At 70.7% G+C, this 53040-nt stretch carries 46 protein-coding genes and 2 tRNA genes; 30 read left to right on the forward strand and 18 right to left on the reverse strand.

Annotation, left to right across the window (positions count from 1 at the left end; all coding sequences use genetic code 11):
• Window positions 1-213 precede the first annotated feature (213 nt).
• From A37W_RS0111850 to recQ, 5 genes are all read right to left on the reverse strand, one after another.
• Window positions 214-1470 (reverse strand): aminopeptidase, encoded by a 1257-nt coding sequence (locus A37W_RS0111850; protein WP_018303254.1) that lies wholly within the window; start codon window positions 1468-1470, stop codon window positions 214-216.
• A gap of 362 nt (window positions 1471-1832) precedes the next feature.
• A complete protein-coding gene (zapE, locus tag A37W_RS0111855; protein ID WP_018303255.1) occupies window positions 1833-2897 on the reverse strand; it encodes a cell division protein ZapE in 1065 nt (354 codons plus the stop codon).
• A gap of 406 nt (window positions 2898-3303) precedes the next feature.
• Window positions 3304-5358: a penicillin-binding protein 1C gene (gene pbpC, locus A37W_RS0111860; protein ID WP_018303256.1), complete on the reverse strand. Its 2055-nt coding sequence runs from the start codon at window positions 5356-5358 to the stop codon at window positions 3304-3306.
• A gap of 241 nt (window positions 5359-5599) precedes the next feature.
• Window positions 5600-11035, reverse strand: a complete 5436-nt coding sequence (locus A37W_RS0111865; protein WP_018303257.1) for an alpha-2-macroglobulin family protein — start codon at window positions 11033-11035, stop codon at window positions 5600-5602.
• Window positions 11036-11394: 359 nt separating this feature from the next.
• On the reverse strand, window positions 11395-13434 hold the full coding sequence (gene recQ, locus A37W_RS0111870; protein ID WP_018303258.1) for a DNA helicase RecQ: 2040 nt from the start codon (window positions 13432-13434) through the stop codon (window positions 11395-11397).
• Between the two features lie 148 nt (window positions 13435-13582).
• Between recQ and A37W_RS0111875 the strand changes: the two genes are divergently transcribed.
• The gene (locus tag A37W_RS0111875; protein ID WP_018303259.1) at window positions 13583-14176 is read left to right on the forward strand and encodes a 2-hydroxychromene-2-carboxylate isomerase; all 594 of its coding nucleotides are present in this window, start codon (window positions 13583-13585) and stop codon (window positions 14174-14176) included.
• A 49-nt stretch (window positions 14177-14225) separates the two neighbouring features.
• Here A37W_RS0111875 and A37W_RS0111880 read toward each other — a convergent pair whose 3' ends face one another.
• A complete protein-coding gene (locus A37W_RS0111880; RefSeq protein ID WP_026198456.1) occupies window positions 14226-14684 on the reverse strand; it encodes a c-type cytochrome in 459 nt (152 codons plus the stop codon).
• 163 nt (window positions 14685-14847) lie between these two features.
• On the opposite strand from A37W_RS0111880, the gene idi reads away from it, so the two are divergent.
• Together idi and A37W_RS0111890 are read left to right on the forward strand one after the other, a co-directional pair.
• Window positions 14848-15396, forward strand: coding sequence for an isopentenyl-diphosphate Delta-isomerase (idi, locus tag A37W_RS0111885; RefSeq protein ID WP_018303261.1), 549 nt, complete (start codon window positions 14848-14850; stop codon window positions 15394-15396).
• Window positions 15397-15457: 61 nt separating this feature from the next.
• Window positions 15458-16675, forward strand: a complete 1218-nt coding sequence (locus A37W_RS0111890) for an Hsp70 family protein (protein ID WP_018303262.1) — start codon at window positions 15458-15460, stop codon at window positions 16673-16675.
• Here the strand turns inward: A37W_RS0111890 and ald are convergent.
• The gene (ald, locus tag A37W_RS0111895) at window positions 16672-17796 is read right to left on the reverse strand and encodes an alanine dehydrogenase (protein WP_018303263.1); all 1125 of its coding nucleotides are present in this window, start codon (window positions 17794-17796) and stop codon (window positions 16672-16674) included. The genes A37W_RS0111890 and ald overlap by 4 nt on opposite strands.
• A gap of 128 nt (window positions 17797-17924) precedes the next feature.
• Here ald and A37W_RS0111900 point away from each other — a divergent pair, with 128 nt between their 5' ends.
• Window positions 17925-18383, forward strand: coding sequence for an Lrp/AsnC family transcriptional regulator (locus A37W_RS0111900; protein WP_026198458.1), 459 nt, complete (start codon window positions 17925-17927; stop codon window positions 18381-18383).
• Window positions 18384-18387: 4 nt separating this feature from the next.
• Here the strand turns inward: A37W_RS0111900 and A37W_RS0111905 are convergent, their stop codons facing one another.
• The gene (locus tag A37W_RS0111905) at window positions 18388-19311 is read right to left on the reverse strand and encodes a threonine/serine dehydratase (protein WP_018303265.1); all 924 of its coding nucleotides are present in this window, start codon (window positions 19309-19311) and stop codon (window positions 18388-18390) included.
• 77 nt (window positions 19312-19388) lie between these two features.
• Between A37W_RS0111905 and A37W_RS0111910 the strand changes: the two genes are divergently transcribed.
• On the forward strand, window positions 19389-20237 hold the full coding sequence (locus A37W_RS0111910) for an LOG family protein (RefSeq protein ID WP_018303266.1): 849 nt from the start codon (window positions 19389-19391) through the stop codon (window positions 20235-20237).
• A gap of 12 nt (window positions 20238-20249) precedes the next feature.
• Here the strand turns inward: A37W_RS0111910 and A37W_RS22845 are convergent, their stop codons facing one another.
• The 3 genes from A37W_RS22845 to A37W_RS0111925 all read right to left on the reverse strand — a co-directional run bounded on the left by A37W_RS22845 (window position 20250) and on the right by A37W_RS0111925 (window position 23926).
• Window positions 20250-20855: a dimethylsulfonioproprionate lyase family protein gene (locus A37W_RS22845; RefSeq protein ID WP_018303267.1), complete on the reverse strand. Its 606-nt coding sequence runs from the start codon at window positions 20853-20855 to the stop codon at window positions 20250-20252.
• Window positions 20856-21067: 212 nt separating this feature from the next.
• A complete protein-coding gene (gene serA, locus A37W_RS0111920) occupies window positions 21068-22663 on the reverse strand; it encodes a phosphoglycerate dehydrogenase (RefSeq protein ID WP_018303268.1) in 1596 nt (531 codons plus the stop codon).
• Window positions 22664-22759: 96 nt separating this feature from the next.
• Entirely contained in the window at window positions 22760-23926 is a 1167-nt protein-coding gene (locus A37W_RS0111925; protein ID WP_018303269.1) for a phosphoserine transaminase, read from the reverse strand.
• A gap of 229 nt (window positions 23927-24155) precedes the next feature.
• On the opposite strand from A37W_RS0111925, the gene A37W_RS22850 reads away from it, so the two are divergent.
• Complete coding sequence (locus A37W_RS22850) at window positions 24156-24554, forward strand: hypothetical protein (protein WP_018303270.1); 399 nt, start codon at window positions 24156-24158, stop codon at window positions 24552-24554.
• Entirely contained in the window at window positions 24551-25792 is a 1242-nt protein-coding gene (locus tag A37W_RS0111935) for an AAA family ATPase (protein WP_018303271.1), read from the forward strand. The genes A37W_RS22850 and A37W_RS0111935 overlap by 4 nt, the downstream gene beginning before the upstream one ends.
• A 223-nt stretch (window positions 25793-26015) precedes the next feature.
• On the opposite strand, the gene A37W_RS23750 is transcribed toward A37W_RS0111935, so the two are convergent.
• The gene (locus tag A37W_RS23750) at window positions 26016-26513 is read right to left on the reverse strand and encodes a hypothetical protein (RefSeq protein ID WP_156169149.1); all 498 of its coding nucleotides are present in this window, start codon (window positions 26511-26513) and stop codon (window positions 26016-26018) included.
• A 33-nt stretch (window positions 26514-26546) separates the two neighbouring features.
• On the opposite strand from A37W_RS23750, the gene A37W_RS0111940 reads away from it, so the two are divergent.
• From A37W_RS0111940 to A37W_RS0112000, 12 genes are all read left to right on the forward strand, one after another.
• Window positions 26547-28061, forward strand: coding sequence for a terminase large subunit domain-containing protein (locus A37W_RS0111940; RefSeq protein WP_018303272.1), 1515 nt, complete (start codon window positions 26547-26549; stop codon window positions 28059-28061).
• Complete coding sequence (locus A37W_RS21670; RefSeq protein WP_018303273.1) at window positions 28058-28372, forward strand: HNH endonuclease; 315 nt, start codon at window positions 28058-28060, stop codon at window positions 28370-28372. The genes A37W_RS0111940 and A37W_RS21670 overlap by 4 nt, the downstream gene beginning before the upstream one ends.
• 11 nt (window positions 28373-28383) lie before the next feature.
• A complete protein-coding gene (locus tag A37W_RS0111950; protein ID WP_018303274.1) occupies window positions 28384-29658 on the forward strand; it encodes a phage major capsid protein in 1275 nt (424 codons plus the stop codon).
• A 140-nt stretch (window positions 29659-29798) separates the two neighbouring features.
• A complete protein-coding gene (locus A37W_RS0111955) occupies window positions 29799-30272 on the forward strand; it encodes an HK97 family phage prohead protease (RefSeq protein WP_018303275.1) in 474 nt (157 codons plus the stop codon).
• Window positions 30263-30823 carry a hypothetical protein gene (locus A37W_RS0111960; protein WP_018303276.1) on the forward strand — a complete coding sequence of 187 codons (561 nt, stop codon included), beginning with the start codon at window positions 30263-30265 and terminating at the stop codon, window positions 30821-30823. The genes A37W_RS0111955 and A37W_RS0111960 overlap by 10 nt, the downstream gene beginning before the upstream one ends.
• Complete coding sequence (locus A37W_RS0111965; protein ID WP_018303277.1) at window positions 30805-31908, forward strand: phage portal protein; 1104 nt, start codon at window positions 30805-30807, stop codon at window positions 31906-31908. The genes A37W_RS0111960 and A37W_RS0111965 overlap by 19 nt, the downstream gene beginning before the upstream one ends.
• Window positions 31908-32195 carry a hypothetical protein gene (locus tag A37W_RS0111970; protein WP_018303278.1) on the forward strand — a complete coding sequence of 96 codons (288 nt, stop codon included), beginning with the start codon at window positions 31908-31910 and terminating at the stop codon, window positions 32193-32195. The genes A37W_RS0111965 and A37W_RS0111970 overlap by 1 nt, the downstream gene beginning before the upstream one ends.
• Window positions 32196-33122: 927 nt before the next feature.
• Window positions 33123-33452, forward strand: a complete 330-nt coding sequence (locus A37W_RS0111980) for a hypothetical protein (protein ID WP_018303279.1) — start codon at window positions 33123-33125, stop codon at window positions 33450-33452.
• 57 nt (window positions 33453-33509) lie between these two features.
• Window positions 33510-34013 (forward strand): MerR family transcriptional regulator, encoded by a 504-nt coding sequence (locus A37W_RS0111985; RefSeq protein ID WP_018303280.1) that lies wholly within the window; start codon window positions 33510-33512, stop codon window positions 34011-34013.
• A 178-nt stretch (window positions 34014-34191) separates the two neighbouring features.
• Window positions 34192-35220 (forward strand): tyrosine-type recombinase/integrase, encoded by a 1029-nt coding sequence (locus A37W_RS0111990; RefSeq protein WP_026198462.1) that lies wholly within the window; start codon window positions 34192-34194, stop codon window positions 35218-35220.
• A 294-nt stretch (window positions 35221-35514) separates the two neighbouring features.
• Window positions 35515-36390 (forward strand): phosphoserine phosphatase SerB, encoded by an 876-nt coding sequence (gene serB, locus A37W_RS0111995; RefSeq protein WP_018303283.1) that lies wholly within the window; start codon window positions 35515-35517, stop codon window positions 36388-36390.
• Window positions 36387-37178, forward strand: a complete 792-nt coding sequence (locus A37W_RS0112000) for a metallophosphoesterase family protein (RefSeq protein ID WP_018303284.1) — start codon at window positions 36387-36389, stop codon at window positions 37176-37178. The genes serB and A37W_RS0112000 overlap by 4 nt, the downstream gene beginning before the upstream one ends.
• Window positions 37179-37359: 181 nt before the next feature.
• Here A37W_RS0112000 and efp read toward each other — a convergent pair whose 3' ends face one another.
• Complete coding sequence (efp, locus tag A37W_RS0112005) at window positions 37360-37926, reverse strand: elongation factor P (protein WP_018303285.1); 567 nt, start codon at window positions 37924-37926, stop codon at window positions 37360-37362.
• 104 nt (window positions 37927-38030) lie between these two features.
• Between efp and epmA the strand changes: the two genes are divergently transcribed.
• Both epmA and A37W_RS0112015 read left to right on the forward strand, forming a co-directional pair.
• A complete protein-coding gene (epmA, locus tag A37W_RS0112010; protein ID WP_018303286.1) occupies window positions 38031-39059 on the forward strand; it encodes an EF-P lysine aminoacylase EpmA in 1029 nt (342 codons plus the stop codon).
• 307 nt (window positions 39060-39366) lie between these two features.
• Complete coding sequence (locus tag A37W_RS0112015; RefSeq protein WP_018303287.1) at window positions 39367-39765, forward strand: cupin domain-containing protein; 399 nt, start codon at window positions 39367-39369, stop codon at window positions 39763-39765.
• 48 nt (window positions 39766-39813) lie between these two features.
• Here A37W_RS0112015 and mtaB read toward each other — a convergent pair whose 3' ends face one another.
• Both mtaB and dapF read right to left on the reverse strand, forming a co-directional pair.
• On the reverse strand, window positions 39814-41055 hold the full coding sequence (gene mtaB, locus A37W_RS0112020; protein WP_018303288.1) for a tRNA (N(6)-L-threonylcarbamoyladenosine(37)-C(2))-methylthiotransferase MtaB: 1242 nt from the start codon (window positions 41053-41055) through the stop codon (window positions 39814-39816).
• 19 nt (window positions 41056-41074) lie between these two features.
• Window positions 41075-41887, reverse strand: a complete 813-nt coding sequence (dapF, locus tag A37W_RS0112025) for a diaminopimelate epimerase (protein WP_018303289.1) — start codon at window positions 41885-41887, stop codon at window positions 41075-41077.
• A 95-nt stretch (window positions 41888-41982) separates the two neighbouring features.
• Here dapF and A37W_RS0112030 point away from each other — a divergent pair.
• Window positions 41983-42058: transfer RNA gene (locus A37W_RS0112030), tRNA-Lys, on the forward strand.
• A 95-nt stretch (window positions 42059-42153) separates the two neighbouring features.
• Here A37W_RS0112030 and A37W_RS0112035 read toward each other — a convergent pair.
• Complete coding sequence (locus A37W_RS0112035; RefSeq protein ID WP_018303290.1) at window positions 42154-43239, reverse strand: transglutaminase-like domain-containing protein; 1086 nt, start codon at window positions 43237-43239, stop codon at window positions 42154-42156.
• 307 nt (window positions 43240-43546) lie between these two features.
• Between A37W_RS0112035 and ilvD the strand changes: the two genes are divergently transcribed.
• Together ilvD and A37W_RS21675 are read left to right on the forward strand one after the other, a co-directional pair.
• Window positions 43547-45376, forward strand: a complete 1830-nt coding sequence (ilvD, locus tag A37W_RS0112040) for a dihydroxy-acid dehydratase (protein ID WP_018303291.1) — start codon at window positions 43547-43549, stop codon at window positions 45374-45376.
• Between the two features lie 113 nt (window positions 45377-45489).
• On the forward strand, window positions 45490-45825 hold the full coding sequence (locus tag A37W_RS21675) for a hypothetical protein (RefSeq protein WP_047772191.1): 336 nt from the start codon (window positions 45490-45492) through the stop codon (window positions 45823-45825).
• Here A37W_RS21675 and A37W_RS0112050 read toward each other — a convergent pair whose 3' ends face one another.
• The gene (locus tag A37W_RS0112050; protein ID WP_018303293.1) at window positions 45826-46848 is read right to left on the reverse strand and encodes a LacI family DNA-binding transcriptional regulator; all 1023 of its coding nucleotides are present in this window, start codon (window positions 46846-46848) and stop codon (window positions 45826-45828) included.
• Between the two features lie 107 nt (window positions 46849-46955).
• Here A37W_RS0112050 and A37W_RS0112055 point away from each other — a divergent pair.
• A tRNA-Arg gene (locus A37W_RS0112055) sits at window positions 46956-47032 on the forward strand.
• Between the two features lie 133 nt (window positions 47033-47165).
• On the opposite strand, the gene A37W_RS0112060 is transcribed toward A37W_RS0112055, so the two are convergent.
• The gene (locus A37W_RS0112060; RefSeq protein ID WP_081617108.1) at window positions 47166-49208 is read right to left on the reverse strand and encodes a TniQ family protein; all 2043 of its coding nucleotides are present in this window, start codon (window positions 49206-49208) and stop codon (window positions 47166-47168) included.
• A 307-nt stretch (window positions 49209-49515) separates the two neighbouring features.
• Between A37W_RS0112060 and A37W_RS24125 the strand changes: the two genes are divergently transcribed.
• From A37W_RS24125 to A37W_RS0112080, 5 genes are all read left to right on the forward strand, one after another.
• The gene (locus A37W_RS24125) at window positions 49516-49788 is read left to right on the forward strand and encodes an AAA family ATPase (RefSeq protein WP_018303295.1); all 273 of its coding nucleotides are present in this window, start codon (window positions 49516-49518) and stop codon (window positions 49786-49788) included.
• Between the two features lie 96 nt (window positions 49789-49884).
• Window positions 49885-51351 carry an AAA family ATPase gene (locus A37W_RS21680; RefSeq protein ID WP_211206632.1) on the forward strand — a complete coding sequence of 489 codons (1467 nt, stop codon included), beginning with the start codon at window positions 49885-49887 and terminating at the stop codon, window positions 51349-51351.
• On the forward strand, window positions 51348-52238 hold the full coding sequence (locus A37W_RS0112070) for a sensor histidine kinase (RefSeq protein ID WP_018303297.1): 891 nt from the start codon (window positions 51348-51350) through the stop codon (window positions 52236-52238). The genes A37W_RS21680 and A37W_RS0112070 overlap by 4 nt, the downstream gene beginning before the upstream one ends.
• Window positions 52235-52837, forward strand: coding sequence for a DNA-binding transcriptional response regulator (locus A37W_RS0112075; protein WP_018303298.1), 603 nt, complete (start codon window positions 52235-52237; stop codon window positions 52835-52837). Before A37W_RS0112070 ends, A37W_RS0112075 begins: the two co-directional genes overlap by 4 nt.
• Window positions 52834-53040, forward strand: a 207-nt coding sequence (locus A37W_RS0112080; protein WP_018303299.1) for a transposase, incomplete at its 3' end; no start/stop codon positions are given. The genes A37W_RS0112075 and A37W_RS0112080, both read left to right, overlap by 4 nt.

Genomic DNA, 53040 nt, shown 5'->3' on the forward strand with positions numbered 1-53040 from the left:
CCTCGCCGGCCTGCAGGCCTCGCGCCGGGACCCTGCCTTCGCCGCCTTCCGCGCCCGCCTCGAGGCCGCCGGAAAGCGTCCCAAGCAGGCCATCATCGCCGTCGCACGCAAGCTCCTCACCGTCCTCAACGCCATGCTCCGCGACGCCAAGGACTACGCGACAGCCAACCCCTGAGGTTACAGTTGCCGGGTCGAGCCCGGGACGGGCATCCTTCACACGGCCGACGCCCACTCTCCGCCGCGCATCACCGGCGTGGCGGTGCCGTCCGCGTCCAGCCCGTCGATGTCGATCTCGGCGCTGCCGATCATCCAGTCCACGTGGATGATGGACGAGTTCCCGCCCGCCGCCGCCAGCGCCTCCTCGGACAGCGACGTGTCCCTGAAGCAGCCGGAATAGCACTGCCCGAGTGCGATGTGGCTCGCCGCGTTCTCGTCGAACAGCGTGTTGTAGAACAGCAGCCCCGACTGCGAGATCGGCGAGGAATGCGGCACCAGCGCCACCTCTCCGAGGCGGCGGGCGCCCTCGTCGCTGGCGAGCAGCTGCTGCAGGACCGCCTCGCCCTTCGTGGCCTTCGCCTCGACGATGGCGCCGCCCTCGAAGCGGACCTCGATCCCCTCGATCAGGCTGCCCTGGTGAGCGAGCGGCTTGCTGGCGCGGACCGTGCCCTCGGCGCGGCGGGCGTGGGGCGTGGTGAAGACCTCCTCGGTCGGGATGTTCGGATTGCAGACGACGCCGTTCTTCGCCTTAGACGCGCCGCCCCGCCAGGCGTGACCGTCGGCGAGGCCGAGGGTGAAGTCGGTGCCGGGGCCGCTGTAGCGCAGGGCGTGGAACTGGCGGTCGGTCAGCCAGCGCTGCCGCGCCTCCAGCTCGGCGTTGTGCGCCTGCCATGCCGCGACCGGATCGGGCTCGTTCAGTCGCGAGGCGGCGAAGATCGCCTTGGCCAGCGCATCGACGGCTTCGGCGTCCGGCAGGTCGGGGAAGACCTGTTTCGCCCAGGCGGTGCCGGGATAGGCGACGATCGACCAGTTGATGTCGTGCTCGACGATGTGCTTCATCGCCGGCTTGTAGGCGAGGGAGTTCGCCTTGCCGGCGCGGGCCACCTTGGCGGCATCCTCGCCCGACAGCAGCATCGGGTTGTCGCCCGAAATCGCCATCCGCGCCGCGCCACCCGCGAACGCCTCGGCCATGCCCTTGTACAGCCAGCCCGGCGCCCGGTCGAAGCTCTCGTCAGCGGCGTTCCGGTAGCGGGCCAGCGTCACCCCCTCGTCCGCGAGGATCGGCGTCACGAGGCCGGCACCGGCGCGGTAGGCGGCGGCGGCGACGCGGCGCACCAGCGGCAGCGCGCCGGTGGGGGCGGTGAGGACGAGGTCCTGCCCGGGCTGCAGGTTCAGCCCCACCTTCACCGCCACCTCGGCGAGGCGGTCGAGCATCTGCGGATCGGGGGTCAGGTCGGCGACGGCGGGGTCCATCTTCGGCGCTCCTTCGGTCTTCGGGTCGTGCCAGACCTAGGCCGCGACACGGACGGGCGCCAGCCTGCCGTCGCGGGGCAATTCGCTCGTCAGGTACGTCTGCGCCATTGACCTGCGAATCACCCCTCCGCTATATGTTGCGAACGGCGGGGCGCCGGACCTACTCCTAGCATTCCCGGCACCCCCACGAAGGCGCAAGACGCGACCGCACTTCCGGGCGTGAGTTATGACGGCGGGGACAAACGGGGGCCGAACCAACGGCCCCCTCCCGCTCCTGCCGACCCGTCACGCCGACGGCAGACCGCGCGCCGGCGTATTTGGGTGACATGCGAAGGGGGAGCGCTCGGCCTCCGTTTCCGGCGTCAGACCCGGCCCCAGCCGGGCGACTGCATCTCGGCCAGCCGGCTCGCCGTGCGGCCGAACTCGAAGCTCCCCTCGCCCTCGACGTACAGCATCTCCGGCGGGGCCGCGGCGGAACAGAACAGCGCGACCTTGCCCTCGTATAGCGCGTCGACCAGCGTCACGAACCGCTTCGCCTGGTTGAAGTTGTCGGCGGACAGCTGCGGGATCTCGTCGATCAGCAGCACCCGCGCCACCTCGGCCAGCGCCAGGTAGTCGGCGGGGCCGAGGGGGCGGCCGCACAGGTCGTAGAAGGTGGCGCGTGCGGCGCCGTCGTGGAAGGCGGGGATCTCGACCTCGCGGCCGAGCACGCGCAGCACCTCGGGCCGGCTCTCGCCGCCGGTCAGATCCTGCCAGACGGCGTTCATCGCCGACCGCGCGTCCGCCCCGAGCGGGGTGAAATAGCGCCGGTCGTCGCCGCCCCGGCCCTGCCGGTGGTCGGCGCCGGCGCCGATTTCCACCACCTCCATCCGCTCCTTCAGGAGCTGGATGAAGGGCAGGAAGATCTGCCGGTTCAGGCCGTCCTTGTAGAGGTCGTCCGGCGGGCGGTTCGAGGTGGTGACGACGGTCACCCCGGCGTCGAACAGGCGCTGGAACAGCCGGCCGACGATCATCGCGTCGGTGATGTCGGTGATCTGCATCTCGTCGAAGGCGAGGAAGCGCACGCCCTCGGCGATATCCTCGGCCACCGGTTTGATGGCGTCGTCGACACCGCGCTTGCGGGCCTCGGTCATGCCGCGGTGGACGCGCTGCATGAAGGCGTGGAAGTGCTGCCGCTCCTTCGGGACGTCCACCTCGGCGAAGGCGAGGTCCATCAGCATCGACTTGCCGCGCCCGACGCCGCCCCAGAGGTAGAGGCCCTTCACCGGCTCGGGCTGCCTGCGGCCGAAGAGGCTGCGCTTGGCGGGGCGGGAGTCGGCGAGTTCGGCGACGATCCGGTCGAGATGCGGCAGCACGGCCTCCTGCACCGGGTCCGCCGTGAGGTGCCCCTCTTCGATCCGGGCGCGGTATCTGTCGCTGACGCTCATGGCGGGCAGAGGTAGCCCGGTCGGGAGCGGGAGGAAAGGCGAGGCGAAGGCGGGGCATCCCTCGGCAGAAGTCGGAACGCGGGACGGAGGGCGGCGTCTGGCCGCGGTCAGACGCTCCGACGTGTCGGTATCGGCGCTTTATCTCGCCGCCCCGCACGACTTCGACCGTCTCGCAGGTGGCGCGGAAGCGTCTGGCCGGGGGGCGGCCAGACGCTGCCCGGGCCGCTTCGCGGCTGATTCCGGGCGGGGGCTCGGACGCGAACACGTCCCGGTTCAACCAGGCGGCGCTCGTCGCGACACCCGTCCCGGGCTCGACCCGGGACCTCGCGCAGCTTGGCTCCGGGCCCCGGGTCAGGCCCGGGGCGTGCGTCAAGGGTGGCAGGGGTCGCGGCAAGCCGCACCGCCCCTATCGCAGCTCCACCTCCGCCCGGGCGCTGCGGCCCTCCGCGTCGATCACCGTCAGCGCGGCGAAGCCCGGCCCCAGCCCGTCGACCCAGACCTCGCGGCGGTGCGTGCGCGCCACCGGCGCGCCGTCGGCCAGCCAGACGAACGGCCCGGTGCCGTCGCGGACGCGCAGCGCAAGTCCCTCGCCCTCGACCACCGCGCCGTCGGGCGGGAAGGCGATGGCGGGGGAGTCGGGGTCCGCCACTTCCGGCGGGCGGAAGCGGCGGAGCGGCGGCGGCAGGTCGGCATTGCCGACGATGAGCGTCGCGGCGGGCGGCGGCGGCAGCGGCTCCACCGGGCCCAGCCGCTCGAACGCGGCGAACATGACCGGCGCGGCGAGGCCGCCGCCGAAGGCGCCGGGCACCGGCGTGCCGTCCGCCCGGCCCATCCAGACGCCGACGAGGTGCCGCCCGTCGAAGCCCATCGCCCAGGCGTCGCGGTGGCCGTAGGAGGTGCCGGTCTTGAACGCCACGCCATCGGCGCGGACACCGTGGGGGCGCGGCGTCTCGCGCAGGATGTCGGCGACCTGCCAAGCGGCGGTGTCGGCCATCAGGCGGGCGGGGCGCCAGCCCTCCGACCTCTCGGGCCGGGCGCGCAGGTCGATGGCGCGGCCGCCGTTGGCGATGCCGCCGTAGGTCTCCATCAGGTCAGTGAGGGTCATCCCGAGCCCGCCGAGGATCACGGCCAGCCCCGGCGCCTCGCCCCGGGGCAGGCGCGGCTCGGCCCCCGCGCGACGGAGCGCGGCCATCAGGTGCGGCACGCCGAGGGCGTCGGCCACGCTGACCGCCGGCACGTTCAGCGACCATTGCAGCGCCTGCCGCACCCGCACCTCGCCGCGGTAGAGGCCGTCGAAGTTCTGCGGCCGGTAGCCGTCGAAATCGACCGGCCGGTCGGCGATCAGCGTCTCGGGGTGCAGCAGGCCGCGGTCGAAGGCGAGGCCGTAGATCAGCGGCTTCAGCGTCGAGCCGGGGGAACGGGGGGCGACCGTCATGTCGACGAAGCCCTGCCGCAGGTCGCCCTCGTAGGCGGCGGAGCCGACGCTCGCCAGGATTTCGCCGGTCGTGTGGTCCGCGACCATCAGCGCGACCTGCAGCCGCTCCGGCCCTTCCGCCACCGTCTCCGCCGCCAGCGCCTCCAGCCGGGTCTGCAGGTCCGCGTCGATCGTGGTGCGGTGGACCGGCGCGAGCGGGTCCCCGATCAGCAGGCGGTCGGCGAGGTGCGGCGCCAGCAGCGGGAACGGCCGGCGGACGGCGGGCGAGGGTTCGGTGAGGGCGGCGCGGGCGGCGTCGCCGGTGAGGATGCCGTCCCGGACCATCCGGGCGAGCACGCGGTCGCGGGCGGCGTGGGCGGCCTGCGGGTGGCGGTCGGGGCGCCGGCTCTCGGGCGCCTGCGGGATCGCAACGAGGAGGGCAGCCTCGGCCTCGGTCAGCCGCGCCGGCGGGCGGCCGAACCAGGCGTAGCTGGCGGCGCGCACGCCCTCGAGGTTGCCGCCGAAGGGCGCGCGGTCGAGGTAGAGGCTGAGGATCTGCTCCTTGGTCAGCACCCGCTCCAGCGCCAGCGCGACGCGCATCTGCCGCAGCTTGCCCTGCCACGCGCCGGTGCCCGAATCCTCCAGCAGGCGGGCGACCTGCATCGTCAGGGTGGACCCGCCGGAGACGATGCCGCCATTTCGGACCGCCTGGTAGACGGCGCGGGTCATGGCGCGCAGGTCGACGCCGCCATGGTTCCAGAACCGCTTGTCCTCGTAGCGGACGAGCATGTCGATGTAGCCGGGATCGACCTCCGTCAGCGTCGCTGCGAGACGCCAGCGGCCGTCGTCGACCGTGTAGGCGCGCAGGAGCGTACCGTCGCGGGCGAGGACCTCGGTCGAGTAGGTCGTCGCGAGCGGCGGCAGGACGGTGGCGTCGATCCAGCGGTCGAAGGCGTCGCGGGCGGCGGCGGTCGCCCAGAGGACGAGCGCCAGCGCGACGAGCCAGCCGGCGCCGGTGCGGGGGCGGCGGGTGCGGGTGCGGGTCATGGGACGAGGCAAATCTCGGCTCGGTCAGCCTTTCCGCGTCGCAGTACCGACCAGCCCGGAATCAGCCGCGCAAGCGGCCCGGGCAGCGTCTGGCCGCCCCCCGGCCAGACGCTTCCTCGCCACCTGCGCATCACCTCAATGTCGTCCGGGGCGGCGAGATAAAACGCGGACCCCGACCGTCGGAGCGTCTGTCCGCGGCCAGACGCTGCCCTCCGTCGCACTTCTGGACGGGAAGGAGCCGTCACTGCGTCACCGTCACCGTCCCGCTCTCCGTGCGGGCACGCATCTGCGGGCGGTACATGTCCTCGACGCTCGCCGCGGCGTGGTGGTACGTCCCCGGCGTCACGGCGCGGACGATGTAGGCCAGCCGGAACGGCTCGTCCGAACGCCAGTTCACGGCGCCGAGGAACCGGTCCTGCCGGAACTCGGCCGTCTCGCCGCGGACCGGGTCCAGCCAGTCCATCGCCCGGATGTCGCCGCCGCGCAGCAGGTTCGGGTTGTCGATCTCGAACCCCGCCGGGAGCGGGTCGGTCACCATCAGCCGCGCCTCCTGCCGGCCGAACGGTTGCACCGTCAGGACGACGACGAGGCGGGCGCCGGCGGCGACGCTCTCGGGCGAGGCGGGCGCGCCCTCCAGCGTGTAGTATTCGCGCGTGATCGCATAGCCGTTGCCGCCCGCGGGCTCCGGCTCGGCCGGGACGCCGAAGGTGGTGACCGTCAGCTCGATCCCGTCGTCCGTGTTGGCGACCAGCAGCGGATCGGCCCCCTCCCCGTCCTGCCGCAAGCGCACCAAGAGGCCGGCCGGCGGCGCGCCGTTCACCAGCACGCCCGTCGCGCGCATGTCGTCGACGAGGGCGTTGGCCGCCATCAGCTGCCACACCGCCTCCTGCGTGGACACGGGGCCGCCCGCGACCGGCAGCCGCGCGGCGAGCGCCTCGCGGTTCACCGCGTCGGAGCCGACCTCGACCGCCAGCGCCAGCACGGCGGCGGCGTCGCGGCGCTGGGTGCCGTAGTCGGCGCGCCAGATCGAGACGTCGGGCTCCGGCGGGGCGTTCAGCAGCATCCCCTGCGCCTGCCGGAACATCGCGTCGGCCCGCAGCTGGTCGCCGTAGGTCGCCAGCGCGGCGCCGAGCTGGGCGGAGCCGAGCGGCGTGGTGAAGGCCTGGCTCCGCTCGTCCACGTAGTAGCGCAGGTCGCCCACCGCCGCCGCGCCCTCGCGGGCCAGCACCAGGAGGGCGTAGGCGATGTCCTCGCCGCCGGTCTCGAAGTCGCCGGCGTAGTTCACCTGGTTGCGCAGGTTGTCGATCGCGCTGGCGAACGCGGTCTCGGGCACATCGTGCCCGCGCGCGCGGGCGCGGGACAGGAAGTCGGTCACGTAGGCGTCGAGCCACAGGTCGCCCGAGGACGGCCCCCACATGCCGAAGGCACCGTTCGCCGACTGGTTGGCGAGGATGGCGAGGATCGCGCGATCGATCCGCTCCTCCAGCTCCGCCTCGGTGCCGAGGCCCAGCGCCTCCGCCACGTCGTTCACGTAGAGGAGCGGCAGGGCGCGGGACGTCAGCTGCTCGGTACAGCCGTAGGGATAGCGGTCGAGCGTGGCGAGAAGGCCGGGCGCGTCGAACCGCGCCAGCGGGCCGACCGACAGGGTGGCGGTGCCGGAGCCTTCGCGCAGGCCGGCAAAGACCTGGTCGTCGAAGGTGAAGGTCTGGTCCGGGCCGAGGGTCAGGCGCGAGGTGCGGCTGATCTCGGGGTCCTGGTACTGGACCGGGATGGTCAGCTCCTTGACGTAGCGGGCGCCATCGGGGTCCGTCAGGGCGATCTCGATGGTCGCCAGCCCCGGCTCCCCGGCGGTCAGCGGGATGCGCAGGGCGGTCTTTGCGCCCTCGGCGATCTGCACGGCGCCGGGGACGGACGCCTGATCCAGCGTCACGCCGTCGGCCGAAAGGTCGAGGCCGAAGCCGCCGGTCGGGCCTTCGGTATGGACGATCTCCAGCAGCAGCCGGCTCTCGTCGCCGGGCGTCAGGAAGCGGGGGACGCTGGCGGTCACCACGACCGGGTCGCGGACCACCACGTCCTGCGACGCGCTGCCGACGCCGCGCGGGCTCCACGCCACGGCCATCAGGCGGACGGTGCCGTTGAAGGCGGGCATGCGGAACGTCGCCTGAGCGGTCCCGTCGGCGCCGACCTCCACCGGGCCGGTGAAGTAGGCGACCAGCTCCTCGGTCGGGGGCGGCGCCTCCATCCGCATCTGGCCGCCGGCGTCGCCGCCGGTGCGGACGATGCCCTGCGCCCCGGTCATGCCGTCGATCAGCCGGCCGTAGACATCGCGCAGCTCCACGCCGAGGCGGCGCTGGCCGAAATAATGGCCTTCGGGGTCCGGCGCCTCGAAACCGGTGAGGTTGAGAATGCCGACATCGACGGCGGCGAGCGTGACGTACGCCGTCTCGCCCGGCGCCACGCCCTCGACCTGCACCGCCACCTCCAGCGGCGCGCGGGGCGCCGCCTCGCCGACGACGGACACCGCCACGTCCAGATCCCGCTCGCCCGGCGCCACCGGCGCGTAGGCGAGGCCAAGCGCGCGCGAGGGGTTGCGGCTTTCGCCGAGATCCATCGGGCGGATGACGCTGGCGGTAACGTAGGCGCCGGCGCCCCACTCCTCGGTCACCGGCAGCTCGATCACGGTTTCTCCGGCGGGCACCTCGACCGTCCGCAGGCCGATCACCCGGTCGGACAGGACGGAGATGACGGCGAGGCCCGGCTCGCGCGGGACGAGGCGCAGGCGGGCGGTGTCGCCGACGGCGTAGTCCTCGGCGTCGAGGGACAGCTCCAGGAAGTCGGGGCTGTCGCCGGCGTCGGCGGCGCCGTACCAGCCGGCCCAGAACTCGGTCGAGGCGGCGGCGTAGGGGTTGCCGACGCGCTCCACCACCAGCTCGTAATGGCCCCATTCCACCGGCGCGGACACCTCCACCGGCTGCGCGCCCAGCGTCTCGGTGCCGCTGGCCACCCGCTCGCGCCGGGTCACGGGCTCCCAGTTCCACGAGCCGCCGACCTGGTACCACTGGTAGCGGCGGTCGATGCGATTGACGGACCACTCCACCTGCATCGGCTGTGGCGCGAGGTCCGGGCCGAGGCCGATCAGCGCGAAGCGGGCCTCGGAGCCTTCGGGCGCCACGTCCTCGAACAGCGGCTTCATCCCGATCACCGGCAGCGCGGGCGCGACCGGGGCGGTCAGGCGGCGCTCCACCGGGCGGCCGGAGCCTTCGGACAGGCGGGTGACGAAGGTCGCCTGCAGCGGCTGGGCGGCGTCCTCGGCCTGCGGCAGGTCCAGCGGCAGCGTCACGGTGCCGTCAGGGCCGGTGACGGCGCTGGTCTGGAACGGCTCGATCCGGGTACGGAACGGCTCGTCGTAGCGGCCGAAGGCGTAGCCGGGCCAGCCCTCCACCTCGTCCGTGGCGGAAAGGACCAGCTCGCCCTCGACCGGCAGGTCGGCGGCGGGCGGGCCGAACAGGTAGCGCGCCTCGATGCCGAGGGTCGCGGGCTGGCCGAGCGTCAGCGGGCCGGCGGAGGCCAGGTCGAAGTCGATGCGCTCGGGCAGGAAATCCTCGACCAGCACGCTGTCGGTCGCCAGCGGCTCGGCGTCCACGTCGGCCTTCACCTCGATCCGCCAGGTCCCGCGGGGCGCGTTGGCGGCGACCGGCATCGCGAAGACGTGCCCGCCGGCGGCGTCATCCAGCGAGGCGTGGCGGGAATATTCCACGCCGTCGGGGCGGTAGAGGATGGCCGTCAGCGGCACGCCCTCCACCGCGGCGACGGTCGGGTCCCGCATCAGGGCGGTGAAATACACCGTCTCGCCCGCGCGGTAGGCGCCGCGGTCGGTGGTGAGGAAGACGTCGATCGGCCCCGCCGGCTCGCGCCCCTCGACGCCGCGGTCGGAGAGGTCGAAGGCCGGGTCGGTCAGCGACAGGAAGGCCATGTCGTCGCCGAGGCTGGCGGTCACCAGCGCCGGCTGCGCCGCTCCGGTGCCGCGGGTCAGGCCGGCGGCGAAGCGCGCGACGCCGTCGGCATCCGTCGTCGCCGTGCCGAGGACGGCGTTGCCCTCGGAGATCAGCTGGACCTCGGCCCCTTCCAGCGCCGAGGCGTCGGCGAGCGAGCGCAGCGCGACGGTCAGGCCGTCGCTCCCCTCCCACGTGGCGATGCCGAGGTCGGAGAGGATGAACCACTGGGTCGCGGGCGGCACGTCGTAGGGGTCGGCGTCGGGAATCGCGGCGGTCAGGACGTAGAGGCCCGGCTCCTGCCCCTCAAGCGCCTCGGTCATCGGCAGGCGGGTCAGGATATCGCGGTTCAGCTCCTGCCCGACCTCGGCGGAGCCCTCCCAGACGACCGTGCCGATCTCCTCCCGGAAGTAGCCCTCCTGCCAGGCGTAGAGCGGATCGCGGAACAGCCCCTCCTGCATGGTGCGGACGATCTGGCGGTCCGAGACGTGGGCGAGCGCCAGCTCGATCTCGCCGACGTTCACCGTCTCGACCGGAAGGGCCGGCTCGCCGGTGGCGGGCAGGATGTAGGCGCGGGAGGTGAAGCGCACGGCAGGCGAACGGTCGCGGACGTAGAGGCTCAGCTCGACGTTGCGGGCCAGCGTCTCGCCGGTGGCCGCGGGCAGCCCCTCACGCAGGACGACGCGGTACCGCTCGCCGTGCGAGACGCCGTCGATGCACAGCTCGCGGCCCTCCGCCTCCACCGTGAAGGCCGGGTCGGGCAGCTGGACGTAGGGGTCGTAGTCGACGCCGGCCTGCACGAGATCCTCGTTGAAGACGACGCAGAGGCGCGGCGCGGCGCTGTCGCTCTCCACCTCGGTCTCGGCGACGCGGAAGCCGTACAGGCCCTGCGCCCGCTCCAGCGCCGCCTCGGCGTCGCGGCGCGGATCGGTGGCGAGGGCGAGGCGGAGGGCGGGGATCATCGCGCGGCCGCGGTCCGCGTCCTCCAGCATGTCGGCCATCTCGATCAGGATCGTCGCCCGCAGCGCAGGCTCGCCGGCGCGCAGATATGCGTTGATCACCGCCGGCAGCGCCCGTTCCCGGGCGGTGGCGCGGGCGGCGTCGTCGAGCGTGCCGAGGGTGGCGCCGAGGCGGCCGTATTCGAGCCACAGGTCCGCCCGGTCCTCCACCGACAACGCCGCGCCGACGAACCGGAACGCGCCCAGCTCGTCCCCCGCGGCGCGGCGGGCGTCGGCGGTGTCGAGGAGCTGCGGGGCGGTGAAGCCGTCGGAGGAGTGATAGCGGCCGATCATCTCGGCCAGTTCGCGCGCCTGCGCCAGGTCGCCCTCCTCGAGGAACGACAGCTCTGCCGCGCGGGTCGGGGCGGCGTTCAGGATCGCGGGCGCGGTGCGGAAGACGGTGCCGGAGATCGCGCCGTCATAGGGCGCGGTCGCGCCGGCGCCGGACTTGATGAAGCAGGAATTGCTGCGCTGGTTGAAGGTGAAGGCGCCGCACTGGTCGTCGGACAGGCAGGCCTGCTGGCAGGCGTCCAGCGTGGTGTCGAAGTAGCTGGCCCGGTCGCCGCCTGGGAAGTCCACGTTGCGCGAGATCGCGATCCGGCGGTCGGGGACCGGCGAGAGCTCCTGCGCGTGGACGGCGGGGGCGGCGACGAGAAGGGCGAGGCAGAGCGACAGGACGGCGCGCATGGGGAAACGACTCCGAAATCAATGGAGCGACGGTCGCACGCGGGGGGATTCGCTTCAATGAGTCGGGTGTGCAGGTTTTCCGCACTTTCCGGGGGAGCGCTATCGGATGACAGGACGCCTCGCGGTGTGAAACCCGATGCCGAGCGACCGGCGGCGGGACGTGGCCGCCCCTGGGTGGGCGCTGCGCGACTTCGATGGTCCGCGATTTATCTGGCCACCCCGGACGACGGTCGTCCGTCTCGAAACGTTGCAGAAGCGCCCGCCCCCCGGGAGGGGCGGACGCGGCCCGTCGCTGGTCGCGCCGGGCCGGTCGGGGCGATACGGCGACGCTTCTACGGGTAGGGTGGGTGAAACCCACCCTACGTATCCTTCAGGACCTCCAGGAACGCGTCGCCGAACCGCTCGGCCTTCTGCGGTCCCATGCCGGGGATCCGCTCCAGCGCGGCGATGTCGCCCGGCCGCCCTTCCGCGATGTGCCGCAGGGTCGCGCTGGTGCAGTTCAGCGGCTTGCCCGTCCCGTCCGGGCCGCGCGCGAGCCGCAGCTGGGCCTCGTGCAGGCGGTCGAACACCGCCCCCTCGGGCCGGCCGGCCAGGCGCATCCGCGCGGGATGCACCTCCGCCGCCGCGCCGGTGATCACCTCGAGGAACGCGCGGCCGTAGCTGTCCAGCTTCTTCGCGCCGACGCCGCCGATCCGGGCCATCTCGTCCAGGGTCGTCGGCCGCCGCTCGGCCATCTCGATCAGCGTCCTGTCGTTGAAGACGATGTAGGCCGGCACGCCCTGCGCCTCGGCCAGGAATCGCCGCTTGGCCTTCAGCGCGGACAGCAGCGGCGCGTCCTCGTCCGACACCATCGCCTGCACCCGCGGCTGGGCGCGGAGCTGCATCGTGTCGCGGCGGAGCGTCACCTCCTCCTCGCCCTTCAGGATCGGGCGGGCGCGGTCGGTCATGCGCAGGCCACCGTGTCGCTCGGGGTCGGGGCGCATCAGGTCGAGGCCGAGCATCTGGCGGAAGATGCCCTGCCACTGGCGCTTGTCCCACTCGCGGCCGACGCCGAAGGTCGGCAGGCCGTCGTGCCCGCGCTGGCGCACCTTGTCGGTCAGGGTGCCGGTGAGGACGTCGATCAGGTGCCCGGCGCCGAAGCTCTCGCCCGTCCGCAGCGCCGCGGACAGGGCCATCCGCACCGGCGTCGTCGCGTCGAACGTTTCGGGCGGGGTGTCGCACAGGTCGCAGTTGCCGCAATCGCCGGGCGCGGTCTCGCCGAAATAGGCGAGGAGGCCGCGCCGCCGGCAGCCGAGCGACTCGGCCAGCCCCAGCAGCGCGTTCAGCCGGCCGTGGTCGGCCATCCGCCGCTCGGGCGGGGCGAGTCCCTCGTCGATCTGCGACCTACGGTAGCGGATGTCGTCCTGGCCGTAGAGCGTCAGCGTCTCGGCCGGGGCGCCGTCGCGGCCGGCGCGGCCGATCTCCTGGTAGTAGGACTCGATCGACTTCGGCAGGTCGGCGTGGGCGACCCAGCGGATGTCGGGCTTGTCGATGCCCATGCCGAAGGCGATCGTGGCGCAGACGATGAGGCCGTCCTCGCGCTGGAACCGCGTCTCGGCATCGCGGCGCGCCTCGGCCTCCATCCCGCCGTGATAGCTGATCGCCTCGTGGCCCGCCTCGCTGAGGGCGCGGGCCAGCGTCTCGGTCTTGGCCCGCGTGCCGCAGTAGACGATGCCGGACTGGCCCTTGCGGGCGCCGGCGAAGGCGAGGATCTGCTCGCGCGGGCGGTCCTTCACGGCGAAGGCGAGGTGGATGTTCGGGCGGTCGAAGCCGCGCAGGAACATTGCCGGCTCGTGCCCGGCGAACAGCTTCTCGACGATCTCGACCCGGGTCTCGGCGTCGGCCGTCGCGGTGAAGGCGGCGAGAGGGACGTCCAGCGTGCGCCGCAGCTCGCCGATGCGCAGGTAGTCGGGGCGGAAGTCGTGGCCCCACTGGCTGACGCAATGCGCCTCGTCCACGGCGAGGGCGGTGACGCCGATCCGCTTCAGGGCCTGCACCACGCCGCCGACGGCCAGGCGTTCGGGCGCCATGTAGAGCAGCTTCAGCCGGCCCTCGTTGGCCGCGTCCCAGACCGCGTCCGTCTCTTCCGGCGTGTTGCCGGAGGTGAGTGCGCCCGCCTCGACCCCCGCCTCGCGCAGGCCGCGGACCTGGTCGCGCATCAGGGCGATCAGCGGCGAGATGACGACGGTCACGCCGTCCCGCATCAGCGCCGGAAGCTGGAAGCACAGCGACTTGCCGCCGCCCGTCGGCATGATGGCGAGGACGTCGCGGCCGCCCGCCACCGCCTCCACCACCTCGTCCTGGCCCGGCCGGAATCCGTCGAATCCGAAGACCTCTCGCAGGAGCGGGACAGCGTTCATGGGAATGGGATGGCCTGCTGGAGTCGTTAACCGCTCGTTGAGCGTGACTCTACACCGGTTGCCAAACGGTGAACAGACGGCGGGCCGCGACGGCGGGTCGCGCCAAGAGCCCGTTCCCGTGGTAGGATGGGCCGGGGAGGATACGACGATGGCGCTCGATTTCTGGTACTCGATCGGCAGTACCTACAGCTACCTCACGGTCCTGCGGCTCGGCCGCGTCGAGGAGGAGACCGGCCTGCGCTTCCGCTGGCGCCCGTTCGACGTGCGGCGGGTGATGACCGCGCAGAACAACATCCCGTTCAAGGACAAGCCGGTGAAGGCCGCCTACATGTGGCGCGACATCGAACGTCGCGCGGCGCGTTACGGCCTGTCGCCGCGCCTGCCGGCGCCCTACCCGCTGCCGGGACTCGTCCTCGCGAACCGGGTCGCGCTACTGGGCATGGAGGAAGGATGGGGCGTGGCCTACACCCGCGCCACCTATCGCCGCTGGTTCGAGGCAGGCGAGCCGGCGGGGGAGGAGCCGAACCTTTCCGCCAGCCTCGCCGCGGCCGGGCAGGACGCGGCGCGGGTGCTGGCCGACGCGGGATCGGACCGCGTCGCCGCCGCGCTGGACGCCGCGACGGACGAGGCGATGGCGCTCGGCGTCTTCGGCTCTCCGACGTTCGTGGTGGATGGCGAGGTGTTCTGGGGCGACGACCGGCTGGAGGACGCCATCGCGTGGCATCGCGAGCGGCCGGAATGAGAAAGGGCCGCCCCCGGGGCGGCCCTCTCGTTGGCTGCGGAGGCGGGGCCTACTCGCCCTCGGCCTCTTCGCCACCGCCCAGCGAGGCGAGGTAGGCATAGATGTCGTGGGCCTGCTGCTCGTCGCGGACCTGGTAGGCCATCTTGCCGCGGGCGCGGCGGTCGTCCAGCGCCTCGCGCAGGAAGCCGGTCGGGTCCTGGATGTAGGCGACGAAGTTCTCTTCCTCCCACACCACGCCCGTCTCGCCGTAGGCGACCAGCGAATCGCTGTAGTTGAAGTCCTCGACGGTGCCGGGCTGGCGGCCGACGATGCCGTAGAGGTTCGGACCGGTCCGGGCGTTGCGGCCGGCGAGAGTCTCGCCCTCCTCGTTCACGACGACGTGGCAGGCCACGCACTGCCGGCCGAACTGCGCCTCGCCGGCGGCGGCGTCGCCGGTCGGCGCGTCCTGCGCGAGGACCGCGGTTCCGGACAGGACCGCCATCGCGGCGACTGCTGCGACTCGTTTCATGTTTCGTCTCCCAGATTCTGAGGAATGACCGATGCCCCAATTGCGGCGGAGCATAACGCGGCCACGGCCGCGGTCCACCCATGGCCCGACGTCCGGCGTGCCTTGGCGGTTCCCTGCAGGAAAGCTATCTGGCGCCTGTGACGAGAGGCGGCGGGAGACCCCGATGGCGAAAGATCACAGGGGCGCGGACGACGCCGAACGCCCGATCCCGGCCTGGCTGGACGGTGTCCTGACGCCCGTCGGCAAGCTCGAGGTGCATCAGCGGGGCCTGCGTCACAAGGCGGTGAGCGTGTTCGTCCTGCGGGACGGCCTGCTCCTGCTGCAGCGGCGGGCGGCGGGCAAGTACCACACGCCCGGCCTCTGGGCGAATACCTGCTGCACGCACCCCGACTGGGACGAGAGCGGCGCCGACTGCGCCGTCCGCCGACTGCGCGAGGAGCTGGGGATCGAGGGGCTGGAGGTGGAGCCGCGCGGCACCGTGGAATACCGCGCCGACGTGGGCGGCGGCCTGACCGAGCACGAGGTGGTCGAGATGTTCGCGGCGCAGGCGCCGGACGGGCTGGAAGTGCGGCCCGACCCCGCCGAGGTGATGGAGGTGCGCTGGATCGCGCCGGAGGCTCTGGCGGACGAGGTCGCGGCGCGGCCCGAAGCGTTCGTGCCGTGGCTGCGCATCTACCTCGACCGCCACGCGGCCATGATCTTCGGCGATTGACGTGAGCGTCGCCGCGGGATAGGCGGCACGCCCTCTTCGCCCACCGCCCCGGACCGCTCCCATGCCCCGCGCCCTCGGTGTCGATTTCGGCACGTCCAACACGTCCGCCGCATGGGCAGACGCCGGCATCCCCCGCTTGATCGAGCTGGAGCCGGGGCGGACCTCGATCCCGACGGCGGTTTTCCTCGACTTCGGCAGCGGCGAGATGCTGTTCGGCGAGGCGGCGGTGGCCGCCCTGGTCGAAGGCCGCGAGGGACGGTTCCTCAGGGCGCTGAAACGGGTGCTGGGCAGTGCGCTGATGCGCGAGCGGCGCCAGCTGCTGAACCGCCGGATGACGCTGGTGGAGCTGGTGGGAGAGGTGCTGGCGCTGGTGAAGGCGCGGGCCGAGGCGGCGACGGGCGAACGGTTCGACGCCGTTCTGGCCGGACGACCGGTGCGGTTCCAGGAGGATCCGGCCCGGGACGCGCAGGCGGCCGTCGATCTGGGCGAGGCGTACCGGCTCGCCGGGTTCAGCTCGGTGGACTGGCTGGCGGAGCCGGAGGCGGCGGCGCTGGCGGCCGGGGTCGAGGACGGCGTCGGCCTCGTCGTGGACGTGGGCGGCGGCACCTCGGACTTCACGCTGTTCCGCGCCCAAGGCGGCGTGCCGCGCACGATCCTCAGCCGCGGCGTGCGGGTCGGCGGCACCGACGCCGACCGTGCCGTCTCGCTTTCGCGGGTGATGCCGCGGCTCGGCTACGGCGGCCTGCTGCGGGCCGAACTGGGGAGCGACCTGCACGCCGCGCCGCAGGCGCCGTTCCAGGACATGGCGACGTGGGAGAAGATCGGCTTCCTGCAGACCCCGCAGATGGCGCGCGAAGCGGCCCGCTGGGTCCGCCTCGCCGACCGGCCGGAGCTGTTCGAGAGATTCCGCACCCTGCTGGACAACCAGCTCGGCTTCGACGTCGCCTTCGCGGTGGAGGCCGGCAAGATCGCCGCCAACGGCGGCGCGGCGACCGTCGACCTCGGCGAGCTGGAGCCGGGCCTGTCGGTCCCGCTCGACGCGGGCGACCTCAACCGCGACCTCGCGCCCCTCGCCGACAGGGTGGTCGAGGCGGCTGCGGAGACGCTGGCCGCGGCGGGGACCGACCCGGCCGAGGTGACGCACATCGTCTATGTCGGCGGCTCGTCCCTCCTTGGCGCGATCCGCACGAGGATCGAGGCGCTGTGCCCCGCCGCCCAGCCCATCGAAACCGCGGCATTCACCGCGGTCGCCGAGGGGCTGGCGCGGGCGACGGCCTAGGCGGCCTGCTTCAGCACCAGCGCCGGCGAGGTCACGTCGATCCCCAGCGCCCGGCCGACGGCGTAGTTCGTCAGCCGCCCGGCATGGACGTTCAGCCCGGCGAGGAGGTGCGGATCGGCCTCGCACGCCGCGCGCCAGCCCTTGTCGGCGAGCGCCAGCATGAACGGCATAGTGGCGTTCCCCAGCGCGATGGTCGAGGTGCGCGGGACCGCGCCCGGCATGTTGGCGACGCAGTAATGCATGATCCCGTCCACCTCGTAGACCGGGTCCTCGTGCGTCGTGGCGTGGGACGTCTCGAAGCAGCCGCCCTGGTCGATGGCGACGTCCACCAGCGCCGCGCCGGGCTTCAGCTCGGACAGCTGCGCGCGGCTGAGGAGCTTGGGCGCCGCGGCGCCGGGGATCAGCACGGCGCCGACGATCATGTCGGCCTGCCGGGCGAGGTCGATGGTGTTGCCGGCGCTGGCATAGGCGGTGCGGAAGACGCCACCGAAGACATCGTCGAGATAGCGCAGCCGCGGCAGCGAGCGGTCGAGGACGGTCACGTCCGCGCCCATGCCGGCGGCGATCCGCGCCGCCTGGGTGCCGACCACGCCTCCGCCGATGACGAGGACGCGCCCCGGCCCGACGCCCGGCACGCCGCCCAGCAGCACGCCGCGGCCGCCGTTGGCCTTCTGCAGCGTCCAGGCGCCGACCTGCGGCGCCAGCCGGCCCGCCACCTCGGACATCGGCGCCAGCAGCGGCAGGCCGCCGCGGTCGTCGGTGACGGTCTCGTAGGCGATGCAGGTGGCACCGGAATGCATCAGGTCGCGGGTCTGGTCCGGATCGGGCGCGAGGTGGAGGTAGGTGAAGAGGATCTGCCCCTCGCGCAGCATCGCCCGCTCGGGCGCCTGCGGCTCCTTCACCTTCACGATCATCTCGGCGGCGGCGAAGATTTCCTCCGCCGTGCCGGCGATCTGCGCGCCGGCGGCGACGTAGTCCTCGTCGGTGAAACCGGCGCCGACGCCGGCCCCGGCCTGAACGGTGACGGTGTGGCCGTGGACGACGGCCTCGTGCACGGCGTTGGGCGTCAGGCCGACGCGGTATTCCTGCGGCTTGATCTCCGTCGGGCATCCGATGTGCATATTGTCCTCCCTTTTTCGCGGATCCTGCCGCCCCGCGCTTGCAATTGCGGCCCTAATCCGGCTGGCTGCCGCGGGCATTTCGGCGATCCGTGCGCCAAGGGGGGAAGTTGTCGAACAATCGTGCGCCGCTGGAACTCGACGCGATCGACGAACGCATCCTCGCGGCGCTCCAGCGGTCGGGTCGGATGTCGAACGCCGACCTGGCCGAGGCGGTGCACCTCTCCGCCTCCGCCTGCCACCGGCGGGTGCAGCGGCTGGAGAAGGTCGGCGCGATCCGCGGCTACGTGGCGCTGCTGGACGCCAAGCGGCTGGGCTGGCCGACGACGGTGTTCGTCGAGATCACGCTGTCGGGGCAGGCCGACGAGGTGCTGGACGCGTTCGAGAAGGCGGTCGCGCGGGTGCCCGAGGTGCTGGAGTGCCACCTGATGGCGGGATCGGCCGACTACCTGCTGAAGGTCGTCGCCCGCGACACCGAGGATTTCGCCCGCCTGCACCGCCGCGCGCTGGCGACCCTGCCGGGGGTCGCGCAGCTGCAGTCCAGCTTCGCTCTGCGCCGGGTGCGCGAGACGACGGCGCTGCCGGTCTGACGGGTCACGACCGCGCCAGCGGGTCCGGCGCGACGTTGCCGCCGCACAGGAGGACCGCCACCCTTTCGTCCGGTGCTGGGACGTACGCGCCGCACATCAGCGCCGCGAGAGCGGTGGCACCCGCCGGCTCCACCAGCAGGCGGTGGGTGCGCCAGAGCGCCGTCTGCGCCGCCGCGATCGCCTCGTCCGGCACCAGCGCGACCTCGATGCCGCGGGCCGAGGCGAGGGCGTGGCACATCCGCCCGATCGTCCGCGCGCCCAGCGCGTTGGCCGCGATGCCGCCGACCTCGACCTGTGCGTCCGGACCGTCGCGCAGCGCGGTGGCCAGCGTCGGGGCCTGCTCCGGCTCCACCGCCACGACGCGGCGGCGGTCCCCCCACCACGCCAGTGCGCCCGCGATCAGGCCGCCGCCGCCGACCGCGATCAGGACCGTGTCGGCGTCCAGCCCCTGCGCGTCCCATTCGCGGAACGTCGTCCCCTGCCCCGTCACCGTGGCCGGCGCGTCGTAGGCGTGGATCTGCATCGCGCCGCTCTCGGCCTCGAAGTCCTGCGCCACGACGAGGGCGTCGGCGTAGCCGCCGGGAACGATCATGAGGTCGGCGCCGGTCTCGCGGATCAGCGCGATCTTGGCGGGGCCCGCCACTTCGGGCACGAAGATCTTCGCGCGGTGGCCGAGCGTGCGCGCCGCGAGGGCCACCGCCGCGCCGTGGTTGCCGCCCGACGCCGCGACGACGCCCGCGGCCGGCACCGGGCCGGACAGCAGCGTATTGAACGCGCCGCGCACCTTGAAGCTGCCGGTGAGCTGGGCCTGCTCCAGCTTCAGCACCACCGGGCGGCTCCACAGGGCGGCGCTCTCCATCACCGGCGTCACCGCGACATGGCCGGCGATCCGCTTCGCGGCGGCCTCGATCCCCTCACGTGCTGGCATGTCTTCGGTCCCCCCCCGTTGGACAATGGCGAGCAAGCCTGCCATCACCCCCACGCTTAGACAAGGACGCCGCCGAGATGCACGACGAGCACCGCCGCCACCCCTTCCGCGACAGCCGCGAGGACCGCCGCACCGCCGAGGGCGTGCCCCATACGCCGCAGACCCGCTCGCCGTCCTACCGCCTCGCCTTCACCGACGAGGACTTTCTCACGCGCGAGGATCTGCGGCCCATCCGCCTGCAGCTGGAGCTGCTGAAGCCCGAGCTGGCGATGAACGAGGCCGGGATCGACTCGACCGTCGTCCTGTTCGGCGGCGCCCGGATTCCCGCGCCCGAGCGGCGCGAGACGGCGCGGACGCCCGGCCTCGCCGCGCTGGCCGAGTATTACGACGAGGCGCGGATCTTCGCGAAGAAGATGACGGAGAAATCGCTCGCCAGTGGCGGCCGGGACCACGTCGTCGTCACCGGCGGCGGCCCGGGCGTCATGGAAGCGGGCAACCGCGGCGCCGAGGAGGCGGGCGGCCGGTCCATCGGCCTCAACATCGTGCTGCCGCACGAGCAGGCGCCGAACCGCTACGTGACGCCGGAGCTGGCGTTCAACTTCCACTACTTCGCGATCCGCAAGATGCACTTCCTGATGCGGGCGTGCGCGGTCTGCGTCTTTCCCGGCGGCTTCGGCACGCTGGACGAGCTGTTCGAGTGCCTGACGCTGATCCAGACCGGCCGCATGGCGCGGGTGCCGGTCCTGCTGTTCGGGCGCGAGTTCTGGGAGCGGATCGTCGACTTCCGTGCGCTGGCCGACGCGGGGACGATCTCGGAGATCGACCTCGACCTCTTCGCCTTCGTCGAGACGGCGGACGAGGCGATCGCGGCGATCGACAGCTGGCCGGGCGCCGGCACCAAGCGGCACGACATCCCGGGGCGTTGAGGCCCACCGGCCTCAGGCCGTCAGCGGGACCGTCTCCTCGATGAACGCATAGCTCTCGGCATTGATGTCGCCGGACCAGCGCCAGAGCGCGACCATGCCCTCGGGGCCGGTGCGGAAGGCGTGGGGCATCCGGCTGGGATGGTGGATCGCCTCGCCGGGGCCGCGGTCGCGCGTGTCCTCGCCGGCGGTCCACAGGGCCCGGCCGGCGACGATGACGTAGGTCTCGTCCGCATCGTGGGTGTGCAGCGGGTAGTAGCTGTTCGGCCGCTGGTAGAGGAGGCCGAGGCGCTGGTCGGGCGAGGGGATCGGCCCGGCGGGATCGAGCAGCGTCAGCACGGCGCAGATCGCCGCCGCCTCCTCGGTCATCTGCGCGCCCACCGGGTTCGCGCCCCACGGCAGCACGTCCATCGCGGCGAGCGTCGCCTGCGCGACGGAGTGGTCGGACCCGGCGAGGCAGGCGCGGATCATCGCGTCGAGGGCGCAGGGCGCCTCGGGCCCGACGGCGGTGGGCTGCGGGGTGGAGAGGAGCGCGTTGGCGACGCGCGGCCCCTCGGGGTCTTCCTCGGCGCGGTAGACGTCGGCGATGGCGGCGAGGAGGGCGTCGTGGAAGGGATGCATGGGCGGCGGCTCCGGGGCGGACTTCGCCGCCTATCGGACGATTCCGCCCCGCCCGCGCCACCGATCGCGACGTGCCCCCGTCGCAAACGAGGAAGGGCCGCGCGGTGGCGGCCCCTCGGCCGGATCGTGCCCCAGGGCGCGGGCCGGACGCCGTGCCCCGAGCGCGGCCCGCCCACGATGTCTGCGCGGACATCGTGGGCAGCGAGCCGGCCTCAGACCATGTCGAAGGACAGCGTCTTGACCTGCCCGAACATGCCCGTCGCCTTGAGCTTGTCGATCACCGGCGCCGGCACCGGGTCGTCGATGTAGAGCAGCGCGATTGCCTCGCCGTTCCGGGCGTTCCGGCCCAGCGTGAAGTTCGCGATGTTGATGCCGTTCTCGCCCATCGTGACGCCGAGCGTGCCGATGATGCCCGGGACGTCCTCGTTCGTGGTGTACAGCATGTGCTGGCCGATCTCGGCGTCGATGTTGATGCCCTTGATCTGGATGAACCGCGGCTTGCCGTCGCTGAACACCGTGCCCGCGATCGACCTCTCGCGCTTCTCCGTCTTCACCGTGACCTTGATGTAGGCCTCGAACGCGCCCGACTGCTCCTGCCGGGTGGTGGAGATCTGGATCCCCTGGTCCCGGGCGATGACGGGGGCGGAGACCATGTTCACGTCCGGGTTCCGCCGCCGCATGATGCCGGCGATCACGGCGCAGTTCAGCGCGCCGAGGTTCATCGTCGCGACCTCGCCGTCGTACAGGACGTTGATCGCCTTGATCGGCTCGTCCGTCATCTGGCCGATGAAGTTGCCCAGGTGTCCCGCCAGCTTCACCCACGGGCCCATCACCTTGGCCTCCTCGGCGGTGACCGAGGGCATGTTCAGCGCGTTCTGCACCGCCCCGGTCAGCAGGTAGTCCGACATCTGCTCGGCCACCTGAAGGGCGACGTTCTCCTGCGCCTCGGTCGTGGCGGCGCCGAGGTGCGGGGTCACGACGACGTTCGGCAGGTTGAAGAGCGGGCTGGCGGTGGCGGGCTCCTCGGCGAACACGTCGAAGGCGGCGCCGGCGACGCGGCCGTCCTTCAGCGCGTCGGCCAGCGCCGCCTCGTCCACCAGCCCGCCGCGGGCGCAGTTGACGATGCGCACGCCCGGCTTGAGCTTGGCGATGTTCTCGGCGCTCAGGATGTTGCGGGTCTGGTCGGTCAGCGGGACGTGCAGGGTGATGAAGTCCGACCGCTTCAACAGGTCGTCCAGCTCCACCTTCTCGACCCCGATCTCGGTCGCGCGTTCCTCGGACAGGAACGGATCGTAGGCGATCACCTTCATCCGCAGGCCGAGGGCGCGGTCGATGACGATGGAGCCGATGTTGCCGGCGCCGATGACGCCGAGGGTCTTGTGCGTCAGCTCCACCCCCATGAAGCGGGACTTCTCCCACTTGCCGGCGTGGGTGGAGGTCGACGCCTCGGGGATCTGCCGGGCGACGGCGAACATCATCGCGATGGCGTGCTCGGCCGTGGTGATGGAGTTTCCGAAGGGCGTGTTCATCACGATGATGCCCTTCTTCGACGCGGCCGGAATGTCGACGTTGTCGACGCCGATGCCGGCGCGGCCGATCACCTTGAGGTTGGTCGCCTCGGCGATGACCTTCTCGGTGACCTTGGTGGCGGAGCGGATGGCGAGGCCGTCATAGTCACCGATGACGGCGAGGAGCGCGTCCTTGTCCTTGCCGAGCTCGGGGCGGAAGTCGACCTCGACGCCGCGGTCGCGGAAGATCTGCACGGCGGCGTCAGAGAGCTTGTCGGAAATGAGAACCCTGGGGGCCATGTGGTCAGTCCTTCGAAGGGAGAGCGAAGGAAATTCGACGAATTTCCTTCTGTGTCCGGGCCAAATTTCTAGAAATTTGGCCCTGAAATCAGGTTGTCAGGCTGCGGCCGCCTGCGCCGCGATCTCGGCGTGGAACGCCCAGTCCAACCACGGCAGCATCGCCTCGATGTCCGCCGTCTCGACCGTCGCGCCGCACCAGATGCGCAGGCCTGGCGGCGCGTCGCGGTAGGCGCCGACGTCGAGCGCGATGCCCTCCGCCTCCAGCCGCTTGGCGACCGCCTTGGCGAAGGCCGCGCCGTCGGCGATGCGCGGGTCGGTGAAGCGCAGGCAGACGCTGGTGTTCGACCGCGTGGCCGGATCCTCGGCGAGGTTGGCGATCCAGTCGCGGGCGTCGCAGAAGTCCCAGATCGCGCGGGCGTTGGCGTCGGCGCGGGCGATCAGCGCCGGCAGGCCGCCGATCGACTGGCCCCAGTCCAGCGCGAACAGGTAGTCCTCGACGCACAGCATCGAAGGCGTGTTGATCGTCTCGCCCCTGAAGATGCCGTCGATAAGCTTGCCGCCCTTGGTGAGGCGGAAGATCTTGGGCAGCGGCCAGGCGGGGGTGTAGCTTTCCAGCCGCTCGACGGCGCGGGGGGAGAGGACGATCATCCCGTGCGCCGCCTCGCCGCCCATCACCTTCTGCCAGGAGAAGGTGACGACATCGAGCTTGTCCCACGGCAGGTCCTGCGCGAAGGCGGCCGAGGTCGCGTCGCAGATCGTGAGGCCAGCGCGGTCCGCCGGGATCGCGTCGCCGTTCGGGACGCGGACGCCCGAGGTGGTGCCGTTCCAGGTGAAGACGACGTCGGTGTCCCAGTCCACGGCGGCGAGGTCGACGATCCGGCCGTACTCGGCGGTCGTCACCTGCGCGTCCAGCTTGAGCTGCTTCACCACGTCGGTGACCCAGCCCGCGCCGAAGCTCTCCCACGCCAGCATCGTCGCGGGGCGGGCGCCGAGCAGCGACCACATCGCCATCTCGACCGCGCCGGTGTCCGAGGCCGGCACGATGCCGACGCGGTAACCCTCGGGCACGCCGAGCATCTCGGCCGTCAGGTCGATGGCGCGCTTCAGCCGCTCCTTGCCGATGCCGGCGCGGTGCGACCGGCCGAGCGGGGCGGAGGCGAGCGCCTCGGGCGTCCAGGTGGGGGGCTTGGCGCAGGGGCCGGAGGAGAAGCGCGGATTCACGGGTTTCGTGGCCGGCCGCGCGGCCGGGATGTCGGTGACCATCTCTGATACCCTCACAGATATACGCCCCTCGTTGGGGAGGGGTGTCCCGCCGCCGGGACTACGCCGCCCCCAGCATTTCCGCAATATCCGCCGATGCCTTCCTTGCAGGTGCCTGCGTCGAAATGCGGGACGAAGCGGGAACGGAAGTTTCCTATCGGCACAAATCTGACACAGCCGGTTCGCGCGATGTTCCCCGGCCTATTATCACCCTTCACTGGGGGGTGGCGGCATGAACGCGCCGCGGTCCTTCTCTGCCCTGGCCAAGCGTGAACACGTCCGCGCCTCCCGGATGCTGGGCTTCGCCCTCACGACGCACGACTTCGACGGCTGGGACGCCTTCGCCCTGGTCTGCGCCGCCCGGCTGACGGCGAGCGAGCGGGCGGCGATGGCCTGGGCCTCGCTGCGCAGCCTCGACCCTGACGACGCGATGGCGGTGGTGATGACCGCCCTGCCGGCGGCCGGTGCCCCGATGCCCCCTTGGACGGACCCGCTTGAGGATGCGGAGTGGTGGACGAGCCGGGCCTCGCCGGACGAGCTGCGGGCCTACCTCGCCGCGATCTTCAACGCGCTGCCCCGGATGGACCGCGAGGACTTCCTTGCCTTCGCGCAGGGGAGGGACGCGGCGTGAACGTCTACACCGACTTTCAGCGCCGCCTCGACCGCCGCCGGACCGGCCCGGCGGATGGTGCGCGGCGCATCCACAACGGCTGGCAAGAGCAGTACGACGGCACGGACGGCACCTGGTTTGGGATCGGGCCGAGCGACGACTCGGACGAGGCGTTTCTCGCCGCTGGCGCCCCGGACCCGAACGCCCGGACGTCGGCTTTCTACTCGGCCGCCGCGCTCAAGGGGAAGGCGGTCCCGCCCCGGCAATGGCTGGTGCACGACCTGGTGCCGCAGAAGACCGTGACGCTGTTCAGCGGCGACGGCGGGACCGGCAAGAGCCTGCTGGCCCTGCAACTGGCGGTGGCGGTGGCGGCGCAGACGGGATGGATCGGCAACGCCGTGACCGCGGGCCGGGCGATCTACCTCTCGGCCGAAGACGACGACGACGAGCTGCACCGCCGCCTGGACGATATCTTGCGCGCCGAGGGCCGCAGCTATGACGACGTGTCGGGCCTCACCCTCCGGTCACTGGCGGGGGAAAGCGCCCTGCTGGCGATGGAGACGCAGATCGAGCTGATCGCGTCCGAGCTGTTCAAGGAGCTGGACGCGCAGGCGGCCGAGGAGGCCCCGGCGCTGATCGTGATCGACACGCTCGCCGACGTGTATCCCGCGAACGAGAACGACCGCGCCAAGGTCCGTCAGTTCGTCGGCATCCTCCGGGGGCTGGCGATCAAGCGGCGGTGCGCGGTGATGCTGCTGGGGCATCCGTCCCTCACCGGCATGGCGTCGGGCACGGGGGCGTCAGGTTCGACCGCCTGGAACAACAGCGTCCGGTCCCGCCTGTACCTCTCCCGCATCGCCGATGACGGCTATGAGCCCGACCCCGACGCCCGCGTCCTGCGGACGATGAAGGCGAACTACGGGCGGGTCGGCGGCGAGATCAACGTCCGGTGGGAAGCCGGCGCCTTCCGGGCGCAGGAACAGCCGCAAGGCCTCGACAAGATGGCGGCCGGCGCGAAGGCCGAGCGGGTGTTCCTGGCGCTCCTGGACGAGATGACGGCGCAGGGCCGGCGGGTGAACGCGGCAGGCGGCACGACCTACGCCCCCAAGGTGTTCGCCGCTCACCCCGACGCCGAGGGCATCTCCAAGCGGGCTTTCGGGGCGGCGATGGAGACGCTGTTCAGCCGCGGGATCATCCGCAAGGCCGAGGATGGCCCGGCCTCCCGGCGCGTGTCCTTCATCGCGAGGGCCGACCAGTGAACGCCTTCAACCCCCCTTCATCCCCCCCCTTCACCCCCGGTTCGCAAGTGCCTTCATCCCCCTATTCATCCCCCCTTCAACCCCCTAGCCACACACACCCCCATACCCCCTACGGGCTGCGCGCCCCTTCGAGGCGGCGCGCGCCCGTTCAGATTGGTCCCAATGCCCGGCGCTGCGGGTGGGGGGGCTTCGGGGGGCGCGGTCTTCCTCTCTCGCTCACAACTCAAAGGTCCACCTTGAGCAACCTCGCCGCGGCCTCCATTTGCACCGCCGCCTTCTCAAAGACTCGTCGGGCGATCGTCCATCCAGCTGTGTCGAACGCAAGATGCGTTTCGTTCGTATCGGATGCTACAAAGGAAAGGTTTCCATCTATTGCATCGATGGCAGCGAGAGCACTTAAGACCTCAGTTAAAGATGTAGTGTTGACGTACCCCATTTCCGACATCATCGATAATGTCACGGTTCTCCGAGACCTTGCGCGATATGCGAGTTCATCGGCTTTAGGACCGTCCATACCACTCGTTCTTCGAAAGTACTCCGCAGCGTTCATCAACTCTGCCTTGACTGCTTCGGTGGTGGCCCTCCGTTTCGAGGCAAGGAGGTTCTCGTCTCTTTTCCTCGCCAAATACCCATTCAAAAGTTGGGCCGCTATAACTCCGCTAAATCCAATTAGTCCGACAATTGCAGTCTGGAATTGCATTATAAAGCCCAACCAGTCCATTTCTTGCCCCTCTCGTTGTTGCGAGGCAGAAGGATGAAACCTTCCAATTCCGCCAAGCGGTTCATTGCCTCCCTAAAGGTGCCGACCGGCCCCTCGGCTGGCAAGCCGCTCAATCTGGCCCCGTTTCAGAAGCGGTTCATCGACGGCGCGCTCGCCGACGGGGTGAACGTGGGCGTCCTGTCGGTCGGCCGGGGCAACGGCAAGTCGGCCCTGTCCGGCGGCGTGGCGCTGGCGGCGCTTCTCGGCGAGATCGACGCGCAGCCCCGCCGGGAAGTCCTCTTGGCCGCGAACTCGCGGGATCAGGCGCGTGTGGTCTTCGACTACATCGTCGGCCTGGCCGACAGCCTGCCGGACGAGGTGCGGGGGCGCCTGACGCTCCGCAAGTCGCCGCGGCTGGAGATCGAGCTGGAGGACGAGACGGGGCCGCATCTGATCCGCGCGATCGCGGCGGACGGGCGGACCATCCTCGGCACCTCGCCGACGCTGGCGATCCTGGACGAGCGCGGGCACTGGCCGGCGGACAAGGGGGATGCGCTGGAACACGCGCTGCTGTCCGGCCTCGGCAAGCGGGGCGGGCGGGCGCTGATCATCTCGACCTCGGCCGCCTCGGACGCGCACCCGTTCAGCGTCTGGCTGGACGAGGACGCGCCCGGCGTCTACCGGCAGGAACACCGCCCCCCGCCCGGCCTGCCGGCCGATGACCTCGCCAGCATCCGGGAAGCGAACCCCGGCGCGGCCTATGGCATCGGCGCCTCTCTGGAGTGGCTGGAGGGGCAGGCGCGCCGGGCGATCAAGCGCGGCGGAAGCACCCTGACGAGCTTCCGCCTCTACAACCGCAATGAGCGCGTCTCGGCCGAAAACCGGGACGTGCTGCTGACGGTGGACGAGTGGCTCGCCTGCGAAGCAGGCGACGTGCCGGCGCGCACCGGATCGGTGGTGGTCGGGATCGACCTCGGCGGCTCCGCATCAATGACGGCGGCGGCGTTGTACTGGCCCGAGTCGGGCCGCCTGGAGGTGCGGGGCTGGTTCCCGTCGCAGCCGGGCCTACTCGACCGCGGGCAGGCCGATGGCGTCGGCGCCCGGTATGTCGAGATGGGCGAGCGCGGCGAGCTGACGACGCTGGGCGCGGCGACGGTGCCGGTGGCGCCGTGGCTGGCCGAGGTGATGCGCCATATCGAGGGCGAACCCGTCTCGGCCCTGATCGCGGACCGCTTCAAGCAAGCCGAACTCGGCGAGGCGATGGACCGGGCGGGCGTAAGGTGCCCGATCATCTGGCGCGGCATGGGCTTCAAGGACGGCGGCGAGGACGTGGACCGCTTCCGTCGCGCCGCCTTCGACGGGCAGGTGATCACGGCGCCGTCGCTGCTGCTGCGCTCGGCGATGGCCGATGCCGTCGTCCTGCGCGACCCCGCGAACAACATGAAGCTCGCGAAGGCGCGCAGCCTCGGCCGGATCGACGCGGCGGCGGCGGCGGTCCTGGCGGTGGCCGAGGGCGCCCGGATCACCGCGCGCGGCGAGCGCAAGGCCGGGAGGGTGTTCTGGGCATGAACCTCCGCAAGCAATACGCGGCGCACTCGCGCCGGATTACGCGCCAGCCCCGGTGGAAGGCGCTCCGCGAGGCGGTGAAGGATCGCGACGGCTGGGCATGCGTCCTGTGCGGCGCCCGGACCCGCCTGGAGGTGGATCACGTGAAGCCGGTCCGCGACTGGCCGGAACTCGCCTGGGACATGGGCAACCTGCAGACGCTTTGCTGCCGCTGCCATTCCCGAAAAACCCGCGTCGAAATCGGCCTCGGCCGTGAGAACCCCGCCCGCGAGGCGTGGAAGAAGCTGGCCCGTTCGGGCCTCAACGAGCAGTGAAAGGAAATCCCATGCTCGACTCTGTGAAGATCAGCCGGCGGCAGTCGGAAATCCGCCAGACCCTCTCGGGGCTGGTGGCGAAAGAGGCGCCCTCCGAGGACGAGACGCGCCAGATGGACGAACTCGACCGCGAGTATCGTTCCAACGAGACCCGGTTCCGGGCGGCCCTGGTGGCCGAGGACACTGAACGCCGCGAGGCGGGCGCCGAGCTGGAGACTCGCGCGGATCGCGAGTGGGCGCAGATGGTCGCCGGTTTCGAGCTGCGGCAGGTGGCGCTCCACCTGGACGAGGGCCGGGCGATGACCGGACGGACGGCCGAGATCGTGACGGAGCTGCGCGAGTCCGGCGGCTACCGCGGCGTCCCGGTGCCGTGGGAGGCGCTGGAACAGCGGGCCGGCGAGACCGTCTCGACCGGCACGCCCGACCCGATCGAGACTCGGCCGATCATCGACCGCCTGTTTCCCGACAGCGTGGCGGCCCGCATGGGCGCGCAGATGGTCAGCATCGACCACGGCGAGGTGGAGTGGCCGGTGGTGACGCAGGGCGCGACCGTCGCCTGGCAGTCGTCGGAGACGGGCAGCACGGGCGCCGCGCAGGCGTTCCAGACGACCGACCGCGCACTGGCGCCGGATCACACCCTCGGCTGCCAGATGAAGATCACGCGGAAGGCGTTGAAGCAGTCCGGCGCGGCCCTGGAGGCGGCGGTGCGGCGGGACATGAACTCGGCAATCTCGGTGGAGATGGATCGCGTCGTGTTCCTCGGCTCCGGTGCCTCCGGCGAGCCGCTGGGCGTGATCGCGGGCGCCGCGACCTACGGCATCAGCTCGACCGCGATCGGCGCGGCCGGCACCTGGGCGGCCTTCCGGGCGGCGGTGGTGCGGTTCATGACCGCGAGCGCGTCGAACGGCCCCGGCGGCGTCCGGGCGCTGATCCGGCCCGAGATGTGGGACGCCTTCGACGGCGCCTATGTCACCGGCACCGCGATCACGGAATGGGACCGGCTGCTCAAGTCGATCCCGGCCGGCAACATCGCCATGTCGCACAACGCCCTCGCCGATCCGGCGGGCGACCCGCTGGCGGTGTCGTCGCTGCTGACGACCTCGGCCGGCGGCGTGCCCCCGATCTTCGTCGGGAAATGGGGCGCCGTGGATCTGATCCGCGACCCCTACACCGACGCGCAGTCGGGTGGGCTGCGGATCACGGCGCTGGCCACGATGGACGTGACCGTAGCGCGGCCCGCGCAACTGGAGCTGCTGACCGGAATCCAGATCGAGGCGGCGGAGTGATGCTGACGGGCGCCCCCTTCGGAGGCGAACTTGAACTGCGGGCGGGGCGCGGAAAAGCGCGCCGCTTGCGGGGCACGTTCCCTTACAATCGGCGTGCGGTCTTGTCCGATGGCGGCAAGGCCGGGCGCCCGCGCAAAGAGGTGATCGCCCCCCGTGCGTTCGCCTACCGGATCGACCGACCTGACGAGGATATCCACGTCCTGGTCGGGCACTCCTACGACCGGCCCCTCGCCTCGCGCGGGGCCGGCACCCTCGACATTCGCGACAGCGCCGAGGCGGTCACGTTCGACGCCGAGATAGTGCCGGAGGTGGTCGACACGCCCTATGGGGCCGATTTCCTCGGCGCCTTCGCGGCGGGGCTGATCCGCGGCGTATCGCCCGGCTTCCGCATCCCGCCGCCGGTCACGGTGCCGGACGCCGAGAAGGTGGAGGAAGAGGACCCGTCCGAGGGCCGCGCGCTGATCCGCACCATCTTCGCGGCGCTGCTGTACGAACTGAGCTTCGTCACGGTCGCGGCCTACCGCGAGGCGCAGGCGGAGGAACGGTCCTGGGAACTCACGCCGAAGGGAGTGGCGGTCCCGAGGCGCTATTCGGGGGCGGCAAGATGGCGGTGACGGTGGAACAGGTGGAGGCGATCCCGGACGAGTATCCGGACGCCCCGGCGGGCCTCTCGGCGAAGGCGGCGGCCCTCGACCCGGCGCCGCTCTGGCAGCGGATCGAGGCGTGGACCTCCGTTCGCTGGACGGCCCGCGAGGTGGTGTGGACGGTGGAGGGCGAAGGCGCCTGGACGGTGCCGCTGGCGCCCGCGACCGTGACCTCGGCCGAGGTGTGGGAAAGCGGTGCCTGGTCATCGCTGACCCTCACGGCCGGCCCCTACGGCTTCGAGATGGCCGGCGACGGCCCCTATCGCATCACGGCGACCGTGGGCGGGGGCGATCCCGACGTGCCGGCGGCGGTCCTGGAGGCGTTCCGGCGGCTGGCGGAGTATTCGGCCGAGATCGGGGTCTATGACCTGACGCACGGCCGGGCCGGCGCGGCGGGCGTGGATACTGCGATCGGCGGCTCGCTCAAGATCGGATTCGAGCGCACCGCGACCTGGGCGGCGCGGGCGATGGTGAACAGCGGCGCGGCGGACCTGCTGCGCCCGTGGCGGAGGGCCGCGTGATGGGCTTCATGGACTTGTTCCGGCGGAAAGAGCCGGTGGAGGCGCGTTCCTCCGGTGCCGGCTACACCGCCGCGATCATGGCGGCGCGCGAGGCGTATATCAGCGGATCGTCCGGACTGGCCGAGCTGACCGGCACCGTCCAGACGTGCGTGAGCCTCTGGGAAGGCGCCTTCGCCCTCGCCGATGTGGACGGGGCACCGATGCTGACTCGCGCCACGATGGCCCGCACGGCGCGGGCGCTGGCGCTACGCGGCGAGGCGGTGTGGCTGATCGACGGCGACCGTGTGGTGCCGGTGTCCGATTGGGACATCTCGACCCGCGACGGCGAGCCGCGGGCCTACCGCCTGTCGGTGCCGGACGCGGGCGGCGGGACGCGCCGGACGGCGCTGGCGGCCGAGGTGCTGCACTTCCGCGGATCGGTCGACATCTCGGCGCCGTGGGCGGGGTCCGCGCCGCTGCGGCGGGCCCGGCTGACGGCGAGCCTGCTGCACGCCCTGGAGACGGCGCTGGGGGAGGTGTACGACACCGCCCCCCTCGGCTCGCAGATCGTGCCGTTCCCCGAGACGGACGCGCCGCAGATGGAGCGGCTGACGCGTTCGTTCCGCGGCTCGCGCGGCCGGGTGCTGGTGCGGGAGAGCGTGAACGTCTCGGCCGCGGGCGGGCCGACGCCGACAGTGGACTGGCAACCCCGCGACCTGTCGCCGGACCTGTCCAAGAGCATGACGCGGGAGAGCCTGGAGGCGGCGCAGGCCGGCGTCCTGGCGGCGTTCGGAGTGCTGCCGGCGATGCTGACCGACAAGGCGCAGGGGCCGCTTATCCGCGAGGCGCAGAGGCACCTGGCGACGTGGGTGTTGCAGCCGATGGCGGAGCTGCTGGCGGAGGAAGCGTCCGGCAAGCTGGGCGGCCCCGTGGCGATCGACGTTCACCGGCCGTTGCAGAGCTTCGACGCGGGCGGATCGGCACGCGCGGCGGCGGGCATGATCCAGGCGCTCGCGCAGGCCAAGGACGCCGGCCTCGGGCCGGCGGCGGTGGCGGCGGTGTTCGGCGCGCTGGACTGGTCGGAAGCCTTGAAGGGGCCGGACTGATGGGCGGTTTCAAGATCCTCAGCATGACGCTGCATCGTGATCCGCACATCACGGCTACAGGCATCGCCTGTGTCGCCGCCCTCGACGTGCAGATCGGCCCCGTGGCGCTTCTGGACTGCACCCTGGCCCGCTACGACTCGGGCGACTTCGACCTCTGGCCGCCGCGGGCGCGGTCGTCGCGCAAGACCAGCGCGATCACGATCGAGAAGGGGGCGAGGAAGGAGATCAGGGAGGCGGCGGTGGCCGCCTACCGGGCGCTGGGCGGGGACGTGATGGCGGAGGGGTAGTTACTGAGGGCGCTGAGGCTGCCGCTACTCTAACCTGCTAGGGATTGAAGAATCTGTTGACCCGTCGCACGCGGATTAGCGGCGCAAGTAGCGCGAAACCGTTCTAGCGTAGTGCTTCTATTTGTGTGTAGACCACCAATCGCGCGATCATATCCAATCAGATAGCCCCAAGTCATACCTTGTAACGCGATATCGGTTGCGTCAGTCCACGAGCCGTCAATGATATAGATCACTTCGCCGCACGGCCGGGTTGCATACAACAGACTTGCACGATGGTTGGAGTAATCAGCTTGGATAGGACCGGCGGACAACAGCGCCGCGATAACGAGAAAAATCCGCATTGCATATCTCCGCCGTGCTGTGTCGCCCAAGTTTGGAATGCTCGATTGCCTCTCGTCAAGACGAGTCCACCCGTCTACGCGCGTAGACGGGTCCACCGCCGGGCCGCATATGTTACCGGGTGCCGCCCGGAGGGCTTGACCTGGCCGAGCAATCTGCGGAAATATGTCCGTGGGCGTGAGAACCCGGACCGAGATAGACAGACATCGTTGGCGCGATCCCTGTCGAACGACGCGAGCATTGGCGTGCGCGCGACCACGGCCACCATAGGCCGGGGCTGCGGCGCCATACAAGACCCTCGCGGGGAAATCGTCGCGCCTGTCTCTCGGCAGGTTCTCACCGCCCCGGCGCCCGTCCGCCACGGGCATCGGCCGTGAGAAGCCGCAACCGAGAGACCGACCCCATGAACACGATGACCAAGACGCGGCACGTCCTGTCCGACGCCGACCGCGCCGAAATCCGCGATAACCTGCGCCTCGCCCTGGACTAGATCGAGACGGGCGCCCTCGACTTCATCAGCCTGCGGCAGGCGGTGCGCTGCCAGCGGGCGGCGCTCAAGGTGGCGCATCGCGCGATGGAGGCGGCCCGATGAACCGCCGCGAGCTGATCCTCGGCGCCGCCGCCGTTCCCTTCGTGCCGCCCTTCGACGGCGCCCCGGCGCTGGCCGGCACCCTTCCTCCAGCTGAGGCGGCGATCGTCGCTCATGTCCGGCAGATCGGGCACATCCTGCGGGAGACGGCGCCCGGTCATGTCCGGGGCTTCTCGTTCGCCACGGGCGAGGACGGCTTGCCGGACCCGGCGACGGTCTGGGCAACGTGCCACGTCGGCGAGTGGCAGGGCGGGCTGTGGGGGCATTTGCAGCACATTCGCCCTGCGGTGCGGCCGGGCTGGCGGCGGAGTGAGCGCGCAGGGGCTTGACCGGGAAACGTATCTCCCGCATAAGGAGCGGGAAACACATTTCCCGGAGTGCCCGTGATGGACTTTCTCGCCCACAACATGCCGGCCGGTGAGTTTTCCGAACTCACCGGCATTCCCGTCGATACACTGCGCGACTGGCGCAAGCGCGGAATCGGGGCCTCTATCTGCCAGCCCCATCCCAACGGCAACGGACGCTGGGTCTACTCGCAACAGGGCGGAATGATCGTCCATCTTGCGCAACGCCTCGTCGCGATCGGCTGGGAATGGAAGCTGGCGATGGACCTCGCTTACTTCGCCGCGGCCCACCTGACGGGCAAGGCGCTCTATGGATCGACGCCGAACGCCGGCGGCTACGGCGACCGCTACATCGTCTTCGCGCGCGCAAGCGACGGCGCCTCCAAGCTGTTCAGCGGCCCCGACGCATCGCGGGCGCTCGAAGCGTGGGCGGGAGACCTCGATTTCCCGATGGTTGAGGTGATCGACCTCGACGCGATCATGGCCGAACTGCCCGCTCGCTTTCGCAAGGGGCTCGACACCCTGAAAGAAGTCTTCGCCAACTGATGACCCGCCCCGCCCTCCTGCCCGAGACGACGACGCCGGAAGACCTGGCGGCACACCTCGGGGTGGCGGTGCGGACGTTGAAAGACCGCGCGAAGGAAATCGGCGCCTATCGGAAGATCGGCGCGACGTGGTTCTTTCTGCCCGAAGACGTGGCGGCCATTATGGAGGCATCGCGCCCATGTCCCTCACGCTCTACCGACGCGGCGAAATCTGGCACTACCGCGGGACCGTCGCTGGAAGGCGACTACGGCGATCTACGGGCACGGCTGACCGCGAAAGGGCGGAGCGGATCGCGGCGGAAGCCGAAGCCCGGGAATGGCGCCGTCATCTCGATGGACCGGGCGCGGGGCTGACGATGGCGCAAGCGTTCCTCGCCTACCTCGACGCCGGCAAGCCCGACCGCTTCCTCGGACCCATCGCCGACCATTTCAGGGACACGCCCGTCCGGCACGTCACGGGCGAGGTGATCCGGCAGGCGGCCCGAAAGCTCTACCCCGGCGCCAACCCGGCGACCTGGAACCGGCAGGTGATCAAGCCGGCGCAGGCCGCGATCAACCACGCGGCCGAACTGGGCCTCTGCCCCCGGATCAGTGTGAAGCGCTTCCCGGAGACGCCGGAAGAGAAGACGCCGGCCGACCTCGCATGGATCAACGACTTCGCTTCGCAGGCGACGGCCGACCGGCTTCCGCAGCTCGCCGCACTCGCCCTGTTCATGTTCGGCACGGGCGCCCGCGTCGGGGAAGCCTGCGCGCTCACCTGGGCCGACGTGGACCTCTCCGAGGCGACGGCGACGATCCGCATGGCGAAGCCGACCCCGTGGGTCCGGACCGCGCACCTTCCGCCCCGTGTCGTCGCCGCGCTGGCGAACCTGCCGACGAACCGGAACCCGGCAGACCTGGTGTTCGGCTATGCCGGCCGAGGCAGCGTGACGAAGGTGTGGAACAACGTCTCGGCGCGGGCGAAGATCGCGGCCCTGACCCCGCACTGCTGTCGGCACGGCTTCGCGACGACGATGCTCCGGGCCGGCTTTGACGTGAAGACGGTGGCCAAGCGGGGCGGGTGGAAGGACGCGGCGACGGTGCTGCGGATCTACGCTCACGCCCTTGAAGACGCGACCGTCACCGACCGCCTGTTTGACACAGAACCGGCACACAAGTCCGGCGCAAAATCCGCAAGCACCGAAAAACGCAAAGGAAATCGAGCATGAGCACCGTCCCTCGTTGGGGAGGGGTGTCCCGCCGCACGGCTTATTGCGGCGGCGGGGGGCCGGCAATCGGGATTCGGGGGGCGGAGGTGCGGTTTCGCGCGGGACCGGGGCGCGGGTGTCGCCTATCGGAAACTTCAGCGCGTCGTCGTGAGGTCGCTGGGGGCGCTGCCCCCGCCGCGGCATGCGCCGCGACTCCCCCGGAGGTATTTGGAGCAAGATAGGAGCAATGGGGCGGGCTTGCCTTCGGCGGCGGGAGGGGTTTCACAAGGGGCACCCGGCCGGGAGCGCGCATCCATGTTCACCGTCACCCTTCTGACCTCGCCCGAGGAGCGGGCGCTGAGCGGCGCTCTGGTGGAGTCGCTGCGCAACGCCTGGGGCGGGGGCGAGGTGCGGTGGCTGTCGGTGGACGAGGTGGCCGAGTTCGACGTGCCCGCGCGGCCGGGGAACGAGGCGGAAGTCCGGGCCGACCTGCAGCCGGGCGGGACCGACCTGATCGTCCAGCCGGCGGCGGGTCGGCGAAGGCGGATGCTGCTGGCCGACATGGACAGCACGATGATCCGGCAGGAATGCATCGACGAACTCGCCGCAGAGGCGGGCGTCGGCGAGCGCGTCGCCGAGATCACCGCACGGGCGATGAACGGCGAGCTCGACTTCGAGGGCGCGCTCTTGGAGCGGGTGGCGCTGCTGAAGGGGCTGGACGAGGCGGTCATCCACCACGTGCTGGAGCACCGGATCACCTACATGCCGGGCGGGTTCGAGCTGGTGGCCACGATGAAGGCGGCGGGCGCGCACACGGTGCTGGTTTCGGGCGGGTTCACCGCCTTCGCCTCGCGGGTGGCGGCGGCGCTGGGATTCCATGAGCATCGGGCGAACGTGCTGCTGGCCGAAGGCGGGCGGCTGACCGGCGACGTGGCGCGGCCGATCCTCGGGCGCGAGGCCAAGGTGGCGGCGCTGGAGGAGGTGACGGCGCGGCTGGGGATCGATGCCGCGGACGTGCTGGCGGTCGGCGACGGGGCGAACGACCTCGGGATGCTGGGGCGCGCCGGGACGGGCGTGGCGCTGCACGCCAAGCCCGCGGTGCAGGCGCAGGCGCGGATCGTCGTGAACCACGGCGACCTCTCGGCGCTTCTGTTCCTGCAGGGCTATGCCAGATCGGAGTTCGTGACGTGACCCTCTACGCCGTCGGCGACATCCACGGGCAGCTGGGGCAGCTGGAGCTGGCGCTCGCGCGGATCGAGGCGGACGGCGGGCCGGACGCGCGGGTGGTGTTCGTCGGCGACTACACCGACCGCGGGCCGGACTCGCGCGGGGTGCTCGACCTGCTGGTCGAGGGGCTGACGGCGGGCCGGAACTGGGTGGCGATCAAGGGCAACCACGACCGGATGTTCCAGCGGTTCCTCGAGATGGGCGAGGTGCACGACGACCGGATCGCGTCCGGCAAGGGCTGGCTGCACCGGGCGCTGGGCGGGCAGCGGACGCTAGCCTCCTACGCCGACCCGGAGGCCGCGTCGTTTGCGCATCCTGCGAACGGCGGGATCGAGACGCTGCTGTCCTACGACGTCGAGATCGACGGCGGCGACCGGCTGGAACGGGTCGCCGAGGCGGCGCGCGCGGCGGTGCCGGACGCGCACCTGCGCTTCCTGCAGGAGCGGCCCCTGATGCACCGGGAGGGCGAGTTGCTCTTTGTCCATGCGGGCGTGCGGCCGGGGGTGGCGCTGGACGCGCAGGACGAGGACGACCTGCTGTGGATCCGCGATCCGTTCCTCATGGACGAGCGCGATCACGGGCCGCTGATCGTCCACGGGCACACCGCGCTGGATGCGCCGGAGGCCTATCCGAACCGCGTCAACATCGACGGCGGGGCCGGCTACGGGCGGGAGCTGGTACCTGTGGCGTTCGAGGGGCGGGAGGCGTTCGCGCTGACGGCGGCGGAGCGGGAGCGGTTGCGGCCGGCGTGAGGGGGGCGACACGGGTTGCGCAGGGCGCAGCGGTGGGTTTCACCCACCCTACCCAGGCGCTCCCGGCCCGGGCCTGACCCGGGGCCCCGAACCGGGAGGGGGACCGCGTGCGGCGCGAGGCCCCGGCCCGGGGGCCGGGGCGGGTGGTCCTGAGGCGTTCCGGGCGGACCCCCGACCAGCGTCAGTCCTTCGCCCGCTCCACGTACGAGTTGTCCTCGGTGTTGATGACGATCCGGGTGCCGACGCCGATGTGCGGCGGGACCATCACCCGCAGGCCGTTGTCCACCATCGCCGGCTTGTAGGACGAGGACGCGGTCTGGCCCTTCACCACCGGCTCGGTCTCGGTGATCTCGACCGTCATCTTCTGCGGCAGCTCGATCGAGATCGCGACGCCGTTGTGGGTGGCGAGGTGCACCAGCATGCCGTCCTGCAGGTAGACCTTGGCGTCGCCGATGACGTCGGGATGGACCGCGACCTGCTCGTAGCTCTCGGGCTCCATGAAGTGGTAGCCCTCGCCGTCCTCGTAGAGGAACTGGTACTGCTTCTCCTCGACGTGGGCCCGCTCCACCTGCTCGGTCGTCTTCCAGCGCTCGGAGACCTTCGTGCCGTCCGAGATGCGGCGCATGTCGACCTGGGTCACGGGCGTGCCCTTGCCGGGGTGGAAGTTCTGGGCGGTGAGGACGACGTACAGCTTGTCGTCGATTTCCAGCACGTTGCCCTTGCGGACCTGCGAGGCGATGACTTTCACGGCGCGGCGTTCCTTGTCCTGGATCGGGGCGCGCGGTAGGGCGCGCGGGAATGGGTCGGGCGTCCGCCTACCCGAAATCCGGCGGCTTCGCCAGAGGGGGCCATATGGGCGACACGCCCTGGTGGGACGAGGGACGGCACGCCGACCGACGGCCGCTCCTGCTGGCGCGGAACCGCATCGTGGCGGCGGTCCGGGACTGGTTCGCGGCCGAGGGATTCACCGAGGTGGAGCCGGCCGGGCTCGCCGTCTCGCCGGGGAACGAGGCGCACCTGCACGCCTTCCAAACCCTGGCGCTGGACGACGCGGGGGGCGCCGCGGCGCGGTACCTGCACACCTCTCCCGAGTTTGCGATGAAGAAGCTGCTGGCGGCGGGCGAGACGCGGATCTTCGCGCTGTCGAAGGTCTGGCGCAACCGCGAGCGGGGGCCGCTGCACGCGTCGGAATTCACCATGCTGGAATGGTACCGCGCCGGCGCGCCGTACGAGGCGCTGATGGAGGATTGCGCCGCGATCCTGTCCCGCGCGGCGGAGGCGGCGGGGAGCGGCGTGCTGCGCTGGCGGAGCGCGGAATGCGATCCGTTCGCGGCGCCCGAGCGGGTGGCGCTGCACGAGGCGCTGGCGGCGGCGACGGGGATCGACCTCCTCGCCACGATCCGGGACGACGGGACGACGGACCGGGACGCGCTGGCCGCCGCGGCGGGGCCGATGGCGGCGGCGGACGACGACTGGTCGGACATCCTGTCCAAGCTGCTGGTCGCCCATGTCGAGCCGCGCCTCGGGCACGGGCGGGCGACGGTGCTCGACCGCTATCCGGCGGCGGAGGCCGCGCTGGCGCGGCGGGTCCCCGGCGATCCGCGACTGGCGGAGCGGTTCGAGCTATATGCCTGCGGCGTCGAGCTGGCGAACGGCTTCGGCGAGCTGACCGACCCGGCCGAGCAGCGGGCCCGGTTCGAGGCCGAGATGGACCTCAAGGCCGCCCGCTACGGCGAGCGCTATCCGCTGGACGAGGACTTCCTCGCCGCCCTCTCCGCGATGCCTCCGGCGAGCGGCATCGCGCTGGGGTTCGACCGGCTGGTCACGCTGGCGACCGGGGCGCCCGGCGTCGAGGCGGTCATGTGGACCCCGCCCGCCTGAGTGGCAGCGTCGCGCGGGCGGAGTCCGGTCGCCGCGTATTTGAGTGACATGCAATGGGGCAGTTCACGCGCTGTTAACCAAGGTGCGGCGCCCTGGTCCCGCGGTACAGGCTGGCGAGCCGATGACCGCGACGTGCAACGGAGCCCCGTCGCCGATAGCGGGCCGACCCCGTGAGGCGGCGGCGGGGTGCGAGAGTCCTGTCCATTGCATGTCCGACAAATACGCCGGCCGGACGTCGGTCACGAGCGCTCCGTCGGGACTTCGCCGGGCCGTCGGTCGTGGTATTCTGCCTCCCAGAGGTGCCGCCATGCCCGACTGCCGCAAGATCCGCCCTGATTCGGCCTACGACGGGAAGCAGGGCTTCTCCTATTTCGCCGGGATCGCGCGCGAGACGGTGGGGGCGCAGGGGATCTGTATGCACCTCCTCACCATCCCGCCGGGCGGGCGGGCGAAGGCGCACAAGCACGCGACCCACGAGACCGCCATCTACGTGCTGGAGGGGCGGGCGCGGATGTACTGGGGCGAGCGGCTGCAGCACGTGATGGAGACGGAGGCGGGCGATCTGGTCTACATCCCCGCCGACGTGCCGCACCTGCCGATCAATTCATCGGGCGAGACGGTGCGCGCCGTCGTCGCCCGGACCGATCCGCACGAGCAGGAGAGCGTGGTCCTGTTGCCGGAGCTCGAGGCGCTGGTGCGTCCATAGGGTGGGTGGACCCCACCACTGCCGGACGGCCGGTGGGTTGCACCCACCCTACGCAAGCAGGCGCTGTCCGTCCGTCGCGGAGACCGTCGCCTCCACGATCTGCCCCTCCGGCTGATCCGCCGCGAAATCCACCTCGGCGAACTGCTCGGTCCGGCCCATGCGCGGGCTCTCCATCAGCACCCGGTGCGGGCGGCCGACCTGCTCCGCCAGGTGCCGCGCCGCCGCCGCCTCGCCGGCGGCGCGAAGGCGCGCGGCGCGGGTCTTGATCGCGCGGCCGTCGACCTGCGGCATCCGGGCGGCCGGGGTGCCGGGGCGGGGCGAGTAGGGGAAGACGTGCAGCCAGGTGAGGTCGCACGCCTCGACCATGCGGAGCGAGTTCTCGAACGCCGCCTCGGTCTCGGTCGGGAAGCCCGCGATGATGTCGGCGCCGAAGGCGATGTCGGGGCGGCGGCGGCGGGCCTCCTGCACGAAGTTCACGGCGTCCTCCGACAGGTGCCGGCGCTTCATCCGCTTCAGGATCAGGTCGTCGCCGTGCTGCAGCGACAGGTGCAGGTGCGGCATGAGGCGCGGCTCGGCCAGCGCGTCCATCAGCGCCGGGTCGGCCTCGATGGAGTCGATGGAGGACAGGCGCAGGCGCGGCAGGTCGGGCACCAGTCTCAGGATGCGCTGCACCAGGTCTCCCAGCGGCGGGCGGCCGGGGAGGTCGGCGCCCCAGGAGGTGAGGTCGACGCCGGTCAAGACGACCTCGTTGTACCCCGCCGCCACCAGCCGGCCGATCTGCTGCACCACGACCCCGGCGGGGACCGAGCGCGAGTTGCCGCGGCCGTAGGGAATGATGCAGAAGGTGCAGCGGTGGTCGCAGCCGTTCTGGATCTGCACGTAGGCGCGGGAGCGGGAGCCGAAGCCGTCGATCAGGTGGCCGGCCGTCTCGGTCACTGACATGATGTCGTCGACTTGCACCCGTTCCGTCCCGCCCGCGGCGAGGCCGGCCCAGGCGGCGGGGTCCATCTTCTCGGCGTTGCCGAGGACGCGGTCGACCTCGGGCATGGCGGCGAAGGTCTGCGGTTCGATCTGCGCGGCGCAGCCGGTGACAACGAGCGTCGCGTCCGGGTGGGCGCGGCGCAGGCGGCGGATCTCCTGCCGGGCCTTGCGCACCGCCTCGGCGGTGACGGCGCAGGTGTTGACGACGACGGTGCCGTGGGCGCCGGCCTCGGCGGCGAGCGCCTTCATCGCCTCGGATTCGTAGGCGTTGAGGCGGCAGCCGAGGGTGGCGAAGATCGGGGCGGCCATGTCCTTCATCGGGGCGCCGTCAGCCATGCCAGACCCCGTCGAACACGTGCGCCACCGGGCCGGTCATCCAGACGCCGTCATCGCGCCAGTCCACGACCAGCTCGCCGCCATCCAGCACGATCTCCACCCGACGGCCGGTCAGCCCGCGCCGGTGCGCCGCGACCGCGACCGCGCAGGAGGACGAGCCGGAGGCGAGGGTGATCCCGGTCCCCCGTTCCCACACCCGCATCCGCAGCCGGTCGGGGGCGATCCGAGACGCGAACTGTACGTTGGTGCGCTGCGGAAACAGCGGGTCATGCTCCCACTTCGGCCCGAGGCGCATCAGGTCCACCGCGTCGGCGTCGTCCACGAAGAAGGTGCAGTGCGGGTTGCCCATGCCCGTCGCCACCGGCGCGCCCTCCAGCGGCAGGGACAGCGTGTCGGCCTCGTGCGCCAGCGGGATGTCGCGCCAGCAGGTCTGCGGCGCGCCCATGTTGACCGAGGTCATTCCGTCGGCCTCTCGCCGGGCCGACAGCGTTCCCCGCTCGGTCAGCAGCGTCAGCGCGCCCGTCCCCCGCCGCGCCATCTCCCACGCCGCGATGCACCGGGTGGCGTTGCCGCAGGCGGCGGACAGCGATCCGTCGGCGTTCCAGAAGGTCAGGCTCAGCGCCTCGCCCTCCGCCTCGATCCGCGCCAGCTGGTCGAAGCCGACGCCCCGGTGCCGATCCGCCATCGCCCGCGCCAGCGCGGCGTCCACCGTCCGGCCGCCGCTCCGGGCGTCGATCACGACGAAGTCGTTGCCGAGGCCGTGCATCTTCATGAACGGCAGGCCGGGGGGCGCGGATGTTTCCATGGGCCGGGCCTCTACACCGAACGCCCTCCCGTTTCCAGTAGGCGCCGGTTTGGGTCTTGACCCCCTCCGGCGCCCCGACTAAGTGCCTCCCCCGTGGGCCGTTAGCTCAGTTGGTAGAGCAACTGACTTTTAATCAGTAGGTCGCTGGTTCGAACCCAGCACGGCTCACCACTTTTCCCGGACTGGACGAGAGATGGCGGTACCAACGCCACCCCCGCCCCGCGATCCGGTCGGCCGGCGGGATCGCCGCCGGCCGGGGACGCGACTCAGCCGACCTCCTCGGCCGTGATCGTGTAGGCGAAGGTATCGGGGGACAGCTCGTCGCGCCATGCGCCGCCGACTTCGGCCTGCGGGTACATCAGGAACGGCACCGGGCCGAAGGAGGCGCCGGGCAGCACCACGTCGTGGGCGTCGTTGAAGGCGATCCAGTTGCCCTCGGAGGCGCCGAACAGGGCGGCGCGGACGTCGGCGACGACCGGATCGGCGAGGGGGCGCGCCGCCGGCGGCTCCTCCAGCGCGACCTTGCGGACGTCGGCGGGGTCGGCGGGGACCCAGCCGGCGCCGTCCAGGAACACCTCCGCCCGGCAATGCTGCGCCCTGGTCACGTCGGACGAGCCGGCGCCGAGGCTGCGGTAGTCGAACGCCGACGGCGCGACGCGCAGACCGTAGAGGTCGCGCGCCGGCAGGCCGGCGGCGCGGGCGAGGCCGACGAACAGGGCGTTAAGGTCGGCGCACTTGCCGGTCAGGTCGCCGGTATGCAGCATCGAGGCGACGTCGCCGAGGCCGCAGCCGCGGGTCTCGGGATCGCGCTCGGTGCTCTCGACGACCCAATTATACAGGCGCTCGGCCTTGCGGCGGTCGCTCCACGTCCAGCCGACGATGCTCTCCGCCGTCTCGCGGACGATGCCGTCGGTGGGGATGAGGTCGGTCGGGGCGGTGTAGCGGGCGCGCTCGGCCTCGGTGAGGGTCGCGCCGGTGTCGGCGCCCGGGTCGACGCGGCGGTCGCGGGTGGCGACGGTGGAGACGACCTCCAGCACCGCGTCGGCGTCGGCGGCGTCCCAGACGGCGTGGACGAAGGAGAGGTCCTGCTCCGCGTCCTCCACCAGCGCCACCTGCGCGTCCGGCGCGCTCCAGGTGGTCTCGCCCGGCCGCGACCAGCCTTCGGCGGCGAGGGAGGGCACGGGGACCCAGGCCTGCGCCGGGGCGCCGCTGCGCGGCAGCACGACGCGCGTGGTCACGCGGAAGGTGCGCCAGTCGCCGGGGGTCGGCGCGTAGAGGGCGGCGGCCCCGCGGGGCAGGGCGACGAGGGCGGCGGCGGCGCCGGAGGCGAGGACGGAGCGGCGGGTCAGCATGGCAGGGTCTCCCGGGATCAGGGTCAGGCGGCGTATAAGAGCACGGGCACGCAACGGAAAGGGCGCCGTCGGGGGGACCGAAGGCCACGGATGGGACGTCGGGCCGAGAAACGCCGGAGCCAGCGTCTGGTCCGAGGTCCCGTCACCCCCTTTCCGGTGAGGACATGGGCGAACCTCCCGAAACCCATCTGCTACCGTGTCTGCGAGGGCGCCTTGAACTGTGATGCAACGGACCTGGGATCGGTGGGACGCTTTTCCCTGCGGCACGGGCGGTCTATGACGGCCCTCGCCGACAGGAGGACGCCCGATGCCGCACTACCGCTCCCGCACCACCACGCATGGACGCAACATGGCCGGGGCCCGGGGCCTCTGGCGCGCGACCGGCATGAAGGACGGCGACTTCGGCAAGCCGATCATCGCCATCGTCAACTCCTTCACCCAGTTCGTCCCCGGCCACGTCCACCTCAAGGACCTCGGCCAGATGGTCGCCCGCGAGGTCGAGAAGGCCGGCGGCGTGGCGAAGGAGTTCAACACCATCGCCGTCGACGACGGCATCGCGATGGGCCACGACGGGATGCTGTACTCGCTGCCCAGCCGCGAGATCATCGCCGACAGCGTGGAATACATGGTGAACGCGCACTGCGCCGACGCGATGGTCTGCATCTCGAATTGCGACAAGATCACCCCCGGCATGCTGAATGCGGCGATGCGGCTGAACATCCCGGTCGTGTTCGTCAGCGGCGGGCCGATGGAGGCGGGCAAGGTCGTCCTCAAGGGCAAGGAGCAGGCGCTCGACCTCGTGGACGCGATGGTCGCGGCCGCCGACGACAGCTACACCGACGAGGAAGTGCAGAGCATCGAGGCCGCCGCCTGCCCCACCTGCGGCTCGTGCTCGGGCATGTTCACCGCGAACTCGATGAACTGCCTGACCGAGGCGCTTGGCCTGTCCCTGCCCGGCAACGGCTCCACCCTCGCCACCCACGCCGACCGGCAGCGCCTGTTCGTGGAGGCGGGGCACCTGATCGTCGACCTCGCCCGCCGCTACTACGAGGGCGAGGACGCCTCGGTCCTGCCGCGCAACATCGCGACCTTCGCCGCGTTCGAGAACGCGATGAGCCTCGACATCGCGATGGGCGGGTCGACCAACACGGTGCTGCACCTGCTGGCCGCCGCACACGAGGGCGGCGTCGACTTCACGATGGCCGACATCGACCGCCTGTCCCGCAAGGTGCCCTGCCTGTGCAAGGTCGCGCCGGCCAAGTCCGACGTGCACATGGAGGACGTCCACCGCGCCGGCGGCATCATGGCGATCCTGGGCGAGCTGGACCGCGCCGGCCTCCTCGACACGTCGGTCGGGTCGGTCCACGCCGAAAGCCTCGCCGCCGCGCTCGACCGCTGGGACGTGTCGCGCACCAACAGCGACAGCGTGCGCGACTTCTTCATGGCCGCGCCGGGCGGCGTGCCGACGCAGACCGCGTTCAGTCAGTCGCGCCGCTACACCGAGCTGGATCTCGACCGGGCGAAGGGCGTGATCCGCGACCGCGACCACGCCTTCAGCCAGGATGGCGGCCTCGCCGTGCTCTACGGCAACCTCGCCGAGGACGGCTGCATCGTGAAGACGGCCGGCGTCGACGAGTCGATCCTGACCTTCACCGGCACTGCCCGCGTGTTCGAGAGCCAGGACGATGCCGTCAGCGGCATCCTCACCGGCAAGGTGAAAGAGGGCGAGGTCGTCCTCATCCGCTACGAGGGGCCGCGCGGCGGGCCGGGGATGCAGGAGATGCTGTATCCGACCAGCTACTTGAAATCGAAGGGGCTGGGGAAAGCCTGCGCCCTCGTCACCGACGGCCGCTTCTCGGGCGGCTCGTCGGGCCTGTCGATCGGCCACGTCTCGCCCGAGGCGGCCGAGGGCGGGCTGATCGGCCTCGTCGAGACCGGGGACGTGATCGAGATCGACATCCCGGCCCGGACCATCCACCTCGCCGTGGACGACGCGACGCTGGCCGCGCGGCGGGCGGCGCAGGAGGAGGCGGGCTGGCAGCCGGCGCAGCCGCGCAAGCGCAAGGTGACGGCGGCGCTGCGGGCCTATGCGGCGCTGACGACCAGCGCCGCGCGGGGCGCGGTCCGCGACATCTGAGCCCGCGCCGCGGCGTGGCGCTTGGGTCGCGCTGACGGGGACTCGGCCGGGCGCGCGCTTGGCAGGGGCGCCCGGCGTCGGCAGAGTGACCGCGGGCAGGGATGGAGACGGGCATGAAACGGACCTTCGCAGCGCTGGCGGCACTCGCAGTGGCCCCCGGACTGGCGGCGGCGCAGGTCGCGGACGGGCTCTACGAGATCGGCCAGTGCGCTGGCGTGTCGGACGCGCAGGCACGGCTGTCCGGGTCGGTCATCGAGTTCTGGGAATCGCGCTGCGACCTGACGGTCCCGGTCAACGTCCGCGACATGGGCGGCGCGACGCTCTACGACGCGGTCTGCACCGGCGAGGGACAGGAGTGGAGCCGGCGGATGCTGCTGATGCAGGGCCCGGACGGCCGCCTCGTCGTCGTGCAGGCCGGCTTCGCCACGACCTACCAGCGCTGCGACTGATCAGCGGCGGCGCAGCGTCTCGCCTTCGTCCAGCTTGGGCGTCAGCTCCACCATCCGCTCGTGGGGGGCGTCAGGATCGGCGTGGCGGCCCGCGACGATCTCGGCCGCCTTGGCGCCGATCTCGCGCCGGCAGGCGTCCATCGTGGCGAGACGCATGGGCAGCCCGTCCAGCAGTTCCACCCCGTTGAACCCGGCGAGGCCCATCCGGGCCGGCACCTCGATCCCCTGCGCCTGCAGCTCCAGAAGGCCGCCGGCGCCGATCATGTCGTTGGAGTAGTACAGGAAATCGAGGTCGGGCGTGCGCTGCAGCATCGCCCGCGTCAACTCCCGCCCCTTCGCCAGCGCCGAGCCGCCCGAGTAGAATTCCTGGTCCGCGATCTCGATCCCGGCCTTGCCGAGCGTGCGGGTGAAGCCCTCGAACCGCTTCCGCGCGCGGTGGTCGAGCGGCATCTTGGTGCCGAGAAAGCCGATCCGGCGGTAGCCCTCGGCGATGATCGCCTCGGCCATGAAGCGGCCGGCGCGGCGGTGGCTGATGCCGACGCAGGCGTCCACCGGCTCGCCGTCGGTGTCCATGATCTCGACCACCGGGCAGCCGGCGCTGCGCAGCATGGCGCGGACCGCGTCGCTGTGCTCGATGCCGGCGATGATGACGCCGGACGGCCGCCAGGACAGCAGCTCGTAGACGACCTTCTCCTCCTTCTCGGGGAGGTAGTCGGTGACGCCGACGACCGGCTGCAGCTCGGTCCCCGCCAGCACCTCGGACACGCCGGCCAGCACTTCGGGAAAGACCATGTTGCGCAGCGACGGGACGATGACGCCGACGAGGTTCACCCGGCTGGAGGCGAGAGAGCCGGCGATCCGGTTCGGCACGTAGCCGAGGCGCTTGGCCGCCTCCTGCACCTTCTCGCGGGTGGCGGGACTGACATCGCCCATACCGCGCAGCACCCGGCTCACCGTCATCTCGCTGACGCCCGATGCCTCGGAGACGTCGCGCAGGGTCAGGGGACGGCGGGGCGGAGGCACGGGCGATCTCGGTCCGAAATTTCGTTCCGCCCCGGCTTACCGCCTCGCCCCGCGCTTGTCCAAGACGTTGACGGACCGTCGCCGGGCGGGCATTGAAGGGTCCGGTCGGTCCCGTGGCTCAACTGGATAGAGCAGCCCCCTCCTAAGGGGCAGGTTGCAGGTTCGAATCCTGCCGGGATCACCATTCTCCCCCACAACCGACATGTCAGAAAAAGGAGATGCATGCGCAGCGCGCAGCAATAGCGTGCGCAAGGCCTGTCAAGCAGCATCTTCGTCAATTCAGCCGCCAGTGGCGAAGGCCAAAGAATCTCCTTGTTTTACTGCTTCTTCGTCTCGTTCGCGCGAAACCTTGCGACCGCTCGGTCGACGGACGCCCGCGCATAGACCCGCTCGACGGCACCGCTACTTGTGCTCACCGCCTCAACACCCTGCGCCGTGAAGATCGACGCCAGCCGTCGCCAGTTCAGTCCGGTGGCCTCGCCCGCCGTCTGGAGGCTGTAGAACCGGCGGTGGAAGCTGTCGGCATCGGTCGGGAGGATCCTGATGTGAACCCGCCCGGTCCTGGGGTCCACGACATCGGACGCGGTCATCAGACCCTCGTCGATCATCGACTGAATAGCCCCTGCGCCTCTCACGCCGATGCTCGTCCCGAATGCGGATGGGGACAAACCGGCGTGCTGCGGCGGCCTGAACCTCTCCTCAACGGCGGCGGCCAGGACTCGGAGCGCCCCGTAGCCGTTGGCCCCTTCCGCCAGACCCGCGACAAGCTGCCCCCGCTCGATCAGTCGGAACAGGTCCGAAAGCGGCGCACGATATCTCGCGGCGGCATCCTGCGGGTGGAGCCACCCGGCGACGTCGGCCTTCAGCGGGCGTGCCGCTGCTGCAAGCCGCGAGACGATGGCGAGACCATCCTGCACCGCCCACGCCCGGCGTATATTCGCAGCCTCGATCCTCGGTCGGATGAGGCCCTCATCGACGAGCGCATCGAACTGGGTCTCGGACGCCCCCATCGCTTCCCGCACCTGAGCGAGGTGAACGAGCTCGGAGATCATGGGGGTCATGCGATCCAGCTTCTCCGCTGGAAAGACGATCGTCGCGTCCGATTGATCACTGTCGCCAGGAATCACCCCCTGGGCTACGAGCAGCCTTCGGAGCGTCCCCTCGTCCTCCCCTGTTTCCTCCGCTGCCGACGCCAGAGAGTGGAGCCGGCGGCGCTCGACAACCCGACCCAGGACCATTTCTCCGGCGGCCACCGGCCAAGTCCGCAGCACCTTCTCGCGCACGATGTCGCGGAAGAAATCGAACCCGTCGTCCGTGTTCAGTCCTGTCCTGAGGCCAGCATACAGGGGACCGAGCACCGTGGATCTCCGGTCGGAAAGCTGACGGCTGGCCAGCAGATCGTCGAGGAAATCTTCGAAGGCATTCTTGCCATCTGACAGCAGCGCGAACCCAGCCGAATACGCGTCATGTATCGACCGGGCATCCTCCGCCACTGCGTCGCCGCCCTGTCCGAGCCGAAGTCCGACGAGGTAACACATAGTCGCTGCCACGTTGATCGGATGCCCGCCAAGGCTGCTGTCATCCTCTCCCGACGCCAGGCTCGTGTCGAGCCACCGGTCATACGGTGTCGGCTCGAGTTCCGCTTGCTGGATTGAACGCTGACTGATTTCATCTGCGAGCTCGGCGAGCCGAGCCTGAATGTCGTAACGGTGTCTTGGCCTCCTCTCCGTCCAGAGCGGCGCCAAGGCACGCTCATGGTGCAGGCAAACAAGGGTGTGTCGCAGGAGCCATGCTCCGGACATCGCCATAAAGCCGAGCGGGTCACGGTGGAGTGACGCTTCATGCAAGCATTGCGGACAACCGCGGACGACGGGGCTCCGGATGGCGCGCGACACCAGCGTGTCGCCCCGATACATCATCCTGACCCCTGCCAGGGGTCGCCCAGTCCACGAAACGAGCTCAGCACCTGCTTCAGCGTCGAGACCGGCAAGCTGCATGAGCTGATCCATAACCCCTTCGTCGAGGGCCAGCATCTTGTTCAGCGGCAGTGCCAGGTCATGCGAAAACTCCGCGAGGTTAACGCCATTCACCGCGGCCAGGCGGCCAGCGAAGGAGAAGGCCGTCTCTCGGTCGATGGGTTCGACGCTCAGGGTCAGGCGAGTTCGGATGTGAGAGCCTCCTTGTAGTGGGGCGAGACTACCCGTGCGAGAGGAGACTTCTACCCGCGCTGAGACGGGAAAGCTGACCTTCGCTGTGGCCAGAGCGAAGATCGCTGAAGGGCGGGGAGCTGTCGTTCGCTGCGCCCGCGAGCCAATGTCGCGGAAGGGCGGAGAGCGGACGATCGCTGCGTCAGCGACCAACGTCCAGGAAGGGCGGGAAGCAGCCGTTCACTGCACTGAGCGCCGAAGTCGTAGAAGGGCGGGAAGCGGTCCTTCGCTGCACCAAGCAGTAAGGACCGCTCCGGAACCGCTGCAGCCCCGCTGCTTATCGGAGCGCCGAACGTTCGAGATCACAGACAGACAGGCAGACAGACAACACATCTCGGCCAAGCTTTTCAGCGCCGCGTGATCAGGTTAGAGAGTCATGAACCGAACGATACGGCGGGCTAGAGCTCGGCTTATTTGTAGCCGGTGCCGTCGACCTGCCCGGGGATGAAGGGCGCAGTTATTGCACATCGAGCGCATCCAAATTGAGGAAGGATTTCTCAACGGCTTCGACGTGTCGCCGAAGGTTGGGCTCAACGTCATCATCGGCGCGCGCGGCACGGGTAAGACCTCGCTGATCGAGCTCATCCGCTTTTGTCTGAATGTCGATGGCTATACCCCGGAGACCGGCCGCCGCAGCCACGAACACGCGCTCTCCGTGCTGGGTTCGGGTCAGATCACGCTGACGCTGGTCGATGGAGATCGACGCATCGTGGTTTCGCGATCGGCGAACTAAGCGACCCCCCGCACGTCCGGAGCGTTCCTGCCGCCGATTATCCTGTCGCAGACAGAAATCGAGACAGTGGGACTTCAGCCCGGCGGTCGACTCCGGTTGCTGGACGGGTTTCTCGGCGATCAGCGCTCGATCGCCGCAGCGGAAGCGGATGCGATTGCAACGGTTCGCTCAGTGACCGCGGAAGCGGACGCGATGCGCAAGGATATCGAAAAGCTCAACGCCCAGCTTTCCGAGCTGCCCAGCATTGAAGATCAATTGGCGCAGCTCGCGCCGCATGAGCAACAGCTTGCGGCCTTGTCCGCTGTCGCTCAGGCCAAGGCTGAGCAACTGAACGCCCTCTCTGATACAATTTCGGTCAAGGGTGTCGCCTCGGCGGCGGTGCAGAGGTTCCGAGCAGCGGTGGCGAAATGGCGGGATGCGCTCGCCCCCGTCCAGGCGATGGCCGCAGCCGAGGTGTGGCCGGCCAATGCCGGAGCCGACGCCCTGGGCGACGTGCGGACCCGCGTCGCGACGGCCCATCGGTACATTGCAGCCGCCCTTGAGGAACTTGCAGCTGTCGAGGCCACCACGGGGCAGATCGCATCGAGATTCGAGGCCGAGAAGATCGGCTATGAGGATCAGGCGCGTGCGTTACGCCGTGACATAGAAGGGTTCCAGACCGGCGCGGGCGACATCGCGCGGCGCGGCCACGCACTCCGCGAGCGAAAGGCGCAATTGGAGTCGCTGCGCGGCGTCCTCTCGACCCGTATCGCAGCTATGCAGTCCGCGGCGGCTCGGCGTTCGGCGGCATTGGACGTTTTGGAAGCGGCCCGGACGCAACGGTACGAAGCGCGCGCCCAGGCAGCGAACCGGCTAAACCAGGTGCTGGGGCCGCGCATCCGCGTCGCGATCATGCGCGGTGGTCTAACCAACGCATTCGCGGCGACGCTGACCGATGCGCTGCGCGGGAGCGGCCTGCGCTACAATGACATGGTCGGCACCCTAGCGCAGCGGATAAGCCCTCGCGAACTGCTCGAGGCGGTCGAAAATGACGATTACGACCTCGTCGCCACGCGCGGGTCGCTGTCGCTGGATCGTGCCGCCAAGACCGTGCTGGCGCTTAAGGAGGCCGATCTCGGCTCGATCGCGACGGTGCCGGTCGAGGACTATGTCACTTTCTCACTGTTGGATGGCGCGGACCACAAGGACATCGCCGATCTCTCGACAGGGCAACGCTGCACCGTGATCCTGCCGCTGGTTCTGCGACACGTCGACCGGCTGCTAATTGTCGATCAACCGGAAGACCATATCGACAATGCATTCATTGCCGATACTCTGATCAAGGCCATCCTCGCGCGCCCAGCCAATGGCCAGCTTATCTTCTCGACCCACAACGCCAACATCCCCGTGCTCGGCAACGCGGACTTCGTTGTGCAACTAGAGTCGGATGGTCGCCGTGGTTTCCCTTTGGTCGCCGCGCCGCTGTCGTCGGCCAACGTGGTTCAGGCTATCAGCTCAGTCATGGAGGGAGGCGCAGAAGCTTTCCGGCGCCGCGCTGCCTTCTATGCGCAGCCACGCCTATGACGCGCGAGGAGGCTCTTGCCCAACTGGGCGCTTCTTCGGCGCATCTGCGCGGCCAAGCCGCCCGCGCGCTCGGAACGCTAGGGCGAAGCGGCGACCTGACCCGGTTGCGCAAAGCGCTTAAGGCTGAGACCGTCTCGCACGTCAACTACGCTCTGCAGGACACGATCCGGCGGCTGGCGCACCAGCAACAGCCGGACCTGCTTACCGTTGACGATGCCGATGTGATCCCCGGGGAGGTCCGCCAGCAGATCTATGGCCAAGCGGTCGAGTGGATTACGGGCTTCCTCCTGCACGAAATCGCTTCGTCGATCGGGCTGGTGCGGCTAGCGGGGAGGCGCGAACTCGGCGAGTTCTGGGACGACTCGGAGACTAAGCGCCACCTAGAGTCGGTCAATCGCGTGTTCGAGGCGATCGAGACGCTGAAGAATGCGGCAGCGGTGCCGAGGCCGGAGCAATTCGACCTCGCGGCCCTGATCGACGAGCTAATAAGCACCTATCCCCCTAAGACCACCGAGTGGATTTCCACGATCGGCGCGCGGCCATGCTTGATCAGGGGCGACCCGTCGCTGATCCGAATGGTGTTGGTGAATGGTCTGCGCAATGCCGTCGAAGCCCAGGAGACGGCCGGCCGTGCGCCGCAGCCGCACGACGTGACCGTAAGTTGGGGCGAGACCGACGTCGACTACTGGGTCTCCGTGCTCGACCATGGCGCAGGAATAAACGGCCCCGTCGAGACAGCGTTCGAGATTGGCAATTCGACCAAGAAGAATCACACCGGCTTTGGGCTCGCGATCGCACGACAGGCAGTCGAAACGATGATCGGTTCTCTTGTGCTTGAACCGGCGAAGGACGGCGGCGCGCTCTATACCGCACGGTGGCGTAAATGACCGCCTTCGTTCTGATCGTCGAGGATGACGACGAATATGTCGTTGAGATCCTCAAGATTCTCGAGGGTCTCGGTGCCCCCTATAGGCCTGTTGTTGCGCAGACCCGTGATGAAGCGCGTGCGCGGCTCGATAGCGAATTCTTCGACTTCGCCATTCTCGACCTGAAGATTCCGACAAGCGAAAAGACGCTCGATCTTGATCCGGGGCATGGGAAGACGATATTCCACCACGCGCGTCGGGTTACGCCCGGCACAAAGCTGCTAGTTCTGACCTCCTCGCCGTCGGACGACTTCATCGCTGACCTTCTGACGCAGAAGCATGACGCCGACATCTGGGGCGAGGGCGCAAAGGTCGACACGGTCGAATTTCTGCGCAAAATCGACATCGACAGGGCCCCCGAGAGCATTGGCAAGGTACTCCACGCCATCCATGCGCTGGACGGGGTGGAGCTCGACCTGCGCGCGGTGAACCTCGATACCGGCGAGGATCGGCTGGTCCGCATCTTTGCCAAGCGTGCTCTGCCCCCTGAGAACTGGACAGCGCGAAGCTGGAGTTTTCGGCTACGCTTCCCTGGCTGGGACAGGAGCGGAATCGGATGAAGGCATCGAGGTTCACGGAGGCGCAGAAGGCGTTCGTGCTGAAGCAGGGTGAGGAAGGGACGCCGGTCGCGGAGATCTGCCGCAAGGCGGGGATCAGCCAGGCGACCTACTTCAACTGGAAGAAGCGATACGGCGGCCTGCTGCCCGACGAGATGCGGCGGCTGAAGGCGCTGGAAGACGAGAACGCGCGGCTGAAGAAGATC

This window comes from Wenxinia marina DSM 24838, assembly GCF_000379485.1.
GTDB classification, from domain to species: domain Bacteria; phylum Pseudomonadota; class Alphaproteobacteria; order Rhodobacterales; family Rhodobacteraceae; genus Wenxinia; species Wenxinia marina.

Bases quoted from the DNA above. Each gene is read 5' to 3' on its own strand.
- A37W_RS0111850 (WP_018303254.1), bottom strand. From the start codon at position 1,470: ATGGACCCCGCCGTCGCCGACCTGACCCCCGATCCGCAGATGCTCGAC.
- zapE (WP_018303255.1), bottom strand. From the start codon at position 2,897: ATGAGCGTCAGCGACAGATACCGCGCCCGGATCGAAGAGGGGCACCTC.
- pbpC (WP_018303256.1), bottom strand. From the start codon at position 5,358: ATGACCCGCACCCGCACCCGCCGCCCCCGCACCGGCGCCGGCTGGCTC.
- A37W_RS0111865 (WP_018303257.1), bottom strand. From the start codon at position 11,035: ATGCGCGCCGTCCTGTCGCTCTGCCTCGCCCTTCTCGTCGCCGCCCCC.
- recQ (WP_018303258.1), bottom strand. From the start codon at position 13,434: ATGAACGCTGTCCCGCTCCTGCGAGAGGTCTTCGGATTCGACGGATTC.
- A37W_RS0111875 (WP_018303259.1), top strand. From the start codon at position 13,583: ATGGCGCTCGATTTCTGGTACTCGATCGGCAGTACCTACAGCTACCTC.
- A37W_RS0111880 (WP_026198456.1), bottom strand. From the start codon at position 14,684: ATGAAACGAGTCGCAGCAGTCGCCGCGATGGCGGTCCTGTCCGGAACC.
- idi (WP_018303261.1), top strand. From the start codon at position 14,848: ATGGCGAAAGATCACAGGGGCGCGGACGACGCCGAACGCCCGATCCCG.
- A37W_RS0111890 (WP_018303262.1), top strand. From the start codon at position 15,458: ATGCCCCGCGCCCTCGGTGTCGATTTCGGCACGTCCAACACGTCCGCC.
- ald (WP_018303263.1), bottom strand. From the start codon at position 17,796: ATGCACATCGGATGCCCGACGGAGATCAAGCCGCAGGAATACCGCGTC.
- A37W_RS0111905 (WP_018303265.1), bottom strand. From the start codon at position 19,311: ATGCCAGCACGTGAGGGGATCGAGGCCGCCGCGAAGCGGATCGCCGGC.
- A37W_RS0111910 (WP_018303266.1), top strand. From the start codon at position 19,389: ATGCACGACGAGCACCGCCGCCACCCCTTCCGCGACAGCCGCGAGGAC.
- A37W_RS22845 (WP_018303267.1), bottom strand. From the start codon at position 20,855: ATGCATCCCTTCCACGACGCCCTCCTCGCCGCCATCGCCGACGTCTAC.
- serA (WP_018303268.1), bottom strand. From the start codon at position 22,663: ATGGCCCCCAGGGTTCTCATTTCCGACAAGCTCTCTGACGCCGCCGTG.
- A37W_RS0111925 (WP_018303269.1), bottom strand. From the start codon at position 23,926: ATGGTCACCGACATCCCGGCCGCGCGGCCGGCCACGAAACCCGTGAAT.
- A37W_RS22850 (WP_018303270.1), top strand. From the start codon at position 24,156: ATGAACGCGCCGCGGTCCTTCTCTGCCCTGGCCAAGCGTGAACACGTC.
- A37W_RS23750 (WP_156169149.1), bottom strand. From the start codon at position 26,513: ATGGACTGGTTGGGCTTTATAATGCAATTCCAGACTGCAATTGTCGGA.
- A37W_RS0111940 (WP_018303272.1), top strand. From the start codon at position 26,547: ATGAAACCTTCCAATTCCGCCAAGCGGTTCATTGCCTCCCTAAAGGTG.
- A37W_RS21670 (WP_018303273.1), top strand. From the start codon at position 28,058: ATGAACCTCCGCAAGCAATACGCGGCGCACTCGCGCCGGATTACGCGC.
- A37W_RS0111950 (WP_018303274.1), top strand. From the start codon at position 28,384: ATGCTCGACTCTGTGAAGATCAGCCGGCGGCAGTCGGAAATCCGCCAG.
- A37W_RS0111960 (WP_018303276.1), top strand. From the start codon at position 30,263: ATGGCGGTGACGGTGGAACAGGTGGAGGCGATCCCGGACGAGTATCCG.
- A37W_RS0111970 (WP_018303278.1), top strand. From the start codon at position 31,908: ATGGGCGGTTTCAAGATCCTCAGCATGACGCTGCATCGTGATCCGCAC.
- A37W_RS0111980 (WP_018303279.1), top strand. From the start codon at position 33,123: ATGAACCGCCGCGAGCTGATCCTCGGCGCCGCCGCCGTTCCCTTCGTG.
- A37W_RS0111985 (WP_018303280.1), top strand. From the start codon at position 33,510: ATGGACTTTCTCGCCCACAACATGCCGGCCGGTGAGTTTTCCGAACTC.
- A37W_RS0111990 (WP_026198462.1), top strand. From the start codon at position 34,192: ATGTCCCTCACGCTCTACCGACGCGGCGAAATCTGGCACTACCGCGGG.
- serB (WP_018303283.1), top strand. From the start codon at position 35,515: ATGTTCACCGTCACCCTTCTGACCTCGCCCGAGGAGCGGGCGCTGAGC.
- epmA (WP_018303286.1), top strand. From the start codon at position 38,031: ATGGGCGACACGCCCTGGTGGGACGAGGGACGGCACGCCGACCGACGG.
- A37W_RS0112015 (WP_018303287.1), top strand. From the start codon at position 39,367: ATGCCCGACTGCCGCAAGATCCGCCCTGATTCGGCCTACGACGGGAAG.
- mtaB (WP_018303288.1), bottom strand. From the start codon at position 41,055: ATGGCCGCCCCGATCTTCGCCACCCTCGGCTGCCGCCTCAACGCCTAC.
- dapF (WP_018303289.1), bottom strand. From the start codon at position 41,887: ATGGAAACATCCGCGCCCCCCGGCCTGCCGTTCATGAAGATGCACGGC.
- A37W_RS0112035 (WP_018303290.1), bottom strand. From the start codon at position 43,239: ATGCTGACCCGCCGCTCCGTCCTCGCCTCCGGCGCCGCCGCCGCCCTC.
- ilvD (WP_018303291.1), top strand. From the start codon at position 43,547: ATGCCGCACTACCGCTCCCGCACCACCACGCATGGACGCAACATGGCC.
- A37W_RS21675 (WP_047772191.1), top strand. From the start codon at position 45,490: ATGAAACGGACCTTCGCAGCGCTGGCGGCACTCGCAGTGGCCCCCGGA.
- A37W_RS0112070 (WP_018303297.1), top strand. From the start codon at position 51,348: ATGACGCGCGAGGAGGCTCTTGCCCAACTGGGCGCTTCTTCGGCGCAT.
- A37W_RS0112075 (WP_018303298.1), top strand. From the start codon at position 52,235: ATGACCGCCTTCGTTCTGATCGTCGAGGATGACGACGAATATGTCGTT.